This window comes from Pseudoclavibacter sp. RFBA6, from assembly GCF_002931575.1.
Classification (GTDB): Bacteria; Actinomycetota; Actinomycetes; order Actinomycetales; family Microbacteriaceae; genus Pseudoclavibacter; species Pseudoclavibacter terrae.
In genome coordinates, this window is record NZ_PSUA01000005.1 from 1 (window position 1) to 57021 (window position 57021).

The 57021-nt window shown below is 69.5% G+C and carries 49 protein-coding genes and 1 tRNA gene (1 of these 50 only partly in view); 27 read left to right on the forward strand and 23 right to left on the reverse strand.

Translation table 11 applies throughout. The features are described from left to right. Positions 1 to 169 precede the first annotated feature (169 nt). From C5C17_RS02880 to C5C17_RS02920, 9 genes are all read left to right on the forward strand, one after another. Complete coding sequence (locus C5C17_RS02880; RefSeq protein WP_104252269.1) at positions 170 to 1087, forward strand: PRD domain-containing protein; 918 nt, start codon at positions 170 to 172, stop codon at positions 1085 to 1087. A 206-nt stretch (positions 1088 to 1293) separates the two neighbouring features. After that, positions 1294 to 3153, forward strand: coding sequence for a beta-glucoside-specific PTS transporter subunit IIABC (locus C5C17_RS02885; RefSeq protein WP_104251890.1), 1860 nt, complete (start codon positions 1294 to 1296; stop codon positions 3151 to 3153). Between the two features lie 74 nt (positions 3154 to 3227). After that, positions 3228 to 4640, forward strand: a complete 1413-nt coding sequence (locus C5C17_RS02890; protein ID WP_104251891.1) for a glycoside hydrolase family 1 protein — start codon at positions 3228 to 3230, stop codon at positions 4638 to 4640. Positions 4641 to 5111: 471 nt separating this feature from the next. Then, positions 5112 to 6602, forward strand: coding sequence for an FAD-binding oxidoreductase (locus tag C5C17_RS02895; protein ID WP_104251892.1), 1491 nt, complete (start codon positions 5112 to 5114; stop codon positions 6600 to 6602). Positions 6603 to 6686: 84 nt separating this feature from the next. Next, positions 6687 to 8345, forward strand: coding sequence for an ABC transporter substrate-binding protein (locus C5C17_RS02900; protein WP_104251893.1), 1659 nt, complete (start codon positions 6687 to 6689; stop codon positions 8343 to 8345). Positions 8346 to 8371: 26 nt separating this feature from the next. Continuing rightward, on the forward strand, positions 8372 to 9457 hold the full coding sequence (locus C5C17_RS02905) for an ABC transporter permease (protein WP_104251894.1): 1086 nt from the start codon (positions 8372 to 8374) through the stop codon (positions 9455 to 9457). Beyond that, a complete protein-coding gene (locus C5C17_RS02910; RefSeq protein ID WP_104251895.1) occupies positions 9454 to 10323 on the forward strand; it encodes an ABC transporter permease in 870 nt (289 codons plus the stop codon). Before C5C17_RS02905 ends, C5C17_RS02910 begins: the two co-directional genes overlap by 4 nt. Positions 10324 to 10366: 43 nt before the next feature. Next, positions 10367 to 12037 (forward strand): ABC transporter ATP-binding protein, encoded by a 1671-nt coding sequence (locus tag C5C17_RS02915; RefSeq protein ID WP_104251896.1) that lies wholly within the window; start codon positions 10367 to 10369, stop codon positions 12035 to 12037. Between the two features lie 84 nt (positions 12038 to 12121). Next, complete coding sequence (locus tag C5C17_RS02920) at positions 12122 to 13348, forward strand: PLP-dependent aminotransferase family protein (RefSeq protein WP_258065847.1); 1227 nt, start codon at positions 12122 to 12124, stop codon at positions 13346 to 13348. 257 nt (positions 13349 to 13605) lie between these two features. On the opposite strand, the gene C5C17_RS02925 is transcribed toward C5C17_RS02920, so the two are convergent. The 6 genes from C5C17_RS02925 to C5C17_RS02950 all read right to left on the reverse strand — a co-directional run bounded on the left by C5C17_RS02925 (position 13606) and on the right by C5C17_RS02950 (position 20448). Continuing rightward, on the reverse strand, positions 13606 to 14517 hold the full coding sequence (locus C5C17_RS02925; protein WP_104251897.1) for a PRD domain-containing protein: 912 nt from the start codon (positions 14515 to 14517) through the stop codon (positions 13606 to 13608). 144 nt (positions 14518 to 14661) lie between these two features. Next, entirely contained in the window at positions 14662 to 16095 is a 1434-nt protein-coding gene (locus C5C17_RS02930) for a 6-phospho-beta-glucosidase (RefSeq protein ID WP_104251898.1), read from the reverse strand. A 44-nt stretch (positions 16096 to 16139) separates the two neighbouring features. Further along, on the reverse strand, positions 16140 to 18110 hold the full coding sequence (locus C5C17_RS02935; protein WP_104251899.1) for a beta-glucoside-specific PTS transporter subunit IIABC: 1971 nt from the start codon (positions 18108 to 18110) through the stop codon (positions 16140 to 16142). A 235-nt stretch (positions 18111 to 18345) separates the two neighbouring features. Then, positions 18346 to 19131 carry an EI24 domain-containing protein gene (locus C5C17_RS02940; protein ID WP_104251900.1) on the reverse strand — a complete coding sequence of 262 codons (786 nt, stop codon included), beginning with the start codon at positions 19129 to 19131 and terminating at the stop codon, positions 18346 to 18348. A gap of 92 nt (positions 19132 to 19223) precedes the next feature. Further along, positions 19224 to 19847 carry a superoxide dismutase gene (locus C5C17_RS02945; protein ID WP_104251901.1) on the reverse strand — a complete coding sequence of 208 codons (624 nt, stop codon included), beginning with the start codon at positions 19845 to 19847 and terminating at the stop codon, positions 19224 to 19226. A gap of 61 nt (positions 19848 to 19908) precedes the next feature. Next, positions 19909 to 20448 carry a flavin reductase family protein gene (locus C5C17_RS02950; RefSeq protein ID WP_104251902.1) on the reverse strand — a complete coding sequence of 180 codons (540 nt, stop codon included), beginning with the start codon at positions 20446 to 20448 and terminating at the stop codon, positions 19909 to 19911. A 115-nt stretch (positions 20449 to 20563) separates the two neighbouring features. On the opposite strand from C5C17_RS02950, the gene soxR reads away from it, so the two are divergent. Next, the gene (gene soxR / locus C5C17_RS02955; RefSeq protein WP_258065848.1) at positions 20564 to 21037 is read left to right on the forward strand and encodes a redox-sensitive transcriptional activator SoxR; all 474 of its coding nucleotides are present in this window, start codon (positions 20564 to 20566) and stop codon (positions 21035 to 21037) included. Positions 21038 to 21211: 174 nt separating this feature from the next. Here soxR and C5C17_RS02960 read toward each other — a convergent pair whose 3' ends face one another. Both C5C17_RS02960 and C5C17_RS02965 read right to left on the reverse strand, forming a co-directional pair. Beyond that, positions 21212 to 21880, reverse strand: a complete 669-nt coding sequence (locus C5C17_RS02960) for an SRPBCC domain-containing protein (RefSeq protein WP_104251903.1) — start codon at positions 21878 to 21880, stop codon at positions 21212 to 21214. A 253-nt stretch (positions 21881 to 22133) separates the two neighbouring features. Beyond that, positions 22134 to 23423: an MFS transporter gene (locus tag C5C17_RS02965; RefSeq protein WP_258065849.1), complete on the reverse strand. Its 1290-nt coding sequence runs from the start codon at positions 23421 to 23423 to the stop codon at positions 22134 to 22136. A 165-nt stretch (positions 23424 to 23588) separates the two neighbouring features. Here C5C17_RS02965 and C5C17_RS02970 point away from each other — a divergent pair. Further along, a tRNA-Arg gene (locus C5C17_RS02970) sits at positions 23589 to 23661 on the forward strand. Positions 23662 to 23832: 171 nt separating this feature from the next. On the opposite strand, the gene C5C17_RS02975 is transcribed toward C5C17_RS02970, so the two are convergent. Continuing rightward, positions 23833 to 24084, reverse strand: coding sequence for a hypothetical protein (locus C5C17_RS02975; RefSeq protein WP_104251905.1), 252 nt, complete (start codon positions 24082 to 24084; stop codon positions 23833 to 23835). A 189-nt stretch (positions 24085 to 24273) separates the two neighbouring features. On the opposite strand from C5C17_RS02975, the gene C5C17_RS02980 reads away from it, so the two are divergent. Then, positions 24274 to 24831 carry a hypothetical protein gene (locus tag C5C17_RS02980; protein ID WP_104251906.1) on the forward strand — a complete coding sequence of 186 codons (558 nt, stop codon included), beginning with the start codon at positions 24274 to 24276 and terminating at the stop codon, positions 24829 to 24831. A gap of 78 nt (positions 24832 to 24909) precedes the next feature. Here C5C17_RS02980 and C5C17_RS02985 read toward each other — a convergent pair whose 3' ends face one another. Next, positions 24910 to 26232: an FAD/NAD(P)-binding oxidoreductase gene (locus C5C17_RS02985; RefSeq protein ID WP_104251907.1), complete on the reverse strand. Its 1323-nt coding sequence runs from the start codon at positions 26230 to 26232 to the stop codon at positions 24910 to 24912. A gap of 115 nt (positions 26233 to 26347) precedes the next feature. Then, a complete protein-coding gene (locus tag C5C17_RS02990; protein WP_104251908.1) occupies positions 26348 to 26944 on the reverse strand; it encodes a TetR/AcrR family transcriptional regulator in 597 nt (198 codons plus the stop codon). A 114-nt stretch (positions 26945 to 27058) separates the two neighbouring features. On the opposite strand from C5C17_RS02990, the gene C5C17_RS02995 reads away from it, so the two are divergent. Further along, positions 27059 to 27883, forward strand: coding sequence for an SDR family NAD(P)-dependent oxidoreductase (locus C5C17_RS02995; RefSeq protein ID WP_104251909.1), 825 nt, complete (start codon positions 27059 to 27061; stop codon positions 27881 to 27883). Next, positions 27880 to 28929, forward strand: coding sequence for a 2,3-butanediol dehydrogenase (locus C5C17_RS03000; RefSeq protein WP_104251910.1), 1050 nt, complete (start codon positions 27880 to 27882; stop codon positions 28927 to 28929). The genes C5C17_RS02995 and C5C17_RS03000 overlap by 4 nt, the downstream gene beginning before the upstream one ends. Positions 28930 to 28998: 69 nt before the next feature. Here C5C17_RS03000 and C5C17_RS03005 read toward each other — a convergent pair whose 3' ends face one another. Continuing rightward, on the reverse strand, positions 28999 to 29226 hold the full coding sequence (locus C5C17_RS03005) for a DUF1272 domain-containing protein (protein ID WP_068476932.1): 228 nt from the start codon (positions 29224 to 29226) through the stop codon (positions 28999 to 29001). Next, complete coding sequence (locus C5C17_RS03010) at positions 29226 to 29846, reverse strand: DJ-1/PfpI family protein (protein ID WP_104251911.1); 621 nt, start codon at positions 29844 to 29846, stop codon at positions 29226 to 29228. Before C5C17_RS03010 ends, C5C17_RS03005 begins: the two co-directional genes overlap by 1 nt. A 153-nt stretch (positions 29847 to 29999) precedes the next feature. Between C5C17_RS03010 and C5C17_RS03015 the strand changes: the two genes are divergently transcribed. Next, positions 30000 to 30464 carry a DUF6892 domain-containing protein gene (locus C5C17_RS03015; RefSeq protein ID WP_104251912.1) on the forward strand — a complete coding sequence of 155 codons (465 nt, stop codon included), beginning with the start codon at positions 30000 to 30002 and terminating at the stop codon, positions 30462 to 30464. Between the two features lie 154 nt (positions 30465 to 30618). Here C5C17_RS03015 and C5C17_RS03020 read toward each other — a convergent pair whose 3' ends face one another. Beyond that, a complete protein-coding gene (locus tag C5C17_RS03020) occupies positions 30619 to 31599 on the reverse strand; it encodes an NAD(P)H-quinone oxidoreductase (RefSeq protein WP_104251913.1) in 981 nt (326 codons plus the stop codon). Positions 31600 to 31638: 39 nt separating this feature from the next. Between C5C17_RS03020 and C5C17_RS03025 the strand changes: the two genes are divergently transcribed. The 8 genes from C5C17_RS03025 to C5C17_RS03060 all read left to right on the forward strand — a co-directional run bounded on the left by C5C17_RS03025 (position 31639) and on the right by C5C17_RS03060 (position 40684). Then, positions 31639 to 32538: a MurR/RpiR family transcriptional regulator gene (locus tag C5C17_RS03025; RefSeq protein ID WP_104251914.1), complete on the forward strand. Its 900-nt coding sequence runs from the start codon at positions 31639 to 31641 to the stop codon at positions 32536 to 32538. Between the two features lie 305 nt (positions 32539 to 32843). Continuing rightward, on the forward strand, positions 32844 to 33608 hold the full coding sequence (locus C5C17_RS03030; protein ID WP_181028458.1) for a tyrosine-protein phosphatase: 765 nt from the start codon (positions 32844 to 32846) through the stop codon (positions 33606 to 33608). 86 nt (positions 33609 to 33694) lie between these two features. Further along, positions 33695 to 34621: a metallophosphoesterase gene (locus tag C5C17_RS03035; protein ID WP_104252272.1), complete on the forward strand. Its 927-nt coding sequence runs from the start codon at positions 33695 to 33697 to the stop codon at positions 34619 to 34621. Positions 34622 to 34654: 33 nt separating this feature from the next. Continuing rightward, a complete protein-coding gene (locus C5C17_RS03040; protein ID WP_104251916.1) occupies positions 34655 to 35698 on the forward strand; it encodes an ABC transporter substrate-binding protein in 1044 nt (347 codons plus the stop codon). Positions 35699 to 35717: 19 nt separating this feature from the next. Then, positions 35718 to 37409, forward strand: coding sequence for an iron ABC transporter permease (locus C5C17_RS03045; RefSeq protein ID WP_104251917.1), 1692 nt, complete (start codon positions 35718 to 35720; stop codon positions 37407 to 37409). 56 nt (positions 37410 to 37465) lie between these two features. Beyond that, positions 37466 to 39025 carry an ABC transporter ATP-binding protein gene (locus C5C17_RS18885; RefSeq protein ID WP_258065852.1) on the forward strand — a complete coding sequence of 520 codons (1560 nt, stop codon included), beginning with the start codon at positions 37466 to 37468 and terminating at the stop codon, positions 39023 to 39025. Next, positions 39022 to 39561 (forward strand): histidine phosphatase family protein, encoded by a 540-nt coding sequence (locus C5C17_RS03055; protein ID WP_104251918.1) that lies wholly within the window; start codon positions 39022 to 39024, stop codon positions 39559 to 39561. Before C5C17_RS18885 ends, C5C17_RS03055 begins: the two co-directional genes overlap by 4 nt. A gap of 28 nt (positions 39562 to 39589) precedes the next feature. After that, complete coding sequence (locus C5C17_RS03060; RefSeq protein ID WP_258065853.1) at positions 39590 to 40684, forward strand: alpha/beta fold hydrolase; 1095 nt, start codon at positions 39590 to 39592, stop codon at positions 40682 to 40684. A gap of 274 nt (positions 40685 to 40958) precedes the next feature. On the opposite strand, the gene C5C17_RS03065 is transcribed toward C5C17_RS03060, so the two are convergent. Continuing rightward, entirely contained in the window at positions 40959 to 41642 is a 684-nt protein-coding gene (locus tag C5C17_RS03065; RefSeq protein ID WP_104252274.1) for a TetR/AcrR family transcriptional regulator, read from the reverse strand. 136 nt (positions 41643 to 41778) lie between these two features. Here C5C17_RS03065 and C5C17_RS03070 point away from each other — a divergent pair, with 136 nt between their 5' ends. Further along, positions 41779 to 44346, forward strand: coding sequence for an MMPL family transporter (locus C5C17_RS03070; RefSeq protein ID WP_104251919.1), 2568 nt, complete (start codon positions 41779 to 41781; stop codon positions 44344 to 44346). A 218-nt stretch (positions 44347 to 44564) separates the two neighbouring features. Here the strand turns inward: C5C17_RS03070 and C5C17_RS03075 are convergent, their stop codons facing one another. Both C5C17_RS03075 and C5C17_RS18320 read right to left on the reverse strand, forming a co-directional pair. Next, entirely contained in the window at positions 44565 to 45224 is a 660-nt protein-coding gene (locus C5C17_RS03075) for a dihydrofolate reductase family protein (protein ID WP_258065854.1), read from the reverse strand. A 261-nt stretch (positions 45225 to 45485) separates the two neighbouring features. Continuing rightward, complete coding sequence (locus C5C17_RS18320) at positions 45486 to 47795, reverse strand: HNH endonuclease signature motif containing protein (protein WP_146079058.1); 2310 nt, start codon at positions 47793 to 47795, stop codon at positions 45486 to 45488. Positions 47796 to 48075: 280 nt separating this feature from the next. Here C5C17_RS18320 and C5C17_RS03090 point away from each other — a divergent pair, with 280 nt between their 5' ends. Next, positions 48076 to 48744: a hypothetical protein gene (locus C5C17_RS03090; RefSeq protein ID WP_104251921.1), complete on the forward strand. Its 669-nt coding sequence runs from the start codon at positions 48076 to 48078 to the stop codon at positions 48742 to 48744. A gap of 113 nt (positions 48745 to 48857) precedes the next feature. On the opposite strand, the gene C5C17_RS03095 is transcribed toward C5C17_RS03090, so the two are convergent. From C5C17_RS03095 to C5C17_RS03105, 3 genes are read right to left on the reverse strand one after another with little or no spacing between them, the layout of a single operon-like run. After that, positions 48858 to 50147 (reverse strand): ABC transporter permease, encoded by a 1290-nt coding sequence (locus tag C5C17_RS03095; protein ID WP_104251922.1) that lies wholly within the window; start codon positions 50145 to 50147, stop codon positions 48858 to 48860. Next, a complete protein-coding gene (locus C5C17_RS03100) occupies positions 50144 to 51058 on the reverse strand; it encodes an ABC transporter ATP-binding protein (protein WP_104251923.1) in 915 nt (304 codons plus the stop codon). The genes C5C17_RS03095 and C5C17_RS03100 overlap by 4 nt, the downstream gene beginning before the upstream one ends. 1 nt (position 51059) lies before the next feature. Beyond that, the gene (locus C5C17_RS03105; protein ID WP_181028459.1) at positions 51060 to 52118 is read right to left on the reverse strand and encodes a hypothetical protein; all 1059 of its coding nucleotides are present in this window, start codon (positions 52116 to 52118) and stop codon (positions 51060 to 51062) included. Positions 52119 to 52276: 158 nt separating this feature from the next. On the opposite strand from C5C17_RS03105, the gene C5C17_RS03110 reads away from it, so the two are divergent. Together C5C17_RS03110 and C5C17_RS03115 are read left to right on the forward strand one after the other, a co-directional pair. Continuing rightward, positions 52277 to 53170 carry a hypothetical protein gene (locus C5C17_RS03110; RefSeq protein ID WP_104251925.1) on the forward strand — a complete coding sequence of 298 codons (894 nt, stop codon included), beginning with the start codon at positions 52277 to 52279 and terminating at the stop codon, positions 53168 to 53170. A gap of 112 nt (positions 53171 to 53282) precedes the next feature. Further along, on the forward strand, positions 53283 to 53567 hold the full coding sequence (locus C5C17_RS03115) for a hypothetical protein (protein ID WP_146079060.1): 285 nt from the start codon (positions 53283 to 53285) through the stop codon (positions 53565 to 53567). 54 nt (positions 53568 to 53621) lie between these two features. On the opposite strand, the gene purT is transcribed toward C5C17_RS03115, so the two are convergent. The 3 genes from purT to C5C17_RS03130 all read right to left on the reverse strand — a co-directional run. Next, positions 53622 to 54830, reverse strand: a complete 1209-nt coding sequence (gene purT / locus C5C17_RS03120; protein ID WP_104251927.1) for a formate-dependent phosphoribosylglycinamide formyltransferase — start codon at positions 54828 to 54830, stop codon at positions 53622 to 53624. A gap of 68 nt (positions 54831 to 54898) precedes the next feature. Next, positions 54899 to 56806: an ABC transporter ATP-binding protein gene (locus C5C17_RS03125; protein WP_104251928.1), complete on the reverse strand. Its 1908-nt coding sequence runs from the start codon at positions 56804 to 56806 to the stop codon at positions 54899 to 54901. Then, positions 56803 to 57021, reverse strand: the 3' portion of a protein-coding gene (locus tag C5C17_RS03130; RefSeq protein WP_146079061.1) for an ABC transporter ATP-binding protein. 1563 nt of this gene lie beyond the right edge of the window; the window shows 219 of its 1782 coding nt (coding positions 1564-1782); its start codon lies beyond the right edge, outside the window; the stop codon is at positions 56803 to 56805. The genes C5C17_RS03125 and C5C17_RS03130 overlap by 4 nt, the downstream gene beginning before the upstream one ends.

Here is a 57021-nt window from a genome sequence, read left to right on the forward strand (position 1 = left end):
ACCCTGTGGGAGAGTAGGTCACCGCCGGACTTCTTCATGAGCCGGGGTTGGTTGGTGAGTGAGCAGAGATGCTCCTCGCCTCCCAACCCCGGCTTTTTTGTTGCCCGAAAACACGGCTGCAGAACACGCACGACGCGTCCTCCGAGCCAGGAGCAATACAATGCCCACCATGGGTGAATCCCGCAGGAGGAACTCCCCCGACGCCAGCAGCTCCCCGGCACCCGGCATCTCGAAGGTCATCAACAACAACGTTGTGATCCAGATCGACGGCTCCGGGAACGAGCGCGTACTGATGGGGCGAGGGCTCGGCTTCCAGCTCAAGCCGGGCGACCTCATCGACCCATCCCGCGTCGAGAAGACCTTCGTGCTCGCGACTGGAAGCGAAGGCGACCAGGCCCTGCAGCTGCTGAGCGCCGTGCCCTACGCCGTCGTCGAAGCCGTCATGGGCGCCGTGGACGAAGCCGAGCGCACGCTCGGCCGTGACCTCGGCAAGCGCCTGCCCCTCGCGATCATCGACCACATCCAATACGTCCTCGAACGCCTCGACAAGGGCATCCGCATCCCCGCGACCTCGATGCCGGAGCTTCGGGTGCTGCACCCCCAGGAGTTCGCCGCATCGAAGCAGATGGCAGCCTCGATCTCGGCCGCGCTCGGACGCGAGCTCCCGCCGGAAGAAGCCGTCTTCCTGACCATGCACGTGCTGAACTCCACACGCGACGAACCGGACGGCACCTCCGCGCTCCTCTTCCGGCGCGTGCAGCACGTCGTCGTCACCGTGGAGGCCGGCCTCGGGGTCGACCTCGACGTGGACAGCCACGACTACGCGCGCTTCATCCTCCACATCCAGTTCCTCCTGCAACGGCTCGTGTCGCGCAGCATGCTCCGCTCCACAGACTCGTCGTTCTTCGACTTCACCAAGCGCACCTACCCGCGTTCGTTCGCGATCGCAGAGCAGGTGAAGGGCTACGTGCGCGAAGCAACGGGGGTCGAGCTGACCGACGAGGAGCTGCTGTACGTCACCGTGCACATCGAGCGCCTCGCTCAGCACATTGCCTATGGCACGGACGTCGAGCCGATGCTAGAGTGACTGCCGCAGGGCAATGAAGTCCTGCGGAATCCTTGGATTGTTACCGGTCAAGCGGGCAAAACCTGAACTCATATCGCCGAAATGGCGGTGTTCGAGTTCAGGTTTTTTTGTTGCCCAGAATCTCCCCCCGAGACGCCTGGCGGGGCCGACAGCCCACGGACTCCAGACTGAGTTGCCGCCACAGGCGGGAGAAGGAGAGCGGTCCCATGGATCACTCAAGAGTTGCAGCGGATGTGCTCAAGGGCGTCGGCGGCGAAGAGAACGTCAAGTCGGTCGTGCACTGCATGACCCGACTCCGCTTCGCGATCAGGGACGACGCGAAGATCGACAAGGCGGCCGTCAAGGCCATCCCCGGCGTCATCACGACGGCCGAGGCCGGCGGCCAGTACCAGGTCGTCATCGGCAACGAGGTGCCAGAGGTCTACGCCGAGCTCGGCAAGATCTCGGGCCTCGTCGCGGGCACGCAGACCACGACGGTCGACCCCGACGAGCCGAAGAAGAACCTCTTCAACCGCTTCATCTCGATGATCGCGGCCCTCTTCACGCCCCTGCTCTGGGCGCTGGCGGGCACCGGCCTGCTGAAGGCCTTCCTGTCCGCTGCGGCGACGTTCGGCTGGATCGCAACCGACACGTCGACCTATCTGGTCCTCAACGCGCTGTCCGACGCGTTCATCAACTTCCTGCCGATGGCCCTCGCGATCACGGCTGCGCGGTACTTCAAGGCCTCCGAGTGGACCTCCTTCGCGATCGCCGGAGCGCTCGTCTATCCGACGATCACTCCGCTGGTCGGGGCCGAGGGGCTGACGTTCTTCGGTATCCCGTTCACGATGGTCAGCTACGTCTCCAGCGTCATCCCGATCATCCTCATCGTGTGGCTGCAGAGCTACGCCGAGAAGTTCCTCTACGCGAAGCTGCACTCCTCGGTCCGCCGCTTCCTGACGCCCATGATCGTCGTCCTCATCGCGGTCCCGCTCGTCTTCGTGGTCGTCGGACCCGTCTCCGCGCTCCTGAGCGGATGGCTCGGCGAGGGCATCGGCTGGATCTTCGCGAACGTGCCATGGCTCGGCGGCGCCATCATGGGCGGTCTGTGGCAGGTGTTCGTCATCTTCGGCCTCCACTGGGGCTTCGTGCCGCTGTTCACCCTCGAGTTCCAGGCAACAGGTCAGATCCTGCTCATCGGCCCGGTGTTCGCCGCCGTGCTCGCACAGTCCGCGGCAGTCGCCGGCGTGTGGGTCCGTACCCGCGACAAGAAGCTCAAGTCACTCGCCGCTCCCGCGACGCTGTCCGGCTTCCTCGCCGGCATCACTGAGCCCGCGATCTACGGCATCAACCTGCCCCTCAAGCGCCCCTTCATCTTCGGCATCATCGGCGGTGCACTCGGCGGTGCGATCATCGCGATCGGCGGCGTCTTCTCCACCGCGTTCGTCGTACCCTCCGGCCTGGCGCTGCCGGCGCTCTTCGGCAACGGCAACATGGTGTTCCTCGGCCTCGGCCTGGTCGCCGCGATCGTGGTGTCGTTCCTGCTCACCGTCATCCTCGGCTTCAAGGACCCGGTGGATGACGATGCTCCGGCCGCGGTCGCCAACAACGACCTCGAGGTCCGCAGCCCCCTCGACGGCACCGCCGTCGCGCTCTCCGGGGTGTCTGACCCAGTGTTCGCGGGCGGTGTGCTCGGCAAGGGCGCTGCCGTCCTCCCCAGCTCCGGCGCCGTCTACGCACCCTTCGACGGTGTTGTCGCCGCCGCCTTCCCGACGGGACACGCCATCGGGCTGCGCCACGCGGATGGTGCCGAGGTGCTCATCCACATCGGCGTCGACACGGTGAAGCTGAATGGCCAGCACTTCTCGATGAAGGTCGAGTCCGGCCAGGCCGTCACCGCGGGGCAGCTGCTCATCGAGTTCGACGTCGACGCCATCAAGGCGGCCGGCTACGACGTCACGACGCCCGTCATCATCACGAACGCCGAACTGTACCCGGAGATCACGAGCCAGGTCACCGGCCCCATCTCGCACGGAGAGCCGCTCTACCTGGCGAAGTCGGTCGAGGCCGTCGCGCTCGCCAAGTAGGCGCATCCACGCCTCCACCTCACATCCCCACGAACTCACGCACGAACGCATCGCAGAACGAAGGAGACACGCGTATGACGACAACGAACTTCCCAGACGGATTCCTCTGGGGCGGCGCGACCGCAGCCAACCAGCTCGAAGGCGGCTACCTCGACGGGGGCAAGGGCCTCTCCATCCAGGACGTCATGCCGAAGGGCATCATGTCCCCTCCCACCGAAGGGCCGACGGACGACAACCTCAAGCACGTCGGCATCGACTTCTACAACCGGTACGCGGAGGACATCGCGCTCTTCGCCGAGATGGGGTTCAAGACGTTCCGCTTCTCGATCGCGTGGAGCCGCATCTTCCCGAAGGGCGACGAGCTCGAGCCGAACGAAGAGGGGCTCGCGTTCTACGACCGCGTGCTCGACGAGCTCGAGAAGCACGGCATCGAGCCGCTCGTCACCATCTCCCACTACGAGACGCCGCTGCACCTCGCGCAGAAGTACGACGGGTGGGTGAGCCGTGAGCTGATCGGCTTCTACGAGCGCTACGCGCGGGTGCTGTTCACCCGCTACGGCTCCCGTGTGAAGTACTGGCTCACGTTCAACGAGATCAACTCGGTGCTCCACGCCCCGCTCCTGAGCGGCGGCATCCTCACGCCCAAGGACCAGCTCAGCGAGCAGGACCTCTACCAGGCGATCCACCACGAGCTCGTGGCGTCGGCGCTCGCGACGAAGATCGCGCATGAGATCGCCCCGAACGCGCAGGTCGGCTGCATGCTCATCGCCATGCCCGTCTACCCGCTCACGCCGAGCCCGGCCGATGCGCTCGTCGTCATGGACGTCGACCACTCGAACCTCATGTTCGGCGACGTGCACGTGCGCGGCGAGTACCCGGGCTTCGCGCTTCGCCTCTTCAAGGAGAAGGGCATCAACCTCAACATCACGGATGAGGACCGCGAGATCCTGAAGAACACGGTCGACTTCATCTCGTTCAGCTACTACATGAGCATCGCGGAGACGGCGGACCCCGCGGCCGGCGTCGGCGAGGGCAACATCATGGGCGGCGTGCCGAACCCGACGCTCGAGAAGAGCGAATGGGGCTGGGCGATCGACCCGGTCGGTCTGCGCATCGTCATGAACCAGTTCTGGGAGCGGTGGCAGAAGCCCCTGTTCATCGTCGAGAACGGTCTCGGGGCGAAGGACCAGCTCGTCGAGGTCGGCGGGGTCAAGACCGTCGAGGACGACTACCGCATCGCCTACCTCAACGACCACCTCGTGCAGGCTGGCGAGGCGATCGCCGACGGCGTCGACCTGCTCGGCTACACGACGTGGGGCTGCATCGACCTCGTCTCGGCGAGCACGGCACAGCTGAGCAAGCGGTACGGCTTCATCTACGTTGATCGCAACGACGACGGCTCGGGCACGCTCGAGCGCTACAAGAAGAAGTCGTTCGACTGGTACGCCGAGGTCATCCGCACCAACGGAGGCAGCCTGCAGGCGTAACGGCAGGCGTCACAACTCCTCCGGCACTCCGTTGCTTGAGGGATCGGCGCTCGCAGAGGCGGGCCGCGCACATCGCGCGGCCCGCTTTTCGTGTCGGTGCGGACGAAGGGGCGCGCCCGAACCGGGGATTGCCGAGGTCCGCTGTCCAACATCAGTGCGATATTCGGGTCCACACGAGCCCCGGGGCGCTTTTCGCCCGACATCGCACTGATGTTGGACAGCCGGGCTCAACACGCTCGTCGACCCGACCGTCGGGGATGGCGTCACGCGAGGCTGCGACTGCCGCGTGTTGCCTCAGAGGCAACACCGAGCCGACTCCGCGCCACTCTGCAGCGCCCCTCGTTACGAAGCGTGACGCTGTCTGAAGCCGGGCAACGTTCGGCGAAGGGATGCGACGGGGCCGCCTATTCACAGCATGGGCGTTTCCGTACCTTTCGAGGGATCACCTCACGCCCCCGTCGAAAGGCCAGCATGCCCACCGAGCTTGCCGCCCACGCGTCGTCGACACCGTTCGCCGGTTCCGCACCTGCGGCGACCGCCGGTCCCGGGTCCGCGCCGTTCGCCGGCTCCGAGACCGCAGGCCGGTTGCAGTGCGTCATCGGAGACCTCGCGAGCGAGCTGCCGCAGCTCGAGTTGCGCGTTCCCTCTGTCGAGACGCGAGAGTACGCGGTGGATGCGAGCACCAGGACGCGCCTTGCCAACCTCGACCTGGGCCCGGCAGTCGCATTCCCCGTGAGTGCCGAAGAGGTGCAGGCGGTCGTGCGTGCCGCAGCCCGGCACGGTGTTGCCGTCGTTCCGCGCGGCGCAGGGTCGGGCCTCGCGGGCGGAGCGACGGCGGATCAGGAGCAGCTGGTCGTGTCGACGGAGCGCCTGAACCGGATCGTCGAGGTGAGCCCGCTCGACGAGGTCGCCGTCGTCGAGCCCGGTGTCATCAACGCCGACCTCAACCGCCACCTCGAGCCGTACGGGCTGTTCTACGCGCCGGACCCCGCCAGCTGGGACATCTCGTCGATCGGCGGCAACATCGCCACGAACGCGGGCGGCCTGCGCTGCGCGAAGTACGGCGTCACGCGCGAGTCGATCCTCGCGCTCGACGTGGTGCTCGCCGACGGCAGCCTCGTCCATGTCGGCCACCGCTCCATCAAGGGCGTAACGGGCCTCGACCTCGTCTCCCTCTTCGTCGGCTCGGAGGGCATCCTGGGCATCGTCGTCGCGGCGACCGTCCGGTTGCGCCCCGTCCCCGTCGCTCGCCGCACGGTCTCGGCGTTCTTCGAGAGCACTGCGGCCGGTGCGGATGCGCTCTCGGCCATCACGCGCAGCACGGTGCGTCCCAGCGTCGTCGAGTTCTTCGACTCGCGCACGCTCGAGAACATCGACAAGCACAGCGGCAGCACGCTCACCGCACGCGGTGGAGCCCTCCTGCTCATCGAGCTCGACGGCTACGGCATCGACGAGCAGTCCGCCGACCTGCGGGCCGCGCTCGAGGCCGTGGGCGGGCTCGTCACCGAGGAGAGCGTCGAGGACGGCGAAGCGCTGTGGGAGCTGCGCCGCTCAGGTCGTGGCTTCGACCCGGCCGAGTGGTTCGCGGGCGGCGACATCGCCGTGCCCAAGTCGCGCATCCCGGAGATCTTCGCGCACTTCCCGGTCGTCGAGGAGCGATTCGGCGTGACGATCGGCGCCGTCGCGCACGCTGGCGACGGCAACCTGCACCCCGTGATCACGCTCCGCATCCCCGAGGGCGCCGACCCCGCCGTCGTGCCCCCGCAGCTGCACGACGCAGCCGTCGCCCTCGCACAGTTCGCGCTCGAACTCGGCGGAACAGTGAGCGGCGAGCACGGCATCGGGTCCTCGAAGCTCGACCTCGCGGCCCTCGAGCTCTCCGGCCGCAACCGCGAGGCGCAGCACGCCATCAAGCGGGCGTTCGATCCCGCCGCGCTCTTCAACCCGGGCAAGGCCATCTGACCCCGGCGCACGTACCCGGTGCCCGAGCATCCCGCTCACCACCCCCTCCATGCAGCAGCACACCCCGAGAAAGCAGTACACACCATGCCGACACGACACCCACGACTCCGACGGAACCTCGCCGCAGCCATCGGCGTGCTCGCGAGCATGTCGCTGCTTGCGGCCTGCGCGACCTCTGACGCGGCTCCCGGCGCGGCAGGGGAGGGTGAACCGCAGGAGGGCGGCGACATCACGTTCCTCATCGACTCGCTCGGTGACAGCTGGATCCCCAACAACAGCGCCATCTCCAGCTACCAGGGTCACGTCTGGGGCCACGTCACCGACAAGCTCGTGTACGTCGACGGGGAGGGCAACGTCAGCCCGTGGGTCGCGGAGAGCTGGGAGCAGAACGAGGACGCCACCCAGTACACGCTCAACCTCAAGGACGGCGTGACCTTCTCCGACGGAACCCCCGTCGACGCGGAGGCGGTCGTCGCGAACCTCGACATCTGGGCCAAGGGTGACCCCGACCGCGGCATCAACCGCATCGGACTGTTCCCTGCCGCCAACTACGAGGGCGCGACCGCGGTCGACGCCACGACCGTCGAGGTGAAGTTCTCGCAGCCCACGCTCGGCTTCATCCCGACGCTCGGCTACCACGGCTCGATCCTCACCTCGCCCTCCGTCATCGCGCTGCCCGCCGAGCAGCAGGCTGACCTCAGCAACTTCGTCGGCAGCGGCCCGTTCACGGTCGAGTCGTGGCAGGAAGGGCAGGACGTCGTGCTGACCAAGCGCGAGGACTACAACTGGGGGCCGGAGGCTCTCGAGCACACCGGGCCAGCGTTCCTCGACTCCATCACCTACCAGATCGTCGCCGAGCCGTCGCTGCGCACCTCCTCAGTGCAGGCGGGGCAGGCCGACGTCGCGTACAACACCTCCCCGCAGGAACTGGATGCGCTTGCCGACGAGGGCTTCGAGGTCGCGGTTCCCCGCTACCTCGGCTTCGTCAACGGCTACGCGCTGAACACGCAGGTCGCCCCGTTCAACGAGACCGAGGTGCGCCAGGCGTTCCAGCACGGCATCGACCGCGACGAGATCCTCTCCACCGTCTACACCCAGGACTGGGAGGCGGCGGAGTCGTTCATCCAGAGCAACGTGCCCGAGGCGACCGACCACAGCGACGCGTTCGCGTTCGACCCCGAGGAGTCCAAGAAGCTGCTGGATGCGGCCGGCTGGGCCGAGGGCGCTGACGGCATCCGCTCGAAGGGCGGCGAGACGCTCGCCGTGACGCTCTACCCGAACCCCTACCTCGCCACCTCGCAGTCGGTCGACGAGCTCGTCGCGCAGCAGCTGAAGAAGATCGGCTTCGACGTGAAGATCGAGGCGTACGACGTCGTCACCTACGGCGAGCGCGTCCTGAACAGCGGCGTCGAGATCCCAGCGACGGAGATCACGCGCAGCTTCATCGACGTCGGCACGGTTGCAGGCATCCTCACGAGCCAGAACACGGGCGACGAGGACTGGTTCGGTGTCGGCACGAGCGACACGAAGCTCAACGAGTACGCCGAGGGCATCTCCAGCTCGAGCGACACGGATTCCCGCGCGGCGCTCGCCGACGAGCTCCAGGGCTACGTGCTCGAGCAGGGCTACTTCGCCCCGCTCACGCAGATCGTGCAGCGCGTCTACGTGCAGTCGCCGAACCTGCACGACGTCACCTACAACGGCGTCGCCTACGCCAACTACTACACGGCCTGGGTCGACTAGGACCCGATCGCCGGGAGCTGAGCACCATGAGACAGAACTACACGCGCTTCGCGCTGAGGCGCACGGGGCAGGCGGTCATCGTCGTCCTGCTCGCCTACGTCTTCACGTTCTTCGTCATCAGCGTGCTGCCGGGCGACCCGGTGACGAGCACGCTCCGGAACCCGGACAACGGGTTCACGGAGGAGGAGATCGCCCGCATCGTGGCCTACTACGGCCTCGACCAGCCGCTGCTCGTGCAGCTGTGGGGGTCGCTCACGCGGTTCGTCGTCGGTGACTTCGGCGTCTCGCTGCGGTCGAACCTCCCGGTCGCCGACCTCATCGGGGATGCGCTGCCTTCGACGCTCGCGCTCGCGGGCAGCGCCCTCCTCGTCGCCGTGGTGCTCGCCGCGCTCATCGCGTTCGGGACGCAGGTGCTGCCTGTCCGCTACGGCCAGGGCCTGCTTCGGGCGTTCCCGTCGCTGTTCCTGTCAGTGCCGAACTTCGTCATCGGCCTGCTCCTCATCAACGTGTTCGCGTTCGGGCTCGGCCTGTTCCGCATCGTGGACCCGGAGAGCGGATGGGCGACGTTCTTCGCCGCCGTCGCCCTCGGCATCCCCGTCTCGGCGCAGATCGCGGAGGTGCTCATCACGAACCTCGACCACGCATCCTCGCAGGAGTACGCGTCGGTGGCGCGCTCGCGCGGACTCACGCAGCGCCGGCTCTTCACCCGCCACCTGCTGAAGCCGTCCGCACTCCCCGCCGTCACGGTCCTCGCGCTCACGGTGGGCGAGCTGCTCGGCGGTTCGCTCATCACCGAGGCCGTCTTCGGGCGGAGCGGCATCGGCAGCATCGTGCAGCGCGCCGTCGCGAGCCAGGACCTCCCGGTGCTGCAGGCGGTCGTCGGCCTCGCTGCGGTCGTCTTCGTCGTCGTCAACCTGCTCGCCGACCTCGCCTACCCGATCCTCGACCCGCGCGTCGACATCGAGGGCAACCGCAAGAAGGGCGTGCCCGTGATCGGGGATGGGGATGCGGCGGCACCTCAGCCCGCCTCCGTCTCCTCCTCCGCCTCCGCCATAGCTGCAGCTTCCCCCGCATCAGACTCACCACTCAAGGAAGAGGCGAGCATCGTATGACCTCCGCAGTTCTGAACGCCGCCCCAGCCGCCACGGGCGGACGCAGCCCGAAGGCCGCATTCAAGGTGCACGCGATCGGCGTGCTCCCGCCGACGGTCGTGCTGTCGTTCGGCGTACTCGCCCTGGTTCTGGCCTGGTCGCTGCTCCCCGGGGTCTTCACCTCGTACAGCCCCGTCGACGGGGTGCCGGCCGACAAGTTCCTCGGTCCGAGCCTGCAGCACTGGTTCGGGACCGACCATCTGGGCCGCGACCAGTTCGCGCGGGTCGTCTTCGGCACGCAGTCGTCGATCTCGTCGGCGCTCGTCGCCGTCGTCATCGGTGTGGTCGTCGGCGGTGCGATCGGCCTCATCGGCGGCTTCATCGGCTCGTGGACCGACACGGTGCTCGCCCGGTTCGTGGATGTGCTGCTCGCGATCCCGAGCTTCCTCCTCGCGGTCGTCATCGTCTCCTCGCTCGGCTTCCAGACCATCAACGCCGCGATCGCGACGGGCGTCTCCGCGGTCGCCGTCTTCGCCCGCGTCATGCGCTCCGAGGTGCTGAAGACGAGGCGGGCCACGTTCGTGGAGGCCGCGTATCTGCAGGGCGGCTCGAAGTGGCACGTGCTCGGTCGGCACGTCCTCCCGAACGCCTCCCGCTCGGTGCTCGCGCTTGCCGTGCTGCAGTTCGGGCTGTCGATCCTCGTCATCGCGGGCCTCGCGTTCCTCGGCTACGGCGACCCGCCGCCCGCATCCGACTGGGGCCTCCTCATCTCCAACGGCAAGGACTACCCGCGTGCCCCCTGGCTTGTCCTGTGGCCCGCGCTTGTCACCATCGCGACGGTGCTCTCCGTCAACCGCATCAGCCGGTGGCTCCGGCAGACGTCCTGATCGCTCGCCTGATCCCGACTGAACAGACGAAGAGAGACCCGCTATGACATCAGCATCAGCATCAGCATCCGACCGGCAGCCCCTCCTGCAGGTCGAGAACCTCTCGGTCGCGTATGGGAGGAGCCAGGTCGTGACCGACGTCAGCTTCACCCTCAACCGAGGCGAGAGCCTCGCGCTCATCGGGGAGTCGGGGTCGGGCAAGTCGACCATCGCCCGCGCGATCCTCCGCCTCCTGCCCGACGGCGGCAGGGCGGCCGGCAGCATCCGCTTCGAGGGCAAGGATGTGCTCGCCTACTCGCCGCGCCAGTTCCGGCCGCTGCGTGGCACGCGCATCGGCTTCGTGCCGCAGGACCCGGCGAACGCCCTCAACCCCGTGCGCACCATCGGCTCGCAGGCGCACGAGGCCGCCGACCTCGTCGACGGCCTGTCGCGCGACGAGCAGCGCGACCTCATCTTCGCGACCTTCAAGCGGGTGGGGCTGCCCGACCCGAAGCGGGTCTACGAGTCGTACCCGCACCAGCTCTCCGGCGGCATGCTGCAGCGTGTGCTCATCGGCCTCGCCGTGCTGCCGAGCCCCGACCTGCTCATCGCCGACGAGCCGACCAGCGCGCTCGACGTGACGATCCAGAAGCGCATCCTCGAAGTCCTCAGCGAGCTGCAGAGCGAGCTCGGCATCGGGCTCGTGCTCATCACGCACGATCTCGCGATCGCCGCTGAGCGCACGCAGAAGATCGTTGTCCTCAAGGGCGGCGAGGTGCAGGAGTCCGGTCCCACCGAGCGGGTCTTCACCGAGTCGACGTCGCCGTACACGGTGCGACTGCGTCAAGACGCACCGGCCCTGAATCCCGACCGGTACGGGTCCCTGCTGCAGCGGGACAGCCGTGGTGGGGACACGGATCAGATCTCGGTCTCTGGCGCCTCGAAGAGCTTCACCGTCGGGGACAGGCGCGTCGCTGCCCTCGACGACGTGTCGTTCTCCGTCAAGGCCGGAACCACGCACGCGCTTGTGGGGGAGTCGGGTTCCGGCAAGACCACGGCGGTGCGCATCCTGCTCGGACTCGAGGAGGCGGATGCTGGCGAGGTCAGGGTTGGTGAGCAGCGCGTCGATGGCAGCTCACCCAAGCAGCTCCGCGAGATCCGCCGCCACCTGCAGCTCGTCTACCAGAACCCGTTCACCTCGCTCGATCCGACGTGGCGGGTGGAGCGCATCGTGCGCGAACCGCTCGACCGCTACAAGGTGGGCGACAAGCGTGAGCGTGCCGAGAAGGCGCGTGCCGCGCTCGCGTCGGTCGGCCTGGGCGCGGAGTTTCTATCGAGGAAGCCCTCGGCCCTCTCCGGCGGCCAGCGTCAGCGCGTCGCGATCGCGCGAGCCCTCGTGCTGCGCCCCGACGTGCTGGTGCTCGACGAGCCGACCTCGGCGCTCGACGTGACCGTGCAGGCCGAGATCTTCGAGGTGCTGTTCCACCTGCAGGCCGAGTTCGGCCTCACCTACCTGTTCGTCTCGCACGACCTCGCGCTCGTCCGGCAGGTCGCCGACACGGTGTCGGTGCTGCAGGGCGGGAGGGTCGTCGAGTCGGGACGTGTCGCCGAGGTGCTCGCGCATCCCGAGCAGCCGTACACGCGGGCGCTCATCGACGCCATCCCGACCCCGAGCTACGGGCAAACTGCCCCGGCGACCACGACGCCGGCCGCGCAGGTCCCGGCGCTCGTCTGACGCGTCGCCCCGAACATCCACCTGAACTCACCGTCTCGGCCCGGCCGGGGCCGATCGCATCGCGCGAGAGAGAACGACCACACCATGACAACCACCGCCGCACTGCAGATGCTCACGCACAGCGAGCCCCCGACCTGGACCTCGACCGTGCTCGCCCGCGCGTTCACGGCCCCGAAGGGCTTCGGCGATGCCACCCTGCGCGACCGTCACCCGGATGCGATCGAGCTGCTCGGCGGCATCCCCGACCCGTCGGTGCTGCCCTCGGCCGAGCTCGCCGAGGCGACGGGCCGCGTGCTGTCAGTTCCAGGCGTCCCGGCGCTGCAGTACGGGCGCACCGAGGGCGTCCCGGCGCTCCGCGAGTGGATCGCGGCGCGCGAGGGCGTGCCGCTCTCGCGCATCCTCATCACGAACGGCGGCTTCCACGGCATCTCGCTCGCCGTGCAGCTGGTCGTCGAGCGCGGCGGCCTCGTCGCCGTCGACAACCCGATCTTCCCACTGTTCCTGCGCGGCCTCGAGCTGTCGGACGCGAAGATCCTCCCGATCAGCGTCGGACGTGACGGCTTCAATGTCGCCGAGCTGGAGGCGCACCTCATCGCGGGGGCTCGCCCGTCCGCCGTCTACACGGTGCCCGACTTCCACAACCCTTCGCAGCACAGTCTCACGCTCGAGGGGCGCCGCGAGCTCGTGCGCCTCGCGGAGCGGTACAACTTCATCCTCCTCGCTGACAACCCGTACCGGGAGCTGCGCTTCCGCGGCGAGGAGCTCGACTTCGAGGCCTTCAACACCTCGTCGCACGTGATCCACATCAACACGTTCACGAAGACGCTCGGCCCCGGCCTGCGCCTCGGCTGGATCGTCCTGCCCGAGCGGCTTGTGCCCGACTTCGTGTCGCTGCGCGCCCGGCAGGACTCGCATTCCTCGCAGCTCGTGCAGCACGCGGTCGCCGAGCTGCTCGGCACGACGCCCACCTTCTTCGACGACACGCTCGCGTCGGCCCGCGAGCTGTACCGCGAGCGGGCGGATGCGCTCGCTGTCGCCCTCGAGACCGAGGCGCCGGGCGTCTTCGAGATCGATGCACCCGACGGTGGCCTGTTCCTGTGGCCGCGCATCGCCGATGACTCGATCGACGCCGACAAGCTCGCCGACGACGCGACGGGCGAAGGCGTCAGCTACCAGCGAGGCTCGTTCTTCCCGACAGGGCCTGGCACTGACGCCGACCAACGACTTCGTCTCTCCTACGGCGACACCCCCATCGAGAGGCTCCAGGAGGGCGCCGTCCGCCTCGGCCGCGCAGTCGCGAAGCAGCGCTGACGCGCGCTTGCCGTCTCGCAGCGCAAGTCACGCGCCGCTCGCTCCCGCGGACGCAGACGCGCATCCCGGGCATCCCCGCATCCGCGCAACTTCGGCGTCCCCGCATCGCGAGACTCGGGATGGTGTTCACGCACGCGGATGGGTTGCAACCCATCCCGAAGCGTGGAACCCATCTCGAAATGCCGGACGATGGGGTGGGCAAAGCCGCGGAGCATGCCCCGAGCGGCCCATGGCTTGGCGGTGCGCGCGGGGTCCGTCTACGCGGACGGCTCGTCCGCAGGCACCGCTGGCTCAGCGGGCACTGCCTGGGGTTCGCGTCCGCTCGTCGAGAGGCGGGCGAGGTGGATCTCGAGGTAGCAGACCTCGGCCTCGCTGAGCTTTCCACCCTGCCCCTCGATGATGCCGCGGACGCGGTCGCTCGTCGCCACGATCTCGGGATACGAGTCGCGGATGGCCGTGAAGAGCTGCGGGGGAGCGCTGTCCAGCTGCGTCCGAGTCGTCATGCGCGCGTACAGGTAGCGCAGGTGGGTGACGAAGCGAGCGACGTTCGTGGGGTCGGCCGTCGCATCCGCCCCGAGCGTCTCCGTGACGACATCGACGACGCTCTGCAGCGTCTTCGTCATGGCGACGGTCTGCGAGGTGTCGGCTTTCGCGAACTGCGCGTTGACGAAGTGCATCGCGAACGCGGTGGCCTCGTCGGCGTCGATCGCGGAGTCGTCGCCAAGCTCCTCGTTCGCGAAGCGCACGGTCGCCTGGCCGAGCTCAGTCTCGCGAGGGTAGAGCTGCGCGATCTCCCACTTGAGCGGAAAATCGACGCGAAGTCCCGTCTGGGCGCGCACGACCGCGAAATGGAGGTGGTCGGCGACGGAGAGCAGCAGTGCCTGGCTTGGCCGCACATCGCCCGCCGACTCGGCATGGTCGACAGCTCGCCTGGCCACGCGGAACACCTCGAGGGGGATCTCCCGGGCGAAGTCGGCGAGCTGGCGGAGTTCGAGCGCAGTTGATGGGGAGAACGACTCGGTGGCGGCCTCGAGGTCGACGGCGTCACCGAGGCGCTTGCCGAAGCCGATGCCGCGGCCGAGCAAGATGATGCGGTCGCCTGCGGCGTCGACCATGATGGCGTTGTTGTTCAACACCCTCAGCAGGGTTCCCGTCAGCGTCGGCGTCATCGGGACTCCCCTCCTCACGTTCTCTGGTTCGGCGCTCGGCAGTTCACGGTTCCTGCCGCGCGCACAGATGAAGACTACGTCCGCTTGGACGCAATCCCGGCGGGATTCCCGGGGCCCCGACGCGCGGGGACCCCGGGGGTGACACTAGATCCCGGTGCCGTTGGCGCTGATGACGCCCGCGTACCAGTCGAAGGACTTCTTCTTCGAGCGCTCCATGGTGCCGTTGCCGGCGTTGTCGCGGTCGACGTAGATCATCCCGTAGCGCTTCTTCATCTCGCCGGTCGTGAACGAGACGACGTCGATGATGCCCCACGGCGTGTATCCCATGAGGTCGACGCCGTCTTCGGAGACGGCGAGCTCGACCTGCTCGATGTGCGCCTTCAGGTACTCGATGCGCGCGTCGTCGTCAATCGTGCCGTCCTCGTTCACGACGTCGATCGCGCCGAAGCCGTTCTCGACGATGAAGAGGGGCAGCTCGTAGCGCTCGGTCAGCACGTTGAGGGCGTACCGGAGGCCGACGGGGTCGATCTGCCACCCCCAGTCGCTGGCCTTCACGTACGGGTTCGGCACCGAGTTGGCGAGGCCGCCGTTGAAGATCTTCTCGTCGTTCTGCACGTCGGCCTTCGCGACCGTGGACATGTAGTAGCTGAAGCCGAGGTAGTCGACGGTGCCCGCGGCGAGGATCTCGGCGTCGCCGTCCTGCCAGCCGATGTCATAGCCCTCGCGTTCCCTCTCCCGCACGGCGTAGGCCGGGTAGTGGCCGCGCACGTGCACGTCGGGGAACAGGAAGCGGTCGCGGCTCGAGATCTGCGCCTCGAGAACGTCCGCAGGATTGCAGGAGTACGGGTAGATCGGCACGTGCGAGATCATGCCGCCGATCTGCAGGTTCGGGTCGATGTCGTGGCCGGCCTTCACGGCGAGCGCGGATGCGAGGAGCTCATTGTGCGCGACCTGCAGCACGACCTCGCGCGGGTTGTCCTCCGGTTCGAGGAGCACACCGGAGTTGGTCCAGAGGAACAGCTCGTTGCGGGTGTCGAGCTGGTTGTTGATCTCGTTGAACGTCATCCAGTACTTGACCTTCGTCGCGTACCGCTCGAAGCACACCTTCGCGAAGCGCTCGAAGAAGCCGACGAGGGCACGGTTGCGGAAGCCACCGTACTCGCGGGCGAGGTGCAGGGGCACCTCGAAGTGCGAGAGCGTGACGACAGGCTCGATGCCGTGCTTCAGCAGCTCGTCGAAGAGGTCGTCGTAGAACTTCAGCCCGGCCTCGTTCGGCTCGAGCTCGTCACCCTTCGGGAAGATGCGGGTCCACTGGATGGACGTGCGGAAGCACTTGAGGCCCATCTCGGCGAGCAGCGCGATGTCCTCGCGGTACCGGTGGTAGTGGTCGATCGCCTCGTGGTTCGGGTAGAACTCGCCGGCCTCGACGGAGTCGGTGATGCGGCGGGGCACGCCGTGCTCGCCCGCGGTGAGGACGTCGACGACGCTCGGGCCCTTGCCGTCCGCATCCCACCCGCCCTCGAGCTGGTGTGCTGCGACGGCGCCGCCCCAGAGGAAGTCGTTGGGGAGTCTGCTCATGGTGATGAGTGCCTTTCTCGTCTGTGGTTTCGTCAGGGGTCGTGTCAGTTGCCGGCGGACGCGGACGCGGATGCAGATGCACCTGCAGAGGCGGATGCGACGGCCACGGCGAGCTGGTCGCCGACTGCAACCGCTCCCGCCCCGGTTGTGACGACCTCGCTGTAGGTGCCGGCGTTGGTGATGATGACGGGCGTGATGAGCGAGTAGCCTTCCGCCTTGATCGCGACGGCGTCGAACTCGAGGAGCAGGTCGCCCTGCTTGACCTCGGCGCCCTCGGAGACGTGGGCGGTGAAGTGCTGGCCGTTCAGCTGGACGGTGTCGATGCCGACGTGGATGAGCACCTCGATGCCTTCGGCGGAGATGAGGCCGATCGCGTGCTTCGAGGGGAAGACGGAGACGACGGTGCCGTCGAACGGCGCGAAGATCTGGTGCCCGGCCGGGTCGATGGCCGCACCGGATCCCATGACGCCTGCCGAGAAGACCTCGTCCGGCACCTCGTCGAGGGTCAGCACCTGGCCTTCGAGGGGGCTGGCGACGACGCCGGTGCTGTTCGAGGCGGCGAGGGCTGCTTCGAAGCGCGCGTTCTGCTCCGGGTCCGTGGGACGAGCCTGGTCGAGGTCGCTCGTGGGCAGGTTTTCGGCGACGACGTCCTTGAAGCCGATGAAGTAGACGAGCGCTGCCGCTCCGAAGAAGGCCACGGCGCATCCGACGACCATGCCGATGATGGAGTTGGGGTTGTCGGGGCTGACCGAGTTGACGATGGTCAGCATGCCCGGCAGGCCGGCGTACGCGTAGTAGCGCGAGCCGAAGAAGGAGATGGTGATGGCGCCGACCGCGCCGGCGATGCAGGCGAGGAGGAACGGGCGCTTGAGGCGCAGCGTGACGCCGTAGATCGCGGGCTCGGTGATGCCGAAGATGCCGGTGACCGCTGCCGAGCCGGAGACGCCGCGCATCTCCTTGTTGCGGGTCTTGAGGAACACGCCGAAGGCCGCGCCGACCTGGGCGATGACGGCCGCGGTCTGGAACGCCTGGAACGAGTCCTGGCCGAAGCGGTCGAAGTTGTCGAGCACGAACGGCGTGACGCCCCAGTGCACGCCGAAGATGACGGCGACCTGCCAGAACGCGCCGATGAGGCCTGCCGCGACGGCTGGGGCGATCTCGACAAGCCAGTTGTAGCCGTTTGCGACGCCGGATGCGCCTGCTGCGGAGAGCGGGCCGATGACGAGGAGCACAAGCGGCACCATGACGACGGCAGAGATGAGCGGTACGAGAAGGGCCTGCGCGACGCCGCGGAGGTACGTGTTGAGGAAGCGTTCGAGGTAGGAGAGCACCCAGACGAGGATCAGCGGGGGCAGCACGGACGACGAGTAGGTCGTCGAGTTGAGGGCGATGCCGAGGAAGTCGATGGTCTCGCCACCCTCGATGCGACCCGCGAGGGCAGCCCAGTCGGGGTTCATGATGGCGGCGGCGCAGAGCACGGCGACGTAGGTGTTGACCTTGAAGTGCTTGGACGCGGTGATGGCGATGAAGATGGGGAGGAACGCGAACGGCGTCCACGAGATGAACGTGAGCACGAGGTCGGTGCCGGTGCCTTCGAACGCCGGCCAGATCATGCGCGTGATGATGAGCGAGCCCTGCAGGAGGCCCGCCGACGCGAGGATGTACACGAAGGGAGCGAACACGGCCGACATGGTCGCGATGACGCGGTTCAGGATGGACGGCTTGTGGGCCGTGGTCGCCGGTGCGCTGTTCGAGATCTTGGCGTTCGACATGAGCGCCTCGTGCACCTCGCCGACGTGCGAGCCGATGACGACCTGGAACTGACCGCCGGCTTCGACGACGGTGATGACGCCGGGGAGCGCGGCCACCTTGTCCTTGGCGCCAGCGGGGGTGTCGTTCAGGACGAGTCGGAGCCTCGTCGCGCAGTGCGACGCCGACTGGATGTTCTTCTCGCCGCCGACGAGATCGACGATCTCGCCTGCGAGCCTGGGATAGTTGCGGACTGCTTCAGCCATGGCATTCTCCATTGATGCTTGGGATGGGGACGTTCCCGAGCGGAGAGCCTGACGACATGACGGTGCAAGAACAGATAGCGAGGTCGACGCCCTGCGGAGCAGCAATGCTCGCAGTGCGTTGCGTCAGCTCCACTCGGGAGCTGTGACGTGGGTTCTTGCCTCGCTGAGTAACAGGCCCGCAGTCGCCTCGAACTCTAACCGCATGCTCGCCGATTCGGCAAGCGCGGATCGAGGGCTATTCAGGTCCGGCGACCTCCGGCGTGCCCTCGCGGCTGCCGACACCTGTCAGGCCGCGGTCGTCGAGGAGGCGCCGCGCGAGCACGGTCGACCCGGCGACGGCTGCTGGCATCGTGAAGACCGCTCCGCCTGGCACCATGAAGCAGAGCTGCGTCGCGACGCCGAAGCCGAGCAGCTGCGCGCGGTTGCCGCGGATGACGGACGCGCGCTGATCACCGAGCAGGCGGCGCGCATCCAAGGCCCTGCCGGTGAGCTCGCGCGAGAGCACCGTGCCGTTGAGGGCGACGCCCACGATCGCCGCGGTGATCGAGCCGACGAGCGGGATCACGCCGATGATGGCGACGACGATCGCGGCCAGGATGCCCATGCCGACGAGCCAGAGACTGCCCTTCGCGGCGGCCCAGAAGCCGAGCCCCTCCCCGGGGTTCTCGTCGCCGAGGTCGCGTTCGACGCTCAGCCAGATGCGCTCGTAGAACGGGTCGCCGACGGTCAGGGTGATCGCCGTGAAGGTCGTCACCGACAGGAAGACGCCGCCGGCGACGATGAGGGTCATGAAGGCGATGCGGAGAGTGTTGCGCCACACTTCGTCCCACTGCGCGGCCCATGGCGTCGCCCATTCGACGATGTCGTCGACGAAGAAGAACAGCGTCACGAGGGCCGTGCCGACCAGCACGAAGACGAGGAGCGCGGGGATGAGCCCCAGCAGCATCATGTGCGGCTTCCTCTTCCAGTACCCGAAGCCCTGGAAGAGCGCGCCGACGCCTGCGAAGAACTGCCCGATCATGCCACCGAGACTACTGAGGCGCGGCAGGGAAGCGGATGCGTGCATCCACGTCCCCGCCGCGCCTCAGCGCTCGCGGTCGGTGCGAGGAAGGATTACAGCGTGATGAGGCCGTTCGTCTTCGTGGTCGCGGCGTCGTAGCGCTGCTGCACGTTGTTCCAGTCGGCGATGTTCCAGAACGCCTTGATGTAGTCGGCGCGCACATTGCGGTAGTCGAGGTAGTAGGCGTGCTCCCACACGTCGAGCATGAGCAGCGGGACGAGGCCGAACGGCACGTTCCCCTGCTGGTCGAAGAGCTGGAAGATCGCGAGCTGCTCGCCGAGCACGTCGTAGGCGAGCACTGCCCAGCCGGAGCCCTGCACGCCGAGCGCGACGGCCGTGAACTGCGCGACGAACTTGTCGAACGAGCCGAACTGCTCGTCGATCGCCGTTGCGAGCGTGCCGGTCGCCGCACCGCCGCCGTTCGGGGAGAGGTTCGTCCAGAAGATGGAGTGGTTGACGTGGCCACCGAGGTTGAACGCGAGGTCCTTCTCGAGCTTGTTCACGTTGGCGAGGTTGCCGCTCTCGCGGGCTTCGGCGAGCTGCTCGAGGGCCGTGTTCGCGCCCTTGACGTAGGTGGCGTGGTGCTTGGAGTGGTGCAGCTCCATGATCTCGCCGCTGATGCTGGGAGCGAGCGCGGAGTAGTCGTAGGCGAGGTCGGGAAGGGTGTATGCGGTCATGGTGTGACCTTCTTTCTGTCGGATTTCGTGGAGTGGTTCGTGGTGGCTGTTCGCGAGAGCTCTACAGGTCGAAGGACGACGCGTCGAGGCGCCCGAAGCGACGGTTCTGGTACATGAGCGGCGGTGTGCTGCTGCCGTGGACCACTTCGAGGACCTCGGCGAGCACGATCGTCGAGCCGCCGACCTTGACGGTGCTGGCGATGCGGCAGCGCAGCGTCTCCCGCGCCTGGGGGAGGTACGGCTCGCCGGTGGGGAAGTGCTCCCAACCCTGCTCCGGGGTGAAGCGCGGGGCGCCGCTGCGGGCGAAGTCGAGGGCGAGCGTCTCCTGGTCGAGGCTGAGGAGGTTCACCGTGATGTCGCCTGCTTCGAGGAGGCCTCCGGCGCTGCCCGTGGCGCGCGTCACGGAGAACGAGAGGGTGGCCGGGTCGACGGCGACGGAGCTGACGCTCGACGCGGTGAGCCCGACCGGGCCGGTGGCGGTCTGCCCGGCGATGATCGCCACGGCGGCGGGATGCTCCCGGAAGGCCGTCTTGAATTCGTCGGCCAGTGTCACTTCGGCCGATGCCGCTTGAGCTGCTGCCTCGGGGGCGGAATCTGTCATCGAATCGGCTCTCTGCCTTCGCTGAAGGACGGGGATCGGAGTTGCGTGTGCGTTCTGTCTTCGAGGCTAGAACCTCAAGTATGGTTGAAGTCAATTCGAGCGGTGGGATTTCACTGTGAGCGAGACACGCAAGGACACACAGGGGTCGCCCCTGCCCTCCGACGAGCTGCTCACGGTGAGCGAGATGGTGCGACGCACCGGGGTCGCCGCATCCGCCCTGCGCTTCTACGAAGAGCTCCAGCTCATCGCGGCGGTGCGCACGGCTGGCAACCAGAGGAGATACGCGCGGCACATGATCCGCCGCGTGTCGCTCATCTCGGTCGCGAAGCGCCTCGGCATCCCGCTCTCCGACGTGCAGGATGCGTTCGCGGACCTGCCGCGTGACGCGACGCCGAGCCAGGAGGACTGGCAGCGGGCTTCTGGGCGTTGGAAGCGCACGCTCGAGGAGCGGCGGCGCGGCATCGAGCGCCTCGAGGAGGAGCTCATGGGGTGCATCGGCTGCGGCTGCCTCTCGATGAAGGCGTGCGGGCTCCTCAACCCCGACGACACCCTAGCGGGCGACGGATCCGGCCCGCGCAGGCTGCACTGAAGCGGGCTGCACTGAAGCGGGCTGCACTGAAGCGGGCTGGCCGACTGGGACCCGCGCTGAGCGCCGCGAGCCCCTGCGGTCTCGCCGAGGGCGGTGTTGTGGTCGTCAAAACGCGCCGGGAGCGACCCTGAGTCCGCCCTGGGCTGTGGATGGGGGCGAGGACCGAGCCTGGTCTCAGCTGTTGAGGCCGTCGAGGTAGGCGTCCGTGGTGCGCTTCTGCGCGGCGCGGGCGTCCGCCTCGTCCGAGCCCGCGGCGATGGATGCATCCGCCCATGCTTCTGCGCTCAGCACGAGGAACGTGCTGGCGTCGTCCGTCTGCACCCAGGCCGTGGTCTCGAGGGGCACGCTCGCGCCCGTCGCGAGGTGGTGGGCGAGGCTCGCGAAGCTGAGGTCCCAGCCGACTCCCGTCGCACCGACCCCGAACTTCGGCCACGTCTCCTCGTCGGTCGGCGAGTGGTGCTCGAGTGAGAGGGTCGCGTGGGTCTCGTCGACCTTCGTGAAGTGAACCTCGATGTGGGAGTGCTCGCCGTCGTACTCCCACGTGGCAGTGAACGAGTCGGGGGCGTGGCATCCCGTGATGTGCCCGTGGGCGTTGTCCTGAATCTGGTAGGTGCCGCCCTGGCGGAGGCTCCCGTCGACGGGAGCGAACCACTGCGCGAGACGGGAGATCTCGGTCGCGGCGGACCACAGCGAGCTGCGCTTCGCCGCGAACGTCTGCGTGAGGGTGATGACGAAGCCGTCGTTGCCGTCGAGCTCCTGCATCCGCACCGAGCGGGCGACGGCGGCGAGCTGGCCGGCGCCGTCGAACGTCGGAGTGCTGGTGGAGGCGGGCGTCGTGGTCATGTGCCCTCCTTCTGTGTGTCGGCGCGGGTTGAGCTGCGGGGGTGAGGGTGATGAGCTGCAGGCGGCGGGGGCCGGGGCGCCTGCATCTTCCGGGGTGCGGGCGTGCGAGGCGGGCACGCAGCCCGTCCCTCAAGGGTCGCACCCCGGCGCATACCTTCGCAGGCTCGGCGCGGGGTTCGCTGTGACGATTACGTGAAGTTGCGGTTGCGGGCGTGCGACGACGCCGTGGGTCGCGGGAGGTGGGTTCCGCGGGTCAGGGAACGCGAATGGCCTGGGTTGCCGCCGTCTCGCCCTTCCATGGCAGGAGGAAGAGCGCGAGCAGTCCGGCGATGATGGTGAGCCCGCCGACCATCCAGATGACGCCCGGCCAGTCGAAGTGCTGGAAGAAGACGCCGCCGAGGAACCCGAAGATGCTGGAGCCGCCGTAGTAGCCGAGGTTGTAGAGGGCCGTCGCCTGGGCGCGGCCTCTGCTCGGGTAGGCGCCTGCCCAGCCGACGGCGACGGAGTGGGCGCCGAAGAATGCGGCGGTGAAGATCGCGAGTCCCGTGATGACGAGCCAGAGCTGCGGCGAGAGGGTGAGGGCGAGTCCGCCGAGTGAGACGGCGGTGGATGCGAGGAGCACGAGCTTGCGTCCGTGGCGGCCGGCGAGGCGGGCGATGAAGGGCGACGAGAAGGAGCCCGCGAGGTAGGTCACGAAGACGAGCGAGACGAGCCAGACGGGGAGGAAGTAGGGGACTTGGGTGAGGTGGAAGCCGAGGAAGTTGTAGACGGCGACGAACCCGCCCATGAGGAAGAACCCCTGCGCGAACAGCCCGAGCATCCTGGTGCTGGAGAGGTGCGCGGTGATGGCCTTCCAGGCGCGGCCGATGCTCGCGCCGAGGGTGCCGCCTGCGTTCTTCGCGAGGGGTGCGAAACCGCGGGGCTTCGGGATGAGCCAGATGAAGAGCACGGCCATGGCGACGGAGATGAGCGACACCGTCAGCAGGCCGAGCCGCCAGTCGAGGAGCTCTGCGACGGGGGTCGGCACGATTCGACCGCCGAGCCCGCCGAGGGTGTTGCCGGCGACGAACGTGCCAGCGGCGCCGGCCGCTGCGGTGGGGTGGAGCTCCTCGTTGAGGTAGGCGATGGCGCAGGCGGGGACGCCGCCGAGTGCGAGGCCTTCGAGGAGGCGAAGCGCGAGGGCCAGCTCGAAGCTGGGCATGAGGATCATGAGCAGGCCGAGGATGGTGGCGCTCGAGATGGAGATCGTGATGGCGCGCACGCGCCCCATCCGGTCGGCGGCGATCGACCACGGCAGCACTGAGATGGCGACGCCGAGGGTGCCCATGGAGACCATGAGGGCGGCGGTCGCGGGGTCGATGGCGAAGGTCGTCGAGATCTCCGGCAGCAGCGCCTGCGGGGCGTAGAGCTGCGCGAACGTCGCGAACCCGGCGCAGAGCATCGCGAGCTGGATGCGCCGGTAGTCGCGTGATCCCCCGAGGTGACCGAGCCAGGGGTTGCCTGTGGACGGGGGCTTCGGGGTGTTGGTGCGGTCGGGTGTCACTCGTTCGAGGGTACTCCGGGGACTCCCGGTCGGCGTTGTGCGCCTGCATGGGTGCGCGCGCATCGTTCGTCGCCTCGCCCGAACGGCACGCGACCCGCCGGGTTTGCGGACCGGTCGGGTCGTGTGTAAGCTATCCCCTGGTCAATCGCGCAAGCGAGAGACCGGGCGCCCGTAGCTCAACGGATAGAGCATCTGACTACGGATCAGAAGGTTAGGGGTTCGAATCCCTTCGGGCGCACAGTACAAGAGCTTCACAGTTCAGGTACGCAGCTCTGTGTTGAGACAGATGCAGGAAAGGCTCGCGAAAGCGGGCCTTTTTTGTTGCTTGTTGCTTGTTGCCTGCTGCCTGCTGCCTGTTGCCTGATGGGCCCAGCCTGATGTCTCTTGCCTGCCGCCTCGGCCCAGCGAGTCAGCCGCGCCCGGTGGTCCGGAGCGCTTCGGGGTTCGCCGTCGCGTCGCGGCGCGAGGTGCGGGCGAGCGCGATGCCGCCGAGGATCAGCACCGCGAGGGCGCTGGCGGGTGCGAGCAGCAGGCCGAAGTATCCGAGGCCCACGAGGAACTCGGTCGCTGCAGGGTCGTCCGGTCGGAGGCCTGCTGCGATTCCGATGGCAGTGAGCGCGATTCCGAGGGCGGCGGCCGCAGCGATGAGCAAGGGCTTCATGGGGTGATCCTGGCACACCAACTCCATGCGCAGTCTGGCTTCTCCGGAGGCGATGACTCTCACGCGGCGTCGCTCGTTCCACGGGCCGGGCGCCGACTCCGGGCCTCTCAGCGTGCGCCTCGTATGGTTGGAGCCGGTATTCGAGATCACTCCGGGGAGTTCGTGACTGTGCGTAGATCATCACCTGCTGTGGGCGCTGTCGGCGCGCTTGCCGTTGCGCTGCTGTTGAGCGGATGCACGCTCGCGGAACGCATCGGCGGCGAAGACTCGGGCTCGCCGAGCGCACCTTCGACGGCCGCATCCTCGACAGGTGCACCCTCGTCGGCCCAGGCGACGCCCGCGACGCCAGCACCGACGACCTTCCCCGTCGCCGACGCCCTGGAGGGCGACGCACTTGTGTGTCAGGACGCGAACGCGGCGACGGACGCGATGTTCTCCCTCTCGGCCGGTGGCGCGAGTTACGACGGCGATGCGGACAAGCAGGCGCAGTTCACGGCGGCCGTCGATCAGCTCCTCGCTGCACGCGACGCCGAGACCGCTGACCCCGAGGTCGAGAAGGCGGTCAGCGACCTCGTCTTCACGTTCACCGGGCGTGCCTCCGACCGCGACGACTGGCTCATCTGGGACGCGGCGCGGACGCACGCCGCTGACCCGGACTCCGGCACCGTCGAGGACGCGCTCGACGATGCGGATGACGCCTGCGACGACGTCGGCTACGACTGGGTCGACTGGGCGCCCCGCACGTAGCTCGGTCGAAGCGCGACTGCACGGCCCGCACGCCCGCGTCGGCCTCGTTACGGGTCACGCGACCCCGAATCGTGCGGGTCAGGCTCTCCCCTTCAGGATGAGGTTCCAGTAGACCCAGGGCAGTACGTGGCGGTCGAACACCCACGTGAGGCGGCGCTCGCGGGCGAGGCCCTTCCAGAACGGGATGCTCGGGCGCTGCTCGAGGGTGTCGTCGAACTCCCCGAAGACGACGCTCGAGCGCGACACCGTGAATGGGGCGACGGTGTAGCCGTCGTAGTCGCTCTGCGGGGCCTGCTCGCGGAGCACGCTCACGAGGTTCTCGGCGAGCGCCTTCGTCTGCTTCCTCAGCGCGCCACCGGAGCGCTGGCTGCGCGAGACGGCGGCATCGCCGAGCGACCACACGTTCGGGAACCGGTGGTGCCGCATCGAGTGCGTGTCCACGTCGGCGAACCCGCGCTCGCTGGCCATCTCGGGGGTCGGGTAGGCGAGGTCAGCGCCCGCGAGCCCGGCTTCGGCGATCCACTCGGGAGCCCGCTGCGGCGGCTCCACGATGAGGGCGTCGTAGGGGATGCGCTCGCTGCCTTCACCGGCGGTCTCGACAACTGCGGTCTTCGCGTCGCCGAGCACTTCGGTGAGCTGTGCCTGGCGGCGCACCTCGATGCCGTATTCGGCGATCTTGCGCTCGAGCTCGCGGTCGATGGCGGGCACGCCGAGCGGCGTCGCGTCTGGCAGCACGAGCACGACCCGGATGCGGTCGAGCACGTCCCGGGATCGCCAGTAGTCGCAGGCGAGGTACATGGGCTTCTGGATCGCGCCGCCGAATGACGCGGGCTCCGGCGCCTGAACGAACACGGCCGTCCCCTGCCGCAGCTCGCTCAGCATCCGGGAGGTCTTGTGGGCGAGGCTGATCTCGTAGCTGGACGCGACGTTCGGGGTGTCGAGCGCGGCCTGAAGGCCGGGGATCGCATCCCAGTCCTGCACGACGCCGGGGCAGACGACGAGGTGCTCGTAGCCGATGCGGCGTCCGGATGCGAGGACGAGCGACGACGTTCCCGGGTCGACCGAGGCGACGGCGTCGCGGATGAGCGTCACGCCGTCCGGCATCACGTCGGCCTGCGGTCGCGCGGCCTGGCTCGCTTTCGCGGTGCCGCCGGCGACGTGCGAGAGGAGCGGCTGGTAGACGTGGTTCTCGCGCGGCTCGACGACGGTGATGTCGTTGACGCCGGCCCGCTGGAGTCGGCCCGCGACGGACAGGCCTGCGTTGCCACCCCCGATGACCAGCACTCGGTAGGTGGTGAGCGTCGGCTGCTGCTTCGGCGTCGGCTGCCGCTTCGGTGTCGGCTTCGGTGTCGTCGCTGACTGCTGCGCTGGCTCTGCGGCGCCGTTCGAGGTGGGGGTCATCAGAGCGACGCTATCCGCCACTCGCCGTCAGGGGAGTCGAGACCGGGTCATGGTCACGCAACTCCCAGCCTGCTGCCACCATCGCGAAACAACTGGGCGGGGGCGGCGATGCCGCCTACGAACGTGAGCGTCCGAGCCACCAGTCGGGGGACGCGGCGATGATGGTGCGCGCGGCAGCATCCACGTCCGCGAGCTCGCCCGAGCGCAGCCACTCCTCGATGGCGCTGACGGTGCCGCCGCCCGCGTAGGCGACGAGGATGCGGCGGTGCCGTTCGGGGTCGATGCCCGGCTGCGCTGGCGGAGCGATCTCGGGGTGTCGCTCGAGGTGGGTGAGGAGGCCAGCCTCGACTCGGTCGACGAGGGTGTCGCGCACGGGCCCCGTGAGGCGAGGCGTCATGGAGTTGAGGTAGATCTGCGCGTGGCGGGCGACGTGCCGGAGGAGCGCGCGCTCGGGTTCGTCGAAGACGCTCAGCTCGGTGCCGCTCGTGACGGGCAGGGTCGCGATCGGGGCCATCAGGGCGTCGATCTCCTCCCCGAGGAAGTCCGCGAGGAGGTGCTCGGGGGTAGTCGCGTGGCGGTAGAACGTGTCTCGGGTGATGCCGGCGGCCCTGGCGACCTGGGCGACGCTCACGTCGGCGATGGGCTGGGCGGCCGCGAGCCCGTAGATCGCCGCGCGGAGGGCCGAGCGGGTTCGTGCCTGACGCGGGTCCATTCGCCCACCTTATGGGGTGTGTGGCTCCTTCTCGGCAAACTATCTGACAGGTGACTTATAGCGGGCGTAGGGTGAAGGGGGTCGCCAACGAGGGCGGTCAGAACGGAGTGGGCAATGTCACACGAAGCAGGCTCAAGCACAGCGAACAGCGCCGGGGCCAGCCCCGGCCGGTTCGCCGGCAAGGTCGCGATCGTCACGGGCGGGGTCTCGGGCATCGGCGCGAAGATCACGGAGCGGCTCGTCGCGGAGGGCGCGTCCGTCGTCGTCGCCGACATCAACGCAGAGCTCGTCGCCTCGGCCAGCGAGACCTTCGGCGCCAGCGTCGTCGGCCGCCGCACGGATGTGACCGACGAGGACGACTTCGCGGGGCTCGTCGCCGAGACTGTCGAGAAGTTCGGCACGCTGGACGCGCTCTTCAATGTCGCGGGCGGGTCGCGTTCCGGCACCCTCACCGACATCTCCTTCGAGGACTGGGACTTCACGGTCCGCCTCAACCTCTACAGCGCCTTCAACGGCACCCGCCTGGCAGCCCGGCAGTTCCTCGCCGAGGGCAAGCCGGGCTCGATCGTCAACGTCGCGTCGCTGAACTCGCTCGTGCCGATGCACTTCGGGGTCGGTTACACGGCCTCCAAGGCTGCCGCCGTGATGCTCACGAAGCAGGCGGCGCTTGAGCTCGGCGAGCATGGCATCCGCGTCAACGCGGTCTCGCCCGGCCTCGTCGCGACCCCGCTCACGAAGGGCCTCACGGACCTCCCCGGGGTGCAGGAGGCCTACGACGAGCGCATCCCGTTCCGTCGCGCGGCGCAGCCCGAGGAGATCGCGTCCGCCGCTCTGTTCCTCGCGAGCGACGACGCCTCCTACATCTCGGGCGACAACCTCGTCGTCGACGGCGCCTGGTCCACGACCGGCTACCCGGACCTGCGGAAGTTCCTCGCATGAAGGCGGCAGTGTTCCACGCCAAGGAGGACGTGCGCATCGAGGAGGTCGCTGAGCCGACACCGGGCCCCGGCCAGGTGAAGCTGCGCTGCGCGTACGCCGGCATCTGCGGATCCGACCTGCACGTCTACTACGCGCCCGAATCCTCCGGGCTCGACTTCGAGCATCCGCACCCCGTCACCGGGTCCATGCCGCCGCAAATCCTCGGGCACGAGTTCTCGGGAACCGTGGTCGAGCTCGGCGAGGGCGTCGACTCGGTTCAGGTCGGCGACCGGGTCGCGGTCTGGCCGATCTACGCGTGCGGCGAGTGCGCCGCCTGTCGTCGCGGCAAGCCGAACGTGTGCACGAAGATCGGCTTCCACGGCCTCTCGTCGCACGGAGGCGGCATGGCCGAGTTCACGACGGTGGATGCGACGAAGCTGCACGTGCTCCCCGAGAACGTCGACATGCGCCTCGGGGCCCTCGTCGAGCCGATGGCGGTCGCGTGGCACGCCGTCGAGCAGAGCGGTGTGCAGGCGGGGCAGACGGCGCTCATCTCGGGTGCCGGCCCGATCGGCATCGGCGTCTGGTTCGCGCTGCGCGCCAAGGGCGTCGAGACGGTCATCGTCTCGGAGCCGAGCGGAGGGCGCCGTGCCGCGATCGCCGGAGTCGGGGCGAGCAACCTCGTCGACCCCACGCAGGAGGACCTCGCGGCCCGCGTCGCGGAGCTCACGGGCGGGGACGGCGTGGATGTCGCGTTCGACGCCGCCGGGGTGGGGCCAGCCGTGGCCGCCTCGCTCGCGAACCTCACGCCGGGCGGTCGCGTCGTGGTCGTCGCCATCCACGAGCGGCCCATGGACTTCCTGCCGACGCAGCTGGTCATGGGGGAGACCGCGATCGTCGGCACCCTCGCCTACCTGCAGAGCGACTTCGACGCGGTCATCGCGGCGATGGCGGCCGGCGGATACACGGCGGACGGATGGGTGGATGACGTGCCCGTCGACGACGTCGTCGGGGCCATCAAGCGCCTGCGTTCGGGTGAGGGCATGAAGGTGCTCGTGCGCACTTAGGCAGGCGCGAGGCTCGGGGCGCGGGTGCTGTCCCGGCGCTACCCTGCGCCATCCCCGCGCTCCCTGTCGCTACCCGCCGTGCACGCGCACCGTGCTCGGCGGGTTCGCGGCGAGCTTCGACGCGGGGCGCACGGGGCGGCGCTCGAGGTTGCCGCCGCAGTTCGGGCACGCCCGCCCGGGGAACGTGGCGACGCAGTCTCGGCACCACGTGCATTCGAAGGTGCAGATGTAGGCCTCGGCGTGCGGGGGCAGGTCGACGTCGCAGCGCTCGCAGTTCGGGCGCAGCTCGAGGGCCACTAGGCGAGCCCGTTCTTCGCCGCGTACGGGTCCCAGCTCGCGTCTGCGTGCACCTCGAGCTCGGCGGCGTCGGTGAGTGTGGCCGCGACCTCCGGCCCGTGGATCGCGGCGATGATCGCGGCCGTCATGTCCATGCCGGCGGCGACCCCGGACGACGTCCACCGGTTCCCGTCCTCGACCCAGCGGGCCTGCGGCACCCAGTCGACGGATGCGCCCTGCGATGACGCCCACGCGAACGCCCGCTTGTTGGAGGTCGCGCGGAACCCGTCGAGGAGGCCCGCTGCCGCGAGCAGCGCCGAGCCGGTGCAGACGGAGGTCACGAGCCTCGCATCCGCCGCCCAGCTCGCGAGCCAGGCCAGGAACTCGGGGTCGGCAGCGAGCCGGCGCGTTCCCTGCCCGCCAGGGACGAGCACGATGTCGGGACTCGCGGCGTCGGGGAAGGCGCTCGTGGCGATGACCTCCGGGCCCTGCGAGCTGCGGACCGGGCCGGCCTGCGGGGCGATGAGCTCGACGTCGAACAGGGACGGGTCGATGCGGAACAGCTCGACGGGGCCGAACACGTCGAGGAGCTCGAACCCTTCGAACAGGACGACGGTGACGCGGCGCTTCGCTTCAGGCATGACGCCATTCTCACAGTGCGCGGCCCGGATCTCCGAGCGCGGATTGCCGGGCCGGGGCTGAGTCGTGGTCGTTCGGCGGCGACCGGAGCGACCACAACCGCGCCCTTGGGCGATCTCGGCTGACGCTCAACTGCTTCCGCCAGCATGTTTCGCATGAGCGATTCCCCCAAGACCCAGCCCGCCGGCGACCAGCCAAGCGACGCGATCGACTTCGCGGACCTCAACTTCAAGCTCGCCGTCATCCAGGAGCTGATGTACGAGCAGGAGCTGCTGACGCCCCAGTTCGTGCTCGCCGACTTCCTCGAAGAGCACGTGGACCGGGAAGTGGACCTGTCGAAGGAGATCTCGGAGCCGATCCCCGAGGTGCTCGACTACTTCCGGGCGCTGCCGGTGCCCAGCGAGTTCGCGCCGGCCGTCGAGGAGCTCTTCCAGGACGGCGGGAACGACATCTACATGGAGATCGCCCCGCAGTGGAGCGGCGAGGACTCGACCTTCGACATCACGGACTTCACCGACACCCGCCATTTCCCGAACCTGTCGGCGATGACCCTTCTCGGGGTCGACGAGGAGGTTCTCGACGGGCTTCGCCGCAAAGGCATCGACGCGCAGCTGCTCTGAGCGCGGGTCGTCGAACGCGGACGCGCGTCGGCCTGTGCAGGGGCCGATCGGTGCGCAGCTGCTCTGACCGCGGGGCAGAGAGGGCGGGCGTGCGCCGGCGTGCGGGTGCCGGTCGGCGCGCGCCGGTCTGAGGCTGCTGCCTGGAGCTCACCGCTCAGCGCACGGCGAGGAGGATCTTGCCGACGTGTTCGCCCGACTCCATGCGCCGGTGAGCTCGGTGCGCGAAGTCGAGGGTTTCAACGGTGTCGAGCAGGGGCCGCACCTTGCCGGCTTCGACGAGCGGCCACACATGCTCGCGCACCTGCGCGACGATCTCGCGCCGCTCTTCGAGCGGGCGCGCGCGGAGGGTCGTCCCCCAGATGCGTCCGCGCTTCTGCATGAGGCGCCCCACGTTGATGGTGGCTTCGTTGCCGCCCTGCGCCGCGATGACCATGACGCGGCCGTTCGTGGCAAGGGCGTCGACGTCGCGCGCCAGGTAGTCTCCGCCGACGAGGTCGAGGATGACGTCAACACCGCGACCCTCGGTGGCCTCGGCGATGACCTCCACGAAGTCCTGGTCGCGGTAGTTGATTCCTCGAGTCGCGCCGAGCTGCTCGGTCGTGGCGACCTTCTGCGGGGTGCCGGCGGTCGCGTAGACGGTGATGCCGAGCGCGGAAGCGAGCTGGATGGCGATGGTGCCGACGCCGCTGGTGCCTCCGTGCACGAGCAGGGTGTCGCCCGCCTTGAGCTCCGCGCTCATGAAGAGGTTCGACCAGACGGTGGCGACCGCTTCGGGGAGGCCGGCCGCCTCGACGAGGTCGACGCGCTTCGGCATGGGGAGCACGAGCCCTTCGTCGACGGCGACGCGGTCGGCGTAGCCGCCGCCAGACAGGAGCGCGACCACGTAGTCGCCCACCTTCCAGGCTGTGACGGACGCCCCAACGGCGACGACGGTTCCGCTCACTTCAAGGCCAGGCCAGTCGGGTGCCCCGGCCGGTGACGGGTACTTGCCCTCGCGCTGGGCGACGTCGGCGCGATTCACGCCGGCGGCGGCCACATCGATGACAACTTCGAGGAGCCCGGGGGTGGGCTCGTCGACTTCGGAGAGGACGAGGGCCTCCGGGCCGCCAGGCGTGGGAACCGTGATTGCGCGCATGGGGGTCAGTGTTTCATGCGGGCCCCTATACTCCCTCACATGTCAGGCCTCCCTTTCCCGTCAGGCCTCCCTTCCCCGTCGGGGCGCGAGGACGCGTCGGTGCGGGGCGGTGCGGTGGCGCGGCCCGAGCTGAGCGTGCTCGCCCGCGTGCGCGCCGCATCCGCTGCCCTCGGGCCAAGCGAACGCAAGGTCGCGCAGATGGTGCTGACGCGACCAGACGAGGTGGTCGAGTGGTCGACGGCTGAGCTCGCGGACGCTGCTGGCACGTCGACGGCCACCGTCATCCGTGCGTGTCAGAGTCTCGGGTTCCGCGGCTTCCAGCACCTGCGGCTCGACCTCGCGCGTTCAGCTCCGCTCGCGCCGCGAGAGCAGGCGCAGGCGGTGGAGGCGAGCACGTTCGACGATGCGATCGACGCGGTGCGGCTCGCGCAGGACAGCGTCGACCCGGAACGCATCGCCGCGGCCGTCGCCGCTCTTCGCGGTGCCACGCGCATCGTGCTCGTCGGCAGCGGGTTCTCGGGGCCGCCCCTGCAGGACTTCGCGATGCGCCTCAGCACCCTCGGGCACTCCGTCGAGGCGCCCGTGGATGCGCTCGCGCAGCAGTTCGCGGTGCGGTCGCTGTCCAGCGGCGACGCGTGCCTGACGCTCAGCTACTCAGGCGCCAACGTGCAATCGCTGCGCGCGGCGGAGGCTGCCAGGGCGCAGGGGGCCTCTGTGGTGCTCGTCACGAGCTACGCCCGTTCGCCGCTCGGGCGGGTCGCCGACATCGTCGTCACGACGGGGCCTGCGGGAACGGCGCACGACATCGACCCGTTCCTCGCGCGCCTCGGCCACACCATCGTGCTGCACACACTGCACTCCACGTTGGCGCAGGTCACCGGTGACGAGACGGCCGTCGGCATGCGCCACGTCGTGGCCGACGCGCTCTCCGAGGACTGAGGCGACCGTCTGCTGCTGGACTGTGGCGACCGTCTGCTGCTGCACTGCGGCGACCGTCTGCTGCTGAAGTGAGGCGACCGTCTCCTGCCGGCGGTCCGACAGGCGGCCGCGCTCGTCTGTGGTCGTCGCCGCTTGAACTCGCCTCTCGGCGTTCATCCGCGCGCTCGCCGCCCGTCACCGTGTGTTCACCGTCCCTCGACACACTCCCGATGTAACGACGTTCCAAGCCCTGCGGAATCGGTGTAACGGGTTCTCCCCAGGTGCTTGGAACCGAGGCATTGGTCGCAACGCAACGGGAGGTGCTCGTGAGGGCAATCGAGATCGACGGGTTGTTCAACGCCCGCGCAGCTGACGAAGCTTCGCCCTGGATCGTGCGCGCCGGCTCCCCGGATGCTCTCTCGATCGACGGAGAGTCAGCGCTGCGGGCGCTTGGCGTCGAGCTCATCCTCGACCTCCGAGAGCGTGCCGAGTCGGGCGACCGCGCTCACGGCGTCCCGGTACGCCAAGTCCCCTTGTATGGCAGCGAGCCGCCCGTCGCGGGCCGCCTCGAGGACATCTATGAGACGCTCCTGCGCCGTCGCGGCGGGGCACTCACGGAGGCTGTCGCCGTGCTGGCCAACGCAGAGCGTGGCGTGCTCGTGCACTGCACAGCAGGCAAGGACCGCACGGGGCTCGTCGTCGCGCTCGCGCAGCTCGTGGCAGGTGCAAGCGAAGCAGACGTGGTGCGTGACTATGCGCTCTCCGGCCTCGCGGTCCGCTCGGTCCGCGAGGCGTTCGCGTTCGCCGTGGCCGACGCGTACCCGTCGGATCAGCGCGACGAGATCCTGCGCCTCCATCTCGACAGCCCACCGGAAGCGCTCGAGCATGCCCTCTGCATCGTCCGTGAGCTCGGCGGGGCCGAAGCGTACCTGCGCTCGCATGGCCTCACCGAGGAGCAGGTGCGTGCCCTGCGTGCCAAGTCCGGCCGGACGACGGCGAGCGCGCTCGCCGCGTCGGTCGCGCCCGCCTCGCAGGTCGCGCCGGTCGGGTCGGCCTCGTCGGCTTCACCCACCCCGCCAGTCGCGTCATGACCGCCGGTCGCTCCCACCCCGCCGGCCCGGCCCGGCCGTCCGGCCCGGCCCACCCAGCCGGCCCGGCCCATCTCGCCGGTCAGATCATGCCGGCTAGCCTGAACTCGACGGGGTCGCGTCGCTCGACGGTGCTCCACCTGAGCGACGTGCACGCGACCGCCGCCGCACCCCTGTACGGGGTGGTCGACGGCATCACGCGGATGCGCGCGGCGAGCGACTACGCGCGCGCCGCGGGTCTCGAACCGGAGGCGATCGTCATCAGCGGCGACCTCATCGAGCGCGGCAACTCGGCCGCGTACCCGGCCCTTCGCGACGCCCTCCTCGACGTGGAGGATTCGTGGGGTGTGCCCGTGCTCTCGGTGCTCGGCAACCACGACGACAGGACCGCGGCTCGCATCCTCCCCGGCCATCAGGCACCGGCGGGTGGCCGCGCGGAGGACGCCTCACCCCGCGCCGTGCGAGTCGGCGAGTGGCGTTTCGTCTTGCTGGACTCGTCCACAGGGGCGTTGGGGGCGGAGCAGCTCGCATGGCTGGAAGCCGAGCTGAAGCTGCCCGCTGGCGCTGGCGCTGGCGCTGGCGCTGGCGCTGGCGCTGGCACCGGCGCCGGTATCAGCGCAGACAGCCCCCTCGCGCCCTCGGGGACGGTTGTCGTCATGCACCACCCGCCGCTCGGGTCGCCGCTGCCGATGCTGGCGCGCGCGGGCCTCCGCGACGCCGCAGACTTCCTCGACCTCGTCGAGGGCACCGACGTTCGCGCGATCCTGTGCGGGCACTTCCACCATCCGCTGTCCGCCACCATGCGCGGCGTGCACGTCTCCGCGGGGCCGGCGCTCGCCTACCACCAGGTCATGGACGCCGAGCCGGGCACGGTGAGCGGCTTCGACCGCTCGATGTTCTCGCTCGTGCACCTCAGCGCGGACGGCGTCAGCGCATCCAGCGTCGGCGTCGAGCACCCCGCCCCGCTCTTCACGCTCACCCCCGCCCCGTCTCAACTCCCACCTGTCTCCTCCTGAACAGACCCGCTCTCCTCGAACAGTTAGGTCATCATGAACTCTCTCCGTACCCCAGCCGCGCTCGCGGCCTTCGGCCTCGCCGGCGTCCTCCTCGCTGGCTGCGCAAGCTCCCCGAGCACCGCCGCCAGCGGCGACGCCAGCCCGTCGGCGGCATCCGCCCTGGAAGCCGCCACCATCACCCTCTACACGTCAGAGCCGCAGGAGAAGGCGGATGCGCTCGTCGCCGCCTTCAACGAGGTGCACCCGGAGGTCACCGTCGAGGTGTTCCGGGCTGGCACGGGCGATCTCACGACGCGAGTCGCCACCGAGCAGGCTTCCGGCGGCGTGCAGGCTGACGTGTTCCTCGCCGCAGACGCTGGCACGTTCGAGGACTACGCGGCCGACGAGCTGCTCCTGCAGTACTCGCCGGCCGACGTCGAGTCGCTCAACCAGGACATCGTCGACCCGGAGGGCTACTACACGGGCACGCGCATCATCCCGACCGTCATCGCCTACAACACGGGCCTCGTCAGCGAGCCGCCGACGTCGTGGGCTGAGCTCACCGACGCCGAGTACGCGAACAAGCTGGTCATGCCGAACCCTGACGTGTCCGGCGCGGCCGCCTACAACGCCGCCGTCTGGCTTGACGAGCCAGCACTCGGCGAGGAGTGGATGACGAAGCTCGCCGCGAACAAGCCCGTCATCGCGGACAGCAACGGCCCCGTCTCGCAGGCCATCGCGACGGGCGCACAGCCCGTGGGGATCGTCGTCGACTACCTGGCGCGCGAGCTCGCCGCCCAGGGGTCGCCCATCGCGGTGTCCTACCCGACCGAGGGTGTGCCCTACGTGTCGCAGCCCGTCGGCATCTTCGCGAACACCGAGGAGGAGGCGGCATCGAAGGCGTTCGTCGACTTCCTCGTGAGCGCCGACGGCCAGGAGCTTGCCGTCAGCCAGTCGTACCTGCCGGTCCGCGAGGACGTCGGAACTCCAGAGGGCGCCCCGTCGATGGACGAGATCACGATCCTCTCCCCGGAACTCGAGGCCATCCGCGCCAGCCAGGACGCGGCCGTCGAGAAGTTCCGCACGCTGTTCCTCTGATGAAGACGCCGTTCCTCTCATGACCGCAACGCTCACGGCGCCCCGGGGCGGTGCCGCTCAACGCGGCGGCACCGCCTCGGCGGCCGTTCGGAAGCCCCGGCCTTCAGGGCCGGATGGTGTTCACGGCCTGTCGCTTGCCCTCTGGGTCGCGGTCGCCGCGTTCGTGCTCGTGCCGATCGGCGCGATCCTCGTCCTCGCCGCCGGTGGCTCGCAGCTGCACGTCCTCTGGCAGAGCGACGTCGTCGAGGCCGCGACGAACAGCCTCGTGTCGGCCGGCGCATCCGCGCTCGGCGCCGTGGTGATCGGCACGGCGCTCGCTGTGCTGCTCGACCGCACCGACCTGGCTGGGCGCCGCGGCCTGCGACTCCTCGCGCTCACCCCGCTGCTCGTGCCGCCGTTTGTCGGCGCGATCGCGTGGCTCGGCATCGCCGGGCCGACGAGCCCCGTGAACCTGTGGTGGGCGCAGGCATTCGGCGGCCCGCTGTGGTCGATCTACGGTGCGGACGGGGTCATCCTGCTCCTCACCGTGCACAGCTACCCCATCGCGATGCTCATCGTGTCGGCCGCCCTGCGCCGCGTGCCGTCCGACCTCGAGCAGGCCGCGCGCATCGCTGGGGCGAGTCCCGCCCGCAGCGTGTTCACGATCACCGTCCCCCTCCTGCGGCCCGCCCTGCTGTCGTCGTTCGTGCTCATCGCGGTCGGCAACCTCGCGGACTTCGGTATCCCCTCGATCATCGGTCTGCCCGAGCAGTACACGACCCTCGCGACGCTCGTCTACCGCTACCTGCAGTCGGGGACCGTGGATGAGCCGCTCGCCGTCGTCGCGACGATCGGGGTCGTGCTGCTGCTGCTCGCCCTCGCGGCGCTGGTCGTCGACTTCCTCATCGGCAGGAGCCGTTGGGAGCTCGACTCGTCGTCGTCCGCCCCGCAGCTGCTGCCGCTCGGGCGGGCGCGCGTTCTCGCGTCCATGGTGACCTGGGTGCTGGTGCTCACCGTGACCGTGCTGCCGTTGCTCGCGCTGCTGCAGCAGTCGCTGCTCCGCGCGCCGGGGCTCGCCCTGGTGCCGGAGAACCTCACGCTCGACAACGTCGTGAAGGCCGTCACCTCCGCCAACGCGATCCAGGGCGCCACGAACTCGGTCATGCTCGCGGTGCTCGCGGCCCTCATCTGCGGGTTCCTCGGGCTCGGCATCGCGGTGCTCGTCACCCGGACTCGGATGCGCGGGAGCGGCCCCTTGCGGGCCCTCGCCATGCTGCCCCAGGCGGTGCCGGGCATCGTCATCGCCGTCGCGTGGCTCGTGCTGGCACCCCACATCGGCCTGTTCAACACGCCGTGGCTGATTCTGTGCGCCTACGTCACCTCGTTCACGGCGCTCGTGGTGCAGGCAGTGGCGGCGCCGCTGGCGAGCACCCCGGCGAGTGCGGAGGAGGCGGCGAGGATCGGGGGAGCTGGGCGGATGCGCGCGCTCGTGGACATCTCCAGCCGCATGGCGGCGCCCGCGGCGATCTCCGGTGCGGTGCTCGTCGCCGTCACGGCGGTTCGCGAGCTGACGCTGTCCGTGCTGCTCCTCTCGCCCGGATCGCAGACCCTCGGCGTCGCGATCTTCAACCTCCAGCAGGCCGGGGCATTCAACACGGCCGCAGCGCTGTCCCTCATCGTGGCGCTCCTCGGCGTCACCGTCATCGGCGTCGCGACGAGGGCGCCGAAGTAGCGGGCGGTGCCCTCCTCGACCCTCTGACCTGCATCACTCTCCTGGAAGGAAACACCGTGGCATCCGTCACCCTCGACTCAGTCTCCGTCCGCTTCCCGAGCGGCACCGTCGGCCTCGACAGCGTCGACCTCGCCGTGCGCGACGGGGAGTTCCTGGCGCTGGTCGGCCCGTCCGGGTCGGGCAAGACGACCCTTCTGCGCACCATCGCGGGGTTCCAAGCGCCCTCATCGGGGCGGGTGAGCATCGGCGAGCGGGTCGTGGCCGGCGGGGGATCCGTCGTGCCACCGGAGGCCAGGGAGCTCGGCATGGTGTTCCAGCAGCACGCCGTCTGGCCGCACTGGAACGTCGGCCGCAACGTCGACTACCCGCTGCGCCGCGCCCGTGTCGCGAAGCCCGAGCGCCGCCGGCGTGTCGATGAGGCGCTCGAGATGGTCGGCCTGGCCGGCTCTGCGAAGCGCAACCCGGCGACGCTGTCTGGTGGTCAGCGGCAGCGCGTCGCGATCGCCCGCGCGCTGATCGGGAGACCGCGGGTGCTGCTGCTCGACGAAGCCCTGTCGGCGCTCGACGAGCCGCTGCGCGACAGTCTCAGGCTCGAGCTGCACACGCTCACGCGGGAGCTCGGCCTGACGGTGGTGCATGTCACCCACGACCGCTCCGAGGCGCTGGCCCTCGCCGATCGCGTGGCGGTGCTCGACGGCGGGCGCATCCAGCAGCTCGGCACCCCGGAGGAGCTCGTGACGCGTCCCGCGTCGCCGTTCATCGCGAAGTTCCTGTCCGACGCGACGATCGTCGACGGCACGATCGTCGGTGCAGTTGACGGCGCAGTTGACGGTGCAATCGTCGGTGCAGTTGACGTGGCGGTCGGCGGCGCAATCGGCGTGGCGGTCGGCGGCGCAGTCGGCGGGGTGGTCGACACGGCGGGGTTCGCGGCGGATGCGCACCCGCTGCGCGTGGACTGGGCCCGTCTCGAGGGGTGCCAGCCGGGAAGCCTCGGTGCGGTGCAAGCGGCCATCCTCCCGAGCGACGTCGAGGTGGAGATCGTGGGCGGGGCTGGAACCGGGGCGGAGGGCGCGGACTCGTCGGACGTTCCAGACCGGTCGGCCCACGCCGTCGCGGCGGGCGATGTGCTGCGCGAAGGCGTCATCAGGCAGGCAGGCGAAGCAGGCCGGGCGAGCGAGGCGAACACCGCGGGTGATGCGACAGTCAGGTCGGCGCTCTTCACGCCGGAGGGCAGCGACCTCGTGCTCGACTGGGCCGGCCTGCGGTTGCGCGCGCGGACCCGCGGCGTCCGGCCGAGGGTCGGCGACAGCGTCACGGTCCGCGTCGCGAGGGCGCGGATCTACGCAGCCGGCCCTGGCGTTGATCCCGGGGCGGACGTTAGCGCTATGGCTGGAGCTAGTGCTGGGGCTGGCGTCAGCGCTGATGTCGGTGCTGAGGTCGGCGCACCCGCAGCTGCTGTCTCGGGTTCGGGAGTCCGCGCATCCGCGGCTGGCGCCGATGCATCCATCCCGTCGGCGACTCGCTCGGAGGCGACCGGGGCGACTGCTGGTTCGACCCCGGCTGACGCGCCGGAACTCGCAGTCGGCGCGTCCAACTCCTCGGGGTCGGCGGCATGACGCTCGCTCTGGTGCGGCACGGTCGCACCGCGTGGAACCTGGAGCGCAGGCTGCAGGGCCGCAGCGATATCGCCCTCGATGCGCACGGGGAGGCGCAGGCGGAGGCCGCGGGCCGGCTCCTCGCCCGCGCGCAGTGGGGCCGCGTGATCACCTCGCCGCTGGCCCGTGCGGCGCAGACGGCGGCGATCCTGGGCTCGCACCTGGGTGCCGCCGATCCTGTCGGCGACCCCGGCCTGCTCGAGCGAGACTTCGGTGAGGCCGAGGGGATGCGGGTGGCCGAGGCCGCAGAGCGATGGCCGTCTGGCGACTACCCGGGCTCGGAGACGGCACTTGAGCTGGGGAGGCGAGCTGGCAGCGCCCTCGCCGCCCTCCTCGAAGCACCCGGCACGGCTGTGGTCGTGAGTCATGGCGTCTTCCTGCGGGCGGGGATCGAAGCCGTCACGGGTGGCGTGTGCCCTCGCATCCTGAACGGGCAGGTGGTGCTGCTCGAGCCGGGCGCTGGTCGTCGGCCGACGGCGCGCTTCCTGGGGGAGTGAGGGGTGCCGGCTGGCTACAGTTGGTGCCGTGTCTCCCGCTTCCCGACCTGCCTCCTCCGCTGACCTCGCAGGCCAGCGCGTCCAGGTTCGGTACATCCGCCACGGGGAAGTCCGGGCGCGGGTCTCGACGATCGGCGCCGATGGGGATCGCGCGTTCGTGCTCGTCGCGGGCATCGGGGTCGCGTCGAACTACTACGAGAACCTCGCACCTGGGCTCGGGGAGTTCGGGCCGGTGCACGCCCTCGACCTGCCTGGTTTCGCGGGCGTCCCGTACCCGAAGCGGCCCATGAGCATCCAGCGCTACGCCGCTGTCGTCGGCACCGTCGTCGACGAGCTGGGGCTCGTCGACCCTGTCCTCGTCGGCCATTCGATGGGAACGCAGGTGGTGGCCGAGCTCGCCTCGCAGCGCCCCGAGCTGAGCACGCTGGTGCTCATCGGCCCCGTCACGAACCCCCGCGAGCGGTCGCTGTCGAAGCTGGCGTTCCGGTTCCTCGAATCGTCGGCGCACGAGCCGTTCCGCGTCGCGATGCTCGCCGTCGGCGCCTACCTGCTGTGCGGGTTCCGCTGGTTCTCCGCCGTGCTGCCTCGCATGATGCGGTACCGGATCGAGGATGTGCTGCCCCGCATCCAAGCGCACACGCTCGTCATCAGGGGCGAGCACGACTCGCTGGTGCCGCGGTCCTGGCTGCGCGAGATGGCCGGGCTGCTCCCTCGAGCATCCACGTGGGAGATCGAGGGCGCCGCGCACTCCGTCATGTACGACCACGCGAAGGGCGTCGCCGAGCTCTGCGTGGACCACGCGCGGGAGCCCTTCGACACGCGCAGCACGGAGGGTGCCGGTCAGGATCTCGCCGCCGACGCCGCGGCGGGCAAGCTCGTCCAGGTCGCCGACGAGGAAGCCCGCAACCGCAGGGTCCACGTCACGCCCCGACTGGTGCTGCAGGTGCTGCGCTCGCGGTGGAACGAGTTCTTCGCGAGTGCCGCCAACCGCCCGCAGGACATCGCCGAGGCGAAGACCGAGCACTTCCAAGCGCAGGTCGAAGCGTTTGGCGCTGCTGATGCTGATGCTGAAATCACCGAGGGAAGCCAACCGGACGCGCGACCGGGCGAGGGACGCGCCTGACCTCATCTCGCTGAGGGTGGCCAGCCGGTGAGCCGCCGGTCCGGGACCGCGCCGAACCCGACGTCAGAGCGTCCAGCGCTCACCGCCAGATGCTGACATCCGTCGTCTGACCTGGCGCCTGGCGTCGGCACCGGAGCCCGTCGCCCGACCTCGGTCGTCGGCCCAATGCACTGGCTCGTGCCCTGAGCTCTTAGCTCTTAGCTTTTAGCTTTTAGCTTTTAGCTTTTAGCTTTTAGCTTTTAGCTTTTAGCTCTTAGCTCTTAGCTCTCAGCTCTCAGCCTTTCGCCTGGGCCGGTCCGAGCACGGCGTCGAGGAGCCGCTGGATGCTGTCATCGCTCGATTCGGTGCGGCTCAGTGCGCGGAGGAGGAGCGCGCCGACGATGGCCTCGCCGATCTCCTCGAGCCGCGCATCCGCTGCCAGCTGGCCGTCGGCGATGGCGATCTCGAACCGTTCGGTGAGGGAGCGGCTCGCGCCGAGGCTCTCGTGCAGGCGCCTGCCGATGTCGGCGTTCTCGACGGATGCGGCGATCAGCGAGCGGACGAGCAGCTCGCCCTGCGGCTGTCCGAGGAGGGCGAGAACGGCGCTGAGCCAGGCTGTGAGGTCGTGGCGCAGCTCGCCCGAGTTCGGCACGGTGAAGCGGTTCGGGAAGAGCTGCCCCTGCAGGAGGCAGTCGGACACGAGGGCTCCCTTGGAGGGCCACCAGCGGTAGATGGTCTGCTTCGAGACGCCCGCCTCTGCGGCGACGCCCTCCATGGTGAGGCGTTCGTAGCCGCGCTCGGCGAACAGCTTCGAGGTGGCTTCGAGCACCGCGACCCTGGCGGCTTCGCTGCGCACTGGGCCCTGTCGGTGGCCAGAAGTGGCGCGCTCGTCGACGCCTGGGGCTTGCTCGGAGGCGTCTGGGGCTTGCTCGGAGGCGTCTGCGGCTTGCTCTGAGGCGTCTGCGGCTTGCTCTGGCATGCCCGCCATCATATTCACAAACTGCGTAGACGAGACGTTGCGTATGATCTAGGGCGGCGCTCCCTCAGGCGGACGGTTTGGGCTCGAGCGCCGCCACGAACGAGCGCGCACGATCTCGTGCGCCGAGAGGATGCTGATGGCCGAACTGCTGTACCGCCTGGGGAACTTCGCGACCCGCCGAGTGTGGGTCGTCGTGGGGGCCTGGTTGGTCATCCTGGGGCTCGCCGTGGGTGGGTTCCTGATCGGGTTCAAGGGCCTCACGTCGAGCTTCGATGTGCCAGGCACCGCATCCGGGGAGGTCATCTCGGATCTCGAGGAGCAGCTGCCTGACTTCGCGGGTGCGTCCGGCACCGTCGTCTATTCGACGGCGGACGGGTCGGCGCTCACGGATGCGCAGCGCGCGGAGATCAGCGCGGTCATCGCGGATCGCGGCGAGCTCGCCGACGTTGCGGACGTCATCGACCCGTTCTCGGCGACCGCCGAGCTCGAGGGGCAGGCGGCGCAGGTCGAGAGCGGTCGCACGCAGATCGCCGAGGGGCAGACGCAGCTTGACGCGGGTCAGGCGCAGCTCGACGCAGGGAAGGCTCAGCTGGATGCTGCGCAGGCGCAGCTCGATGCCGCGAGGCAGCAGCTTGAGGCGGCGGGCAACCCGGCGCCGCAGGTTGAGGCGCTCGCGGGGCAGCAGGCGCAGCTGGACGCGCAGGTGCAGGCGCTCGCCGAGCAGCAGGCGACGTTGGATGCGTCGCAGGCTGAGATCGACACGCAGCTGCAGCAGTTGGAGAACGGCGCGACGCTCGTGGAGCTGTCGGATGGCATCAGCCTCGTCTCGGAGGACGGGTCGACGGCGATCGTGAACGTGTCGTTCACGGAGCCGCGCCTGGAGCTGAGCGAGGAAGCCAAGCAGGGCGTCATCGAGTACTTCGAGGCGCACCCCGTCGACGGTGTCAACGTGGCCTTCTCGACGGACATCGCGCAGAGCGTGCCGCAGATCTTCGGCATCGGGGAGGCGGTTGGCCTCGTGTTCGCGGCCATCGTGCTGCTGGTGCTGCTGGGGTCGGCGCTGGCCGCATCCCTCCCCATTCTCACGGCGCTGGTGGGTGTCGCGATCGGCGTCGTCAGTGTGCTCGCGTTCTCCGGGGTCGTGCAGATGGCGTCGGTCACCCCGGTTCTCGGCATCATGCTGGGGCTCGCGGTGGGCATCGACTACTCGCTGTTCATCGTGAACCGGCACCGGAAGCAGCTCATGCAGGGCATGGAGGTGCGCGAGTCGATCGGGCTCGCGAACGGCACTGCCGGCAACGCGGTCGTGTTCGCCGGGGCGACGGTCATCGTCGCGCTGCTCGCCCTCAACGTCACTGGTATCCCGTTCCTCGGTCTCATGGGCACGGCCGGGGCGGTGTGCGTGCTCATCGCGGTGCTCATCGCCGTCACGCTGACGCCGGCGCTGCTCGGCAAGCTCGGGATGCGGGTGCTGAACAAGCGTCGGCGGGCGCACATCCGCAAGCTGCACGGCACGGGCGGCGGGGCTGGCGAGACCGGCGGCGCCGGGACTGGCAGCGTCGGGGTCGTCACCGGCCAGGTGCGTGCCGCGCACGCTGCACCGCTGAAGGCGATGCCGACGTGGCGGGCCATCGTCACGGTGTTCGCGGGAGTTGCGGTGCTGCTGACGGTCGCCATCCCCGCGCTGTCCATGAGGGTGGGGCTGCCGGATGGGTCGTCGGAGCCTGAGGAGTCGGCGTCGTATCAGGCGTTCACGATCACGGAGGAGCAGTTCGGGGCGGGCACGACTGGGCCGCTGCTCGTGACGGCGACGTTGCCGGAGGGGCTCGATGATGCGGGCGTGCTCGACAAGCAGGTGTTGGTCGCGGAGAAGCTCGCGTCGCTCGATGATGTGACGGCGGTCGCTCCGATCGGGGTGTCCGACAGCAAGACCCTCACGGCGTTCCAGGTGATTCCGGCGGAGGGGCCGAACAGCGTCTCCACGGAGCGGCTCGTGGGTGAGCTGCGTGCGCTGCCGGAGATCGAGGACGGCATCACGCTCGGCGTCGCGGGTCAGGCGGCGATCAATATCGATATCTCCGAGGGTCTCAACTCGGTGCTGCCGCTCTACATCGCCCTTGTGGTCGGCTTGTCGCTGCTGATCATGATCCTCGTGTTCCGGTCGATCCTCGTGCCGCTCATCGCGACGGGCGGGTTCATCCTGTCGCTGTTCGCGACCTACGGTGCCGTGGTTGCCGTCTTCCAGTGGGGCTGGTTCGCTGACCTCATCGGGCTGCACGCGACGGGCCCCATCCTGAGCTTCCTGCCGGTGATCCTCGTCGGCATCCTCTTCGGCCTGGCCATGGACTACCAGCTGTTCCTGGCGTCCGGGATGCGCGAAGCGTACGTGCACGGGGCGGAGGCGAGGGTCGCGGTCGTGCAGGGCTTCCGCGCCGGCCGGGCTGTCGTCATCGCGGCGGCGCTCATCATGGTGTCGGTGTTCGGCGGGTTCGTGTTCGCCGAGTCGACCATGATCCGTTCGATCGGGTTCGGGCTCGCGTTCGGTGTGCTGCTCGACGCGTTCATCGTGCGCATGCTCATCATGCCGTCGCTCATGCACCTCCTCGGCAAGTCAGCGTGGTGGCTGCCGAAGTGGCTCGACAAGATCATGCCGAACGTCGACGTCGAAGGGGCCGCGCTGGAGCGCAAGCACCCCGTGCACTGAGGCGCGGACGAGGCACAGCTGAATTGCGTCTGCGGCGAACCGCTGCCCCGAAAATCCGAGGCGGCGGTTCGTCGGAGTTACGCCTGCAGTCGTCGGTGCAACCGTGGATATGGTCGTCGGTGCAAACGAGGTCGAGGTCGAGGTCGTAGTCGTGGCGGGAACATCTGTGTTCCCGTTCCTGTTCCCCGACCTCGATCCCCAAACGCCGGCCAGGCCGGTCAGCGCTCGCGAAGGGCCTCGTCCATGTCGGCCGTTTCCACGGGTCCGCCTGGGCCGTATCTGAGGAGGACGGTGCCCTTCGGGGACGCGACGGGCGGCTCGAGCAGAGTCAGCCCGAGGGGTGGCCCGTCGCCGGGGAAGAGGCGCTTCCCGGCCCCCAGCACCACCGGATAGACCCACAGGTTCAGCACGTCGAAGAGGCCCTCACGCACGAGCGTCCGTGCGAAGTCGACGCTCCCGACCACGTGAATGCTGGAGTGCCGCTCCCGGAGCGCCGCCACGTCGGTCGCTAAGTCCGGCCCCACAAGGTGTGACGTCGCCCACGGGAGTTCTGGGTTGCCGCGCGACGCCACATACTTCGGGATGCCGTTGAACACCGACGCGATGCTGTCGGACGGACCGTCCGCGTATCGCGGCCAGTACGCCGCGAAGATCTCGTACGTCTTGCGGCCCAGCAGCAGCGCATCCATGCTCTGGATGCCCGCGTTCACCTGCTCGCCGTCCACCTCATCGATGAGCGGCGCCTGCCAACCCCCGAACCTGAACCCACCCTCCGGGTCCTCCTCCGGGCCGCCCGGAGCTTGCTGCACCCCGTCCAGCGTCGTGAAGAGATCGATGATGATCTGACCGGTCATGGCGTCTCCCTTGATCGCACTCATGAGCTTGCTGCTTGCTGCTTGTTGTTCTGTCTCGAGCTGCTGTTCTCGGAGCCTGTCTCGAGCTGCTGTTCTCGGAGCCGGAATCGCTTCCCCGACCGCTGCTGCTCCACCGCTGCTGCTGCTCCGGCTGCCATTACTCCTGACGCTCCGCGGTTGTCCGCGTCGAGGTGTCACGCGGCCGCTGACTGCCGCCACCCCTGCGACTCAATGTACGACCGCGAGACGCCCCGCCAACGGTGAACGGGGTGAGAATCCGCGAGCCTAGAAGGGCGGTGGATCGGGCGAGGATTCCGGGCCCTCCTGACCCACGCGATCTCCGGTTCCCACCTCGCCCTCTGGCGGGTTCCGCGCCAGGCCTCCAGGTTCGCCTTGTTGCACTGTTGGACGGAACTCTGGCTGCCGTGTCCGAGAGTCCGCCGCGTCGATGGCCGCCTTCTTCGCCGCGCGCTCCCGCCGGAACTCCTCCAGGAAACCGATCTTCGGGAAACGCTGACGACGATCCTCGTCGCCAGCGTCGCCAGCGTCGCCAGGGGCGCGGGAGGGGCCAGTGTCTCGGGAGGCATCAGTGTCGCCAGTGCCGTGAGGGTCGTGAGGGGCGCCAAGCTCGCCAGGGTTTGCAGTGCTTGCAGTATCGCCAGGCTCGCCAGGGCGCGGAGGGCGCGGCGGGTCGTCAGGGTTTGCGGGGATTTCGGGGTCTGCAGGGACGTCTGGCTCTCGCGGGGTTCTCGCGTCCGGTGGGTCGACCGTATGAGCATCCGCGGCGGGGAGGGGCGGCGGCAAAGTGGTGAGCCTCCCGAACTGCACCGGCTCGTCTCGGAAGAGGAGTCCGGTGGGTGAGCTCCATTCGTAGGTCCCATCCGTCAGCTGCTGCAGGGCCCAGTCACCGTGGTGCTTGCCCGTGTGGTCGCCCTTGCAGAGATGGCCGAGGTTGGGGAGACTCGTGGGTCCGCCTTCCTCCCAGGCCTTCGTGTGGTCGATCTCGCAGCGGTTCGCCGGCATCATGCAACCCACGAAGCGGCACCGACCGTCGCGAACGGCGAGCCGACGTCGCATCGCACTCGTCGGACGGTAGCTGTCGACCTCGACAAGCGTCCCCTTGATGGGGTCGGTGAAGATGCGCTCGAACTCGGGAGCGGCATTGATGAGACGGCGAACCTCCGCAGTCGGAACGGGGATGTAGCCGTCAAGAAGGGCCGGAGCTGAGGCCCCGCGCGGTGGCGGAGAGTCGGCAACGCCGGTCAAGTCTGGCGGTGCGCCCAGCGGGGCATCGCGGTGCGGTGGCGCCGCCGGAGCAAGGTACGTCTCGACGGGGACCACGAAGGCGATCTTCGCCTCGACGGGGTCGCGACCCTTCAACTCCTCCGGCGTCGCCCGGAGGAAACTGTCGCTCAGCACGTCCGCCCGCACCTCATCCAGCGAACGTGGCTCCGGCAGAGGGCCCTCGTTCGGGTCAGCTGCATCCGCACGCGTCTCCGCGCCCGCGCCCGCCGTCCCATCCTGGAGGTCGCCCGTAGACAGCTGGGAACCGGCCAGCTGCCCGGCCGGATCGCCGGCCTCGGCCTCGGCCTCGAGAGAGTCCGCAGCGTGACCGGAGTCCGCAGCGTGATCAGAGCCCGCAGCGTGACCGGAGTCCGCAGCGCGATCAGAGTCGGCACGCTCTTTGGCTGCCCGTCGCTCGGCGTCGCTGATGACGCGCGCCTGCCTCGTCGTGCGGTCGAACACAAGCCTGAGCTTCGCGTAGGAGTCGACGATCGAGAGCTCGCCGAGCCCGTCTTCGAGCTGCGCAAGCGTGACCCTCCGTGTGCGGCGGGCCCGCTCGAAGCGCTCATCCAGCGACTCCTCCGTCAGCTCCTCGGCAGCGCGCTCAGCAAGCGCCTTGACGCGGCCAGGAGTCGTCGACCCTGCCTTCTCGAGCACCACTCTGCAGAACTCCTCCCTGCGGCGCTCGAGTTCAACCGGATCGGGATGCGCGATGCGCAGGCCGGCGTCGACGATCACGAGCGCGTGCGCCCGGCTGATCGCTCCGGCCTCCAGCGCGCCCTGAACCGGCTCGAAGACCTTGGCGATCGCATACGCCCGACCGAGCTCGATCTGCACCGACCGCTGCGACCTTCCGGACACGGCCCCGATCTCGCCCGCAAGCGACCGAACCTCGAGCGCCGGGCTCGACGTGCCAGCGAGCTCATCGCCGCGGAGGCCCATCTCGAGCGCCTGAGCGTGGAGCTCGGCCTGCTCGCCGTGCAGCCTGTTGAGCTGCCGCTGGTTGTCGGCGAGCGCGGAGATCAGCAGGGCGCGGCGTGGGCCGGCCGCTCGGTCTTCGGCGTCTTGGCAGGCCCCGTCGACGACGGCGGGTTCGACGCCGAGTCGTGCCGCGAGGCGGTCGCGCACCTGACGGATCCTGACGGAACGGGTGGGCACCCCTTGCAGCGAAGCCTCGTCGCATGCCCCGTCGACGACGGCGAGTTCGACGCCGAGGCGAGCCTCGAGGCGGTCACGGACCTCACCCGTCGTCGCGGAACGACCGAGCGCCGCTGCCTGCGGTGCCTTGGTGTCGACGGGTTCGTTCTGCATGCCTGCATCGTCTCCCGGACCACCGACATTCTGCGTTTCGGGCGTCACTTCTTGGCCATAGGTGCCACATTTTCCGCGGGAATGGGCGACAGGCGAGTCGGCCCATCACCCGACGAACCCGATTCACAGGGGTATCGCTCGGAAGGGGCAGACAGTGGACCGCCGCGAGCGCACCGCGCCCGCGTGAGCTGAGCATTCATCCAAGCCTCCATCCGCGAGAGCCCAGCACCCACCCGCCTGAACACAGCATCCATTCCCGCGCCCCGGCTAGCGTGGCCGCATGACTTCACCACTCGCGGCCCCGACGCTCGAGATCCAGCGCACGCTGTGGGTGTGGTGCGGCGTCTACGTGTCGGCCTGGGTCAGCGGCCTGCTGGTCGGTGCCCCCGACGTCGCCCCCAGCGACAGCTCCGCCACCATCGCCGCGGCTTACGCCACCTCGCCGAGCGTGCTCGTCAACGCGGCCCTCGTGCACGGACTCGCCGCCGTCGCCCTCTACGGGATGTCGACCCTGCTCGGCAGCGAGCGGATGCGCAGCGCCACCCGCGGCGCGGGCCTGGCAACGCTTGTGCTCTCGCTCATCCAGCTGGCCGGCGAAGCGCTCCTCACGTTCGGGCTCGCATCCGACGGCGCAGCAGGCGTGATCGGGCTCGACTCCGGTCAGATCTGGGCGGCCATCCAGGTCGTCGATGGCGTGAAGATGCTGGCGCTCGCGGCCCTCGTGCTGATCGTACTGTTGGGCCAGAGCCGGCGCGTGCTCTGGGCGACGCTTGTCAGCGGTGCGACCGTCCTCGCGCTGCTCGTATCCGCCGCCGGCTACCTGACGCTGAGTGCACCCCTCATGGCCGCCGCCTACGTCGCGCTGCCGCTGCTCGTGATCTGGGCCGTCGTCGCCGCCCTTCGCTTCGGCACGCCGATCGCCGCGCCCGAGGCCGCGCCAGCCAGCTAACCACCCCGCGCGAGGCCGCGCCGGCCGTTCAACCGACCCGCCAGCCGTGCAGCCCAGCGAGCCGCCGCGACCCCGGACCCCGCCCGGACCCCGCCGGACCCCGCGCGACGCCCCTACGACCTGATCGCGTCGATCACGTTGCTGCGGGTCGCGATGACGGCGGGGATGAACCCTGCGAGCAGCCCGACACCGACACTGACGACGATGCCGAGCACCGCAGCATCCACCGGGAACGGCACCGAATCGGTGAGTCCGAGCCCACCCGTGATCGCCTCCTGGACAAGCGGATTCTGCAGCAGCACGATCGCGCATCCGATCCCCACGACGCCCGCGAGCAGCGTCCCCACGACGCTCTCCAGCAGGATCGAGAAGAACACGCGCCCCCCGGTTGCCCCGAACGAGCGACGGATGCCGATCTCCCGCACCCGCTGCTTGACCGTCACGATGGACAGGTTCACGAACCCGATCGTGCCGACCAGCAGCACGATGCCGCCGACGGCCGTCACCAGGATCTGCACCGCCAGGAACGGATCGTCGCCCCACGCCAGGTAGTCCATGCGCTGCGCTTCGACCGCCCCGCCGTCACCGAGCGCCGCCTTCAGGTCCCGAACGATCTGACTCGACAGCTGCTCGTGGTTCTCGAGGGGCAGCCACAGCTCGTACGTGGGGAACGTCGCGGAGTCGCCCTCCGAGCCAGCAGCCAACGGGTCGGTGAAGACTCCACTCATCATGCCGCCACCGCCCATCATCCCGCCGCCCGAGCTGGCGCCGAGCAGGTGCTGCGCGTCACTCAGAACGTAGAGCTGCTCCGGGTAGTCCGGGTAGATGTTCGCGGAGACACCGACCACGACGGCCGTGGTCGGCGCCGACCCTGCGACCTTGAGCGTCGGATGCTCAGCCATCGAGGGGTTGCCGAGCCGGTTCCACATGGTCTCGTTGATGACGACCGCTGGCGCGAGACGGTCGGCGTCGCTGGCCGTGAGCCAGGACCCGTCGAGCAGCTTCACCCGGTGCATCTCGCCGTACGCCGGATCGACGATCATCGACTCGACCTCGGCGACGCCGTCAAGGAACTGGATGCGCGTCGCCCCGTACCCGGACGTCGACTGGTAGGTGATCCCATACCGTTCGATGGCCGCGGCATACGCCGCCTCGTAGGCCTCCACCTTGTCGTCGGTGGCCTCGCTCGACACCATCAGCTGGTAGCTCGCGGGTCGGCCGCTCGAGCGCTCGGAGATCTCGATTGACGACTGCCGTGTGATCGACCCGAGCCCCGTGACGGCGACGATCGCGAACACGGCGATCCCGATGCCGACGAGTGCCAGCGTCACGCGCACCCGGTGCACCCGCAGCTCATCCCAGGCCTCGCTGAACGCGCCGGCAACCTGCGTCAACCAGCTCATGCGCTCGAGTCTTCCGCAAGAGTCGCTTCCGTCGCCCCGGCCCTCGCCCCGGCCGTTGCCCCGGCCCTCGCCCCGGCCGCGGACCGAGTGTTGGTCTCGGTCTCAGCTCTCAGTGAGGGAGCGGTCGAAGGCGCGTCGAGCTCCAGGTCCAGTTCCAGGTCTGTCGCCGTGCGCCCGTCCGAATGCAGGACCGTGCCCGGATGTGCGACGGCATCCCTACCCCCGTCAGCGCTCGACGGGACCAGCACGCCCGCGTCGAGCCGCAGCATCCGGTCGGCTCTCGCCGCGACACTCTCGTCGTGGGTGATGGTGACCAGCGCTGCCCCGGTCTCCTTCGAGATGTCGGCGAGCAGCGTCATGACGCGCGCGCCCGTCTCGACGTCGAGCGCCCCGGTGGGCTCATCGGCGAGGATCACCCTCGGCCGGCGCACGATGGCGCGCGCGATCGCGACGCGTTGCTGCTCGCCGCCGGAGAGGCGCGTGGGCAGCGAATCGAGGCGATGATCGAGGCCCACATCGGTGAGCGCCTCCCTGGCGAGCGCGTCTCGCCGCCAGAACGAGCGATCGCGGGCGTAGAGCAGCGGCATGGCGACGTTCTCCGTCGCCGTGCGCCCCTCGAGCAGATTGAACTGCTGGAACACGAAGCCGATCTGGGCCCCCCGCATCCGGTCACGCGCCCGCAGGCGCAGCGCCGCCGTCGGTTTGCCGTCGAAGAGCAGCTCGCCGCTCGTCGGTGCGTCCAGGAGCCCGAGGATGTTCAGCAGCGTCGACTTGCCCGACCCCGAACGGCCCACGATGGAGAGGTGCTCGCCCTCTTCGATCCGCAGGTTCACGCCGCGCAGGATGTGCAGCTCGCTGTCATCGGCGGCCCGCACCGACTTCGAGATGTCGCGGAGTTCGATGAACGCCACCTCAGCCGCCGAGCATTCCGCAGACCTCTGTGCCGCTCATCGGGTCGATGAAGCAGTCCTCCGGTGCCGCCTGGTCGGCGCCGGGCACGAACTCGAGCACGATGTCGGTCTCGGAGACGCCCTCAACGATCTGCACGAGGGTGCCGTCGGTGAGGCCCAGCTTCACGTCGCGTTCCTCGGTGGTGCCGTCGGCGCCTTGCACGAACACGACACCCGTCTCTGCCTGGCCCTTCACGGCCGTAATGGGGAGCGTGAGCACGTTCTCCGCCACCCCGCCGTGCAGCACGACGTTCGCCTCGAGGCCGGGGAAGACGGTCACCTCGGCAGGAACACGGCACGTGACGGTCGTCGTGTCCGTCGTCTCGGCCGCACCGGATGCGCCGGTCGGGTCCCCCGCGGCGCTGCTGCTCTTCGCCGCGGCACCCGACGCGATGCGAAGCTCGGTGCACGTGAACGGTGCAGGGCCGGCCGTGATCGTGACCTGCGCATCCGTCGGCGTCGTCGCGAGACGGTACAGCTGGGCAGGTGGGATCGTGCCCTTCACGACGAAGCTCGCCGGCGTGATCGCGACCGGCGCCTCTCCGACGGACACCTGCTGCTCAGCGATGAGGTTGAGCTTCGTGATCGTGCCCGACGTCGGGGCGACGATCTCGTTCCACTCGTACTCCGGCTCGGCGGCCGGCGCTGGCTGGGCCTCGCCGCTCGCATCCGGTGCCGTCGGGGCCACGGCGGGCGGCGTTTTCTCGTTGCGGATCGACGCGAGCACGTCGCCCGCCTCCACCCGCCCGCCCTGCGTCGCGTAGACGGCGTCGACCGTGCCCATCATGGGCACCTTCGCTTCAACGGCGGGCGACTCCTGCACGTTCGCGGTCAAGGTGACGTCGTTCGTGATGGTGCCGAGCACGGGGCTGATCATCGGCTCGACGACCTCACCGGTCGGCACGGCGGCGGACTCTTCCGGTGCGGAGCTGAAGAAGGCGATCTTGACGAGCGCGACGGCGATCACGGCCACCAGGAGGACCTTGATTCCCGGCCAGATCCAGGACTTCCATACGCGCACGCCGAGCTCCATTCTGTCCGCAGCGCAGGACCGCGACGACATCTGCGGGTTACGCCGGCCTGATGCGGAAGCCGACCCCGCGCACAAGGTAGCAGGGGCCGACGACACTGGGCGCGCCCATCCTGGACCCGGGTACTCGCCCCCTGCCACAATGAGACGTGACCACTTCAACCCCTGACCTCGGCCTCCTCCTCGACGTCGACGGCCCCATCGCGAGCCCAGTGACCCGCACCGTCGCGATCCAGAGCATCCTCGATGACCTCGTCACGCTCGCCGCCGCGGGCGTTCCCATCGCGTTCATCACGGGCCGCTCCGAGGAGTTCATCCGCGAGCGAGTCATCGAGCCGCTGTTCGAGAACGGGCTCGCCGACGCGCTGCAGCAGCCGGGCGCGCGCATGTTCGGCGTGTACGAGAAGGGTGGAACCTGGTCGGCGATTTCACCCGAAGGGATGAGCGAGCTCCACATCGACGAGTCGGTCGTGCCGCCCGCCGCCTACGTCGCCGCGATCCGCGAGCTGGGCGAGGGGGAGTTCAGCGACGTCCTCTTCTTCGACGAGACCAAGAAGGCCATGATCTCGGTCGAGCAGCGCACCGACGTCAGCTCGGCGGCCTACCTCGAACGGCAGAAGGCCTTCGACGACGCCGCGTTCGAGCTTGCCGCGCAGCAGGGCGTCGGCATGCGCCACGGCGACCGGGAGGCTCCGGATGCGCGGGGCCTCGTCCCGTTCCGCATCGACCCCACGATCATCTCGACCGATATCGAGTCGGTGAAGCTCGACAAGGATCACGGCGCCCGCCGCGCCCTCGCCGAGTTCAAGGCCGCCGGCCCGCTGCCGAAGCGGTGGCGCTCGGTCGGCGACTCGCGCAGCGACTACAAGATGGCCGACGAGCTGCACGCCAGCGGGTACGACGCCGCGCACGTCGACGTTCGCCCCGCCGACGGCATCCTCGAGAAGGACTATGAGGTCGTCACGTTCGGCGACCTCATCCACGACGATGCCGGCGCCGCGTTCCTCCGCGAATGCGTGCGCGAGCTCGGGCTGGAGGGGTAGCGCGGGCGCAGACCTGCGAGAAATGCAGGTTCGCTCCGCGGGGAACATGCATTTCCCGGAGGTCTGTGCCTGGACGTCGCGTGATGTGGCGTGGTTCTGCCAGGGTGAGCGGATGCGGAACTCGGAGAAGAGGACCAGTGCTCGGCGGGCGGCGGCAGTCATCGGCGCTGCTGTCGCGCTGCTGGTGGTGACCACCGTGCTGCTTGCGCCGTACGTCGGTGTCAGCGCCTGCTTCGGGTGGGGAGCCGATGCGTGTCAGGTCTCTTGGACGTCACCCGCCGGAGTGCCGACAAGCTACGCGCTGTGGGGCGGCGCGCAGCTCGGCATCATCGCCGGCGCCGTCCTGCTCCAGTTGCTCCTCCTGCGCACGGGCGCCACGCGGTCCCGCGCACGCTGACCCCAGGCTTGCGCGCCCAGCCTGATGCTCCCCGGCAGCGCAGGTCCGCTCTCCTCAGTCCAGCGTGATGCGCAGCGCCGCCGCGGCCTCGCGCGCCCGCTCCCGCGCTTCGTCGACGTCGGCGCCGCGCGCGAGCGCGACGGCGACCCGGCGCTTGCCCGCGACGTTGGGCTTCCCGAACAGCCGCACCTGTGACGTCGGGACGGCGAGCGCAGCATCCACACCCTCGATGGTCGGCACCCCGGTGCCCTCAGCGAGCACGGCGCAGGACGCGGCGGCCGGCTCCCCGGACCCCGCCCCGATGCGCAGCGGCTCCGACACGGGAAGGCCGAGGACCGCGCGGGCGTGCAGCGCGAACTCCGACACGTCCTGCGAGACGAGCGTCACGAGGCCCGTGTCATGCGGCCGCGGCGACACCTCGGAGAAGAGCACGTCATCACCGACGATGAACAGCTCGACCCCGAACAGCCCGTAACCGCCCAGGGCGTCCGTCACCGTCTTCGCCACGACTCTCGCCTTCTCGAGGGCGGCCTCGGGCAACGCCGCCGGCTGCCACGACTCGCGGTAGTCGCCGTCGACCTGCGTGTGCCCGACCGGCTCGCAGAACACCGTGCCACCGACGTGGCGCACCGTGAGCAGCGTGATCTCGGAGTCGAAGGGTACGAAACCCTCGACGATGACCCTGCCGCGGCCCGTGCGTCCGCCCTCCTGCGCGTACTCCCACGACGCCTGGATGTCATCCGGCTCGCGGATCACCGACTGTCCCTTCCCCGACGAGGACATGACGGGCTTCACGACGCACGGCAGACCGACGGCTTCGATGGCCGCCGCGAACTCCGCGAACGTGTCCGCGAAACGGTACGGCGACGTCGCGAGGTGGAGCTCCTCGGCGGCCAGCCTGCGGATGCCCTCGCGGTCCATCGTGAGCTGCGTCGCCCGCGCTGTCGGCACGACGCGGGTGAGCCCCTCCGCCTCGATCTCGGCGAGCACCTGCGTCGCGATCGCCTCCACCTCTGGGATCACGATGTCCGGATGCTCGAGCGCCAGCACGGCGCGCAGCGCCACCGGGTCGAGCATGTCGACGACGTGACTGCGGTGCGCGACCTGCATGGCGGGAGCGTTCGCGTACCGGTCGACCGCGATGACCTCGACGCCGAGGCGCTGCAGCTCGATCGCGACCTCCTTGCCGAGTTCGCCGGCGCCGAGCAGAAGCGCGCGCGTCGAAGCCGAGGTGAGCGGGGTGCCGAGGGTGCCATCCGTCATGCACGCATTCTCCCACCCCCGTGTTTCCGGAGGGCGCGTCGCGCTCCCCTCGCGCGCGAGGCGAGGGCCTAGCCGGCCGGGGAGGCGCTCTGCCAGGCGGCCCACAGGCGGGCGTATTCACCGCCACGGCGAACCAGTTCGTCGTGAGCACCCAGCTCGACGACCTTCCCGGCCCGGAGGACCACGATCCTGTCGGCGACGCGCGCCTGCGACAGGCGGTGCGCGACGACGACCGAGGTGCGGCCGCGGGTCGCGACCGTGAGTGCGGCATCGAGGCCGAGCGGGTCGTCGCCCCCGCCCTCCGCGGTCGCCTCATCGAGGACCAGGATCGCGGGGTCGCGCAGCAGCACCCGGGCGAGTGCGAGCTGCTGGGCGGCGGCGCCGTCGAGCGCGAGGCCGGATGCGCCCACCCGGGTCTCGAGGCCGTCTTCGAGCTCGAGCAGCCACTCCGCCCCGACCGCGCGCACTGCGTCCGCGAGCTGCTCACCGCTCGCCGCGGGCGCCCCGAAGCGCAGGTTCTCGGCGATCGTCGCTGCGAACACGTGGATCTCCTGCGTGACGAGCATCACGCTCGCGTCGCGGTCGCGGTCCGCCGCGGGCCGCCCATCCACGAGCACCGAGCCGCCCGTCGGGTCGAACGCCCCGACGATGAGCTGCGCGAGCGTGCTCTTGCCCGACCCGCTCTCGCCGACGAGCGCGACGCGCTCACCCGGCGCGACAGTCAGGGTGACGTCGGAGAGGTGCATGCGCTCGCCGTCGTAGCTGAACTCGACCGCGTCGACGGCAATGGCGGGCATCGCAGAAGGTGCCGACTGTGTCGCCGGCACAATTTCGACGCGGGGCGCAGGCGCCACGTCACCCCGGCCATCGCTCACGCGGTGCTGCCCCGCCCCGACGACCCCGACCAGCCGCGCGAGGCCGACACCGGCGAGCTGCAGCTCGTCGATGCTCGACAGCAGCGACCCGATGGGGCCGAAGAGCGCGAGGAAGTAGAGGGCGGCAGCGGTCGCGCCGCCGACCGAGACAGCACCCGCCTGCACGAGCCAGAAGCTGACGATCAGGATCGCCGCGACGCCCAGGTACTCGCCCGCGTTCAGGCGCCCGAAGAACGTCGTGCGGATGCGCGCCGCCTCGTACTGGAGGTCGATCGAGCGGAGGCTGCGCGCATCCACCTCGGCGAGCTGGTGCGCTTGGCGGCGGTGGGCGCGGATCGTGTCGGCCCCGCTGACGCCCTCGATGATGACCTGTCCGCGCTCGGCCTCGGCGACCCGCATCTCCGCGTACACGGGGCGGGACCGACGGATGAAGGACCGCGTCGCGAGCACCTGAACGGGCACGGCCACCAGTGCGGCGAGCCCGAGCCACGGGTTGATCGCGGCGATGCCAGCCAGCGACAGCACGATCATGAACGACGACTGCGTGACCGCCGGCAGCACACCCGAGGCGGCCTCGGTCACGGACTCGACGTCGCCGGTCACGCGCGACACGATGTCCGACGAGTCGGAGCTCTCGGCCTGGCTCGCGCGCATCCCGAGCACGACGCCCATGGCGTCCTCGCGGAGGGAGCTCACCAGCTCCTGCACCAGAGCGACGAGCAGGCGGATGCCCGCGTAGGCGAGGAGCGCGGAGACCGCGGTGACCAGGAGCAGCAGCACGCCCGGTGTGACGAGCGCGGCCACGCCGGCGCCTCCCGTGACGAGGTCGACGAGCCAGCCCAGGAGACGCGGAACGAGCAGCGTGGACGAGGACCCGCCGAGGAGCAGCAGCACGATGGCTGCGATCCTGGTCCGGGATGCGCGCAGCAGAGCGGCGACGGCGCGCGCCGTTTCGCGGCCCGTCGCGACGGGCAGGAGGGCAGGCGCAGGCGCGGGCGCGGGCGCGGGCGCGGGTTGGGGCGCGGCGGGGAGGTCCGGCGAGTCGGGCCCGGCGGGCATTTCGCGCGTTTCGTTCGGCGTGGTCGGGTTCAGCGGCGTCATCGGCGTGCCAGCTCCTCGTCGGCGATGGGCGGAGAGTCGGATGCGGTGCCCGCTGCGCAGCCCGCGGCGACACCAACCTCGACGACCCGGTCGCAGGCCGCGAGCAGCAGTGGGCTGCGGGTGACGAGCAGTGTGGTGACCGGATGCGTGCGGAGCGACTCAGCGACGCGCGCCTCGGTCGCCGGGTCGAGGGCGGAGGCGGGCTCGTCGAGCAC

Bases quoted from the DNA above. Each gene is read 5' to 3' on its own strand.
- C5C17_RS02880 (WP_104252269.1), top strand. From the start codon at position 170: ATGGGTGAATCCCGCAGGAGGAACTCCCCCGACGCCAGCAGCTCCCCG.
- C5C17_RS02885 (WP_104251890.1), top strand. From the start codon at position 1,294: ATGGATCACTCAAGAGTTGCAGCGGATGTGCTCAAGGGCGTCGGCGGC.
- C5C17_RS02890 (WP_104251891.1), top strand. From the start codon at position 3,228: ATGACGACAACGAACTTCCCAGACGGATTCCTCTGGGGCGGCGCGACC.
- C5C17_RS02895 (WP_104251892.1), top strand. From the start codon at position 5,112: ATGCCCACCGAGCTTGCCGCCCACGCGTCGTCGACACCGTTCGCCGGT.
- C5C17_RS02900 (WP_104251893.1), top strand. From the start codon at position 6,687: ATGCCGACACGACACCCACGACTCCGACGGAACCTCGCCGCAGCCATC.
- C5C17_RS02905 (WP_104251894.1), top strand. From the start codon at position 8,372: ATGAGACAGAACTACACGCGCTTCGCGCTGAGGCGCACGGGGCAGGCG.
- C5C17_RS02910 (WP_104251895.1), top strand. From the start codon at position 9,454: ATGACCTCCGCAGTTCTGAACGCCGCCCCAGCCGCCACGGGCGGACGC.
- C5C17_RS02915 (WP_104251896.1), top strand. From the start codon at position 10,367: ATGACATCAGCATCAGCATCAGCATCCGACCGGCAGCCCCTCCTGCAG.
- C5C17_RS02920 (WP_258065847.1), top strand. From the start codon at position 12,122: ATGACAACCACCGCCGCACTGCAGATGCTCACGCACAGCGAGCCCCCG.
- C5C17_RS02925 (WP_104251897.1), bottom strand. From the start codon at position 14,517: ATGACGCCGACGCTGACGGGAACCCTGCTGAGGGTGTTGAACAACAAC.
- C5C17_RS02930 (WP_104251898.1), bottom strand. From the start codon at position 16,095: ATGAGCAGACTCCCCAACGACTTCCTCTGGGGCGGCGCCGTCGCAGCA.
- C5C17_RS02935 (WP_104251899.1), bottom strand. From the start codon at position 18,110: ATGGCTGAAGCAGTCCGCAACTATCCCAGGCTCGCAGGCGAGATCGTC.
- C5C17_RS02940 (WP_104251900.1), bottom strand. From the start codon at position 19,131: ATGATCGGGCAGTTCTTCGCAGGCGTCGGCGCGCTCTTCCAGGGCTTC.
- C5C17_RS02945 (WP_104251901.1), bottom strand. From the start codon at position 19,847: ATGACCGCATACACCCTTCCCGACCTCGCCTACGACTACTCCGCGCTC.
- C5C17_RS02950 (WP_104251902.1), bottom strand. From the start codon at position 20,448: ATGACAGATTCCGCCCCCGAGGCAGCAGCTCAAGCGGCATCGGCCGAA.
- C5C17_RS02960 (WP_104251903.1), bottom strand. From the start codon at position 21,880: ATGACCACGACGCCCGCCTCCACCAGCACTCCGACGTTCGACGGCGCC.
- C5C17_RS02975 (WP_104251905.1), bottom strand. From the start codon at position 24,084: ATGAAGCCCTTGCTCATCGCTGCGGCCGCCGCCCTCGGAATCGCGCTC.
- C5C17_RS02985 (WP_104251907.1), bottom strand. From the start codon at position 26,232: ATGACCCCCACCTCGAACGGCGCCGCAGAGCCAGCGCAGCAGTCAGCG.
- C5C17_RS02990 (WP_104251908.1), bottom strand. From the start codon at position 26,944: ATGGACCCGCGTCAGGCACGAACCCGCTCGGCCCTCCGCGCGGCGATC.
- C5C17_RS02995 (WP_104251909.1), top strand. From the start codon at position 27,059: ATGTCACACGAAGCAGGCTCAAGCACAGCGAACAGCGCCGGGGCCAGC.
- C5C17_RS03000 (WP_104251910.1), top strand. From the start codon at position 27,880: ATGAAGGCGGCAGTGTTCCACGCCAAGGAGGACGTGCGCATCGAGGAG.
- C5C17_RS03010 (WP_104251911.1), bottom strand. From the start codon at position 29,846: ATGCCTGAAGCGAAGCGCCGCGTCACCGTCGTCCTGTTCGAAGGGTTC.
- C5C17_RS03015 (WP_104251912.1), top strand. From the start codon at position 30,000: ATGAGCGATTCCCCCAAGACCCAGCCCGCCGGCGACCAGCCAAGCGAC.
- C5C17_RS03020 (WP_104251913.1), bottom strand. From the start codon at position 31,599: ATGCGCGCAATCACGGTTCCCACGCCTGGCGGCCCGGAGGCCCTCGTC.
- C5C17_RS03025 (WP_104251914.1), top strand. From the start codon at position 31,639: ATGTCAGGCCTCCCTTTCCCGTCAGGCCTCCCTTCCCCGTCGGGGCGC.
- C5C17_RS03035 (WP_104252272.1), top strand. From the start codon at position 33,695: ATGCCGGCTAGCCTGAACTCGACGGGGTCGCGTCGCTCGACGGTGCTC.
- C5C17_RS03040 (WP_104251916.1), top strand. From the start codon at position 34,655: ATGAACTCTCTCCGTACCCCAGCCGCGCTCGCGGCCTTCGGCCTCGCC.
- C5C17_RS03045 (WP_104251917.1), top strand. From the start codon at position 35,718: ATGACCGCAACGCTCACGGCGCCCCGGGGCGGTGCCGCTCAACGCGGC.
- C5C17_RS03055 (WP_104251918.1), top strand. From the start codon at position 39,022: ATGACGCTCGCTCTGGTGCGGCACGGTCGCACCGCGTGGAACCTGGAG.
- C5C17_RS03065 (WP_104252274.1), bottom strand. From the start codon at position 41,642: ATGCCAGAGCAAGCCGCAGACGCCTCAGAGCAAGCCGCAGACGCCTCC.
- C5C17_RS03070 (WP_104251919.1), top strand. From the start codon at position 41,779: ATGGCCGAACTGCTGTACCGCCTGGGGAACTTCGCGACCCGCCGAGTG.
- C5C17_RS03075 (WP_258065854.1), bottom strand. From the start codon at position 45,224: ATGAGTGCGATCAAGGGAGACGCCATGACCGGTCAGATCATCATCGAT.
- C5C17_RS18320 (WP_146079058.1), bottom strand. From the start codon at position 47,795: ATGCAGAACGAACCCGTCGACACCAAGGCACCGCAGGCAGCGGCGCTC.
- C5C17_RS03090 (WP_104251921.1), top strand. From the start codon at position 48,076: ATGACTTCACCACTCGCGGCCCCGACGCTCGAGATCCAGCGCACGCTG.
- C5C17_RS03095 (WP_104251922.1), bottom strand. From the start codon at position 50,147: ATGAGCTGGTTGACGCAGGTTGCCGGCGCGTTCAGCGAGGCCTGGGAT.
- C5C17_RS03115 (WP_146079060.1), top strand. From the start codon at position 53,283: ATGCGGAACTCGGAGAAGAGGACCAGTGCTCGGCGGGCGGCGGCAGTC.
- purT (WP_104251927.1), bottom strand. From the start codon at position 54,830: ATGACGGATGGCACCCTCGGCACCCCGCTCACCTCGGCTTCGACGCGC.
- C5C17_RS03125 (WP_104251928.1), bottom strand. From the start codon at position 56,806: ATGACGCCGCTGAACCCGACCACGCCGAACGAAACGCGCGAAATGCCC.